The organism is Microcoleus sp. D3_18_C4 (assembly GCF_036702355.1).
Taxonomy (GTDB): domain Bacteria; phylum Cyanobacteriota; class Cyanobacteriia; order Cyanobacteriales; family Microcoleaceae; genus Microcoleus.
This window is the reverse complement of record NZ_JAUBTF010000021.1, coordinates 57,672-99,222: the sequence shown is the minus strand read 5'-3', so window position 1 is coordinate 99,222 and position 41,551 is coordinate 57,672. Positions and strand designations below refer to the sequence as shown.

At 45.9% G+C, this 41,551-nt stretch carries 39 protein-coding genes (1 of these 39 running past the window's edge); 20 read left to right on the top strand and 19 right to left on the bottom strand.

Features of this window, described 5'->3' with window-relative positions; all coding sequences use genetic code 11:
• Positions 1–252 precede the first annotated feature (252 nt).
• The 6 genes from QUA90_RS13210 to cysC form a co-directional block, all read right to left on the bottom strand.
• Complete coding sequence (locus QUA90_RS13210) at positions 253–639, bottom strand: IS630 transposase-related protein (protein WP_333445898.1); 387 nt, start codon at positions 637–639, stop codon at positions 253–255.
• Between the two features lie 177 nt (positions 640–816).
• On the bottom strand, positions 817–2,454 hold the full coding sequence (locus QUA90_RS13205) for an acetolactate synthase large subunit (protein ID WP_333210458.1): 1,638 nt from the start codon (positions 2,452–2,454) through the stop codon (positions 817–819).
• A 142-nt stretch (positions 2,455–2,596) separates the two neighbouring features.
• The gene (locus QUA90_RS13200; protein WP_333445896.1) at positions 2,597–3,964 is read right to left on the bottom strand and encodes an NAD-dependent succinate-semialdehyde dehydrogenase; all 1,368 of its coding nucleotides are present in this window, start codon (positions 3,962–3,964) and stop codon (positions 2,597–2,599) included.
• Between the two features lie 424 nt (positions 3,965–4,388).
• A complete protein-coding gene (locus QUA90_RS13195) occupies positions 4,389–6,713 on the bottom strand; it encodes a polysaccharide biosynthesis tyrosine autokinase (protein ID WP_333331862.1) in 2,325 nt (774 codons plus the stop codon).
• A 142-nt stretch (positions 6,714–6,855) separates the two neighbouring features.
• Positions 6,856–8,442: an SLBB domain-containing protein gene (locus QUA90_RS13190; RefSeq protein ID WP_333445894.1), complete on the bottom strand. Its 1,587-nt coding sequence runs from the start codon at positions 8,440–8,442 to the stop codon at positions 6,856–6,858.
• Between the two features lie 37 nt (positions 8,443–8,479).
• Positions 8,480–9,004, bottom strand: a complete 525-nt coding sequence (gene cysC, locus QUA90_RS13185) for an adenylyl-sulfate kinase (RefSeq protein WP_333085628.1) — start codon at positions 9,002–9,004, stop codon at positions 8,480–8,482.
• A gap of 334 nt (positions 9,005–9,338) precedes the next feature.
• Between cysC and QUA90_RS13180 the strand changes: the two genes are divergently transcribed.
• From QUA90_RS13180 to hetR, 4 genes are all read left to right on the top strand, one after another.
• Positions 9,339–11,141, top strand: coding sequence for an FAD-dependent oxidoreductase (locus QUA90_RS13180; protein ID WP_333445892.1), 1,803 nt, complete (start codon positions 9,339–9,341; stop codon positions 11,139–11,141).
• Positions 11,142–11,237: 96 nt separating this feature from the next.
• The gene (locus tag QUA90_RS13175; RefSeq protein WP_333153243.1) at positions 11,238–11,465 is read left to right on the top strand and encodes a hypothetical protein; all 228 of its coding nucleotides are present in this window, start codon (positions 11,238–11,240) and stop codon (positions 11,463–11,465) included.
• Positions 11,466–12,076: 611 nt separating this feature from the next.
• Complete coding sequence (locus QUA90_RS13170; protein WP_333290977.1) at positions 12,077–12,304, top strand: hypothetical protein; 228 nt, start codon at positions 12,077–12,079, stop codon at positions 12,302–12,304.
• A gap of 853 nt (positions 12,305–13,157) precedes the next feature.
• Positions 13,158–14,063 (top strand): heterocyst differentiation master regulator HetR, encoded by a 906-nt coding sequence (hetR, locus tag QUA90_RS13165; protein ID WP_333325578.1) that lies wholly within the window; start codon positions 13,158–13,160, stop codon positions 14,061–14,063.
• A gap of 175 nt (positions 14,064–14,238) precedes the next feature.
• Here hetR and QUA90_RS13160 read toward each other — a convergent pair whose 3' ends face one another.
• A complete protein-coding gene (locus QUA90_RS13160) occupies positions 14,239–15,051 on the bottom strand; it encodes a TIGR00297 family protein (protein WP_333445890.1) in 813 nt (270 codons plus the stop codon).
• A gap of 11 nt (positions 15,052–15,062) precedes the next feature.
• Between QUA90_RS13160 and QUA90_RS13155 the strand changes: the two genes are divergently transcribed.
• Entirely contained in the window at positions 15,063–15,494 is a 432-nt protein-coding gene (locus QUA90_RS13155; RefSeq protein WP_333331881.1) for a VOC family protein, read from the top strand.
• Positions 15,495–15,612: 118 nt separating this feature from the next.
• On the opposite strand, the gene QUA90_RS13150 is transcribed toward QUA90_RS13155, so the two are convergent.
• Both QUA90_RS13150 and QUA90_RS13145 read right to left on the bottom strand, forming a co-directional pair.
• The gene (locus QUA90_RS13150) at positions 15,613–16,224 is read right to left on the bottom strand and encodes an alpha/beta fold hydrolase (protein WP_333445888.1); all 612 of its coding nucleotides are present in this window, start codon (positions 16,222–16,224) and stop codon (positions 15,613–15,615) included.
• Positions 16,225–16,226: 2 nt separating this feature from the next.
• The gene (locus QUA90_RS13145) at positions 16,227–16,844 is read right to left on the bottom strand and encodes a triacylglycerol lipase (RefSeq protein ID WP_333445886.1); all 618 of its coding nucleotides are present in this window, start codon (positions 16,842–16,844) and stop codon (positions 16,227–16,229) included.
• A gap of 318 nt (positions 16,845–17,162) precedes the next feature.
• On the opposite strand from QUA90_RS13145, the gene QUA90_RS13140 reads away from it, so the two are divergent.
• Positions 17,163–17,615 (top strand): hypothetical protein, encoded by a 453-nt coding sequence (locus QUA90_RS13140; protein ID WP_333445884.1) that lies wholly within the window; start codon positions 17,163–17,165, stop codon positions 17,613–17,615.
• A gap of 104 nt (positions 17,616–17,719) precedes the next feature.
• Here the strand turns inward: QUA90_RS13140 and QUA90_RS13135 are convergent, their stop codons facing one another.
• A complete protein-coding gene (locus tag QUA90_RS13135; RefSeq protein ID WP_333445882.1) occupies positions 17,720–18,877 on the bottom strand; it encodes a tetratricopeptide repeat protein in 1,158 nt (385 codons plus the stop codon).
• 108 nt (positions 18,878–18,985) lie between these two features.
• On the opposite strand from QUA90_RS13135, the gene QUA90_RS13130 reads away from it, so the two are divergent.
• Both QUA90_RS13130 and QUA90_RS13125 read left to right on the top strand, forming a co-directional pair.
• Positions 18,986–19,285: a DUF4258 domain-containing protein gene (locus tag QUA90_RS13130; protein ID WP_333445880.1), complete on the top strand. Its 300-nt coding sequence runs from the start codon at positions 18,986–18,988 to the stop codon at positions 19,283–19,285.
• Positions 19,286–19,298: 13 nt separating this feature from the next.
• Positions 19,299–19,523, top strand: a complete 225-nt coding sequence (locus QUA90_RS13125) for a YgiT-type zinc finger protein (protein WP_333445878.1) — start codon at positions 19,299–19,301, stop codon at positions 19,521–19,523.
• Between the two features lie 18 nt (positions 19,524–19,541).
• Here QUA90_RS13125 and QUA90_RS13120 read toward each other — a convergent pair whose 3' ends face one another.
• The 4 genes from QUA90_RS13120 to sir all read right to left on the bottom strand — a co-directional run bounded on the left by QUA90_RS13120 (position 19,542) and on the right by sir (position 23,886).
• On the bottom strand, positions 19,542–20,294 hold the full coding sequence (locus QUA90_RS13120) for a PPC domain-containing protein (RefSeq protein ID WP_333445876.1): 753 nt from the start codon (positions 20,292–20,294) through the stop codon (positions 19,542–19,544).
• A gap of 53 nt (positions 20,295–20,347) precedes the next feature.
• Positions 20,348–20,764 carry a lysozyme inhibitor LprI family protein gene (locus QUA90_RS13115; RefSeq protein WP_333389986.1) on the bottom strand — a complete coding sequence of 139 codons (417 nt, stop codon included), beginning with the start codon at positions 20,762–20,764 and terminating at the stop codon, positions 20,348–20,350.
• A gap of 47 nt (positions 20,765–20,811) precedes the next feature.
• Positions 20,812–21,633: a 16S rRNA (uracil(1498)-N(3))-methyltransferase gene (locus QUA90_RS13110; protein ID WP_333328551.1), complete on the bottom strand. Its 822-nt coding sequence runs from the start codon at positions 21,631–21,633 to the stop codon at positions 20,812–20,814.
• 261 nt (positions 21,634–21,894) lie between these two features.
• Entirely contained in the window at positions 21,895–23,886 is a 1,992-nt protein-coding gene (gene sir / locus QUA90_RS13105) for a sulfite reductase, ferredoxin dependent (protein WP_333328548.1), read from the bottom strand.
• Between the two features lie 298 nt (positions 23,887–24,184).
• On the opposite strand from sir, the gene QUA90_RS13100 reads away from it, so the two are divergent.
• Positions 24,185–24,433 (top strand): chlororespiratory reduction protein 7, encoded by a 249-nt coding sequence (locus tag QUA90_RS13100; RefSeq protein ID WP_333082948.1) that lies wholly within the window; start codon positions 24,185–24,187, stop codon positions 24,431–24,433.
• Between the two features lie 96 nt (positions 24,434–24,529).
• On the opposite strand, the gene QUA90_RS13095 is transcribed toward QUA90_RS13100, so the two are convergent.
• Both QUA90_RS13095 and QUA90_RS13090 read right to left on the bottom strand, forming a co-directional pair.
• Positions 24,530–24,910: a hypothetical protein gene (locus QUA90_RS13095; protein WP_333328545.1), complete on the bottom strand. Its 381-nt coding sequence runs from the start codon at positions 24,908–24,910 to the stop codon at positions 24,530–24,532.
• Positions 24,911–25,046: 136 nt separating this feature from the next.
• The gene (locus QUA90_RS13090) at positions 25,047–26,207 is read right to left on the bottom strand and encodes a glycosyltransferase family 4 protein (RefSeq protein WP_333445873.1); all 1,161 of its coding nucleotides are present in this window, start codon (positions 26,205–26,207) and stop codon (positions 25,047–25,049) included.
• 831 nt (positions 26,208–27,038) lie between these two features.
• Between QUA90_RS13090 and QUA90_RS13085 the strand changes: the two genes are divergently transcribed.
• The 5 genes from QUA90_RS13085 to serS all read left to right on the top strand — a co-directional run bounded on the left by QUA90_RS13085 (position 27,039) and on the right by serS (position 34,075).
• Positions 27,039–28,019: an ABC transporter substrate-binding protein gene (locus tag QUA90_RS13085; protein ID WP_333445871.1), complete on the top strand. Its 981-nt coding sequence runs from the start codon at positions 27,039–27,041 to the stop codon at positions 28,017–28,019.
• A 181-nt stretch (positions 28,020–28,200) separates the two neighbouring features.
• Entirely contained in the window at positions 28,201–29,745 is a 1,545-nt protein-coding gene (locus QUA90_RS13080; RefSeq protein WP_333328535.1) for a sugar ABC transporter ATP-binding protein, read from the top strand.
• A complete protein-coding gene (locus QUA90_RS13075) occupies positions 29,742–30,746 on the top strand; it encodes an ABC transporter permease subunit (protein ID WP_333210503.1) in 1,005 nt (334 codons plus the stop codon). Before QUA90_RS13080 ends, QUA90_RS13075 begins: the two co-directional genes overlap by 4 nt.
• A 48-nt stretch (positions 30,747–30,794) precedes the next feature.
• The gene (locus QUA90_RS13070) at positions 30,795–32,426 is read left to right on the top strand and encodes an iron uptake porin (RefSeq protein ID WP_333445869.1); all 1,632 of its coding nucleotides are present in this window, start codon (positions 30,795–30,797) and stop codon (positions 32,424–32,426) included.
• Positions 32,427–32,794: 368 nt separating this feature from the next.
• Positions 32,795–34,075: a serine--tRNA ligase gene (serS, locus tag QUA90_RS13065; protein ID WP_333445868.1), complete on the top strand. Its 1,281-nt coding sequence runs from the start codon at positions 32,795–32,797 to the stop codon at positions 34,073–34,075.
• Between the two features lie 203 nt (positions 34,076–34,278).
• On the opposite strand, the gene QUA90_RS13060 is transcribed toward serS, so the two are convergent.
• Complete coding sequence (locus QUA90_RS13060) at positions 34,279–35,295, bottom strand: hypothetical protein (RefSeq protein ID WP_333445866.1); 1,017 nt, start codon at positions 35,293–35,295, stop codon at positions 34,279–34,281.
• A gap of 246 nt (positions 35,296–35,541) precedes the next feature.
• Here QUA90_RS13060 and QUA90_RS13055 point away from each other — a divergent pair, with 246 nt between their 5' ends.
• Together QUA90_RS13055 and QUA90_RS13050 are read left to right on the top strand one after the other, a co-directional pair.
• Complete coding sequence (locus QUA90_RS13055; RefSeq protein ID WP_333445864.1) at positions 35,542–37,410, top strand: 3-oxoacyl-[acyl-carrier-protein] synthase III C-terminal domain-containing protein; 1,869 nt, start codon at positions 35,542–35,544, stop codon at positions 37,408–37,410.
• Positions 37,410–38,339 carry a DUF6999 family protein gene (locus tag QUA90_RS13050; RefSeq protein ID WP_333445862.1) on the top strand — a complete coding sequence of 310 codons (930 nt, stop codon included), beginning with the start codon at positions 37,410–37,412 and terminating at the stop codon, positions 38,337–38,339. The genes QUA90_RS13055 and QUA90_RS13050 overlap by 1 nt, the downstream gene beginning before the upstream one ends.
• Positions 38,340–38,597: 258 nt before the next feature.
• On the opposite strand, the gene QUA90_RS13045 is transcribed toward QUA90_RS13050, so the two are convergent.
• Positions 38,598–38,735, bottom strand: coding sequence for a hypothetical protein (locus QUA90_RS13045; protein ID WP_333082964.1), 138 nt, complete (start codon positions 38,733–38,735; stop codon positions 38,598–38,600).
• A gap of 317 nt (positions 38,736–39,052) precedes the next feature.
• Here QUA90_RS13045 and msrA point away from each other — a divergent pair, with 317 nt between their 5' ends.
• The 4 genes from msrA to QUA90_RS13025 all read left to right on the top strand — a co-directional run bounded on the left by msrA (position 39,053) and on the right by QUA90_RS13025 (position 41,241).
• Positions 39,053–39,706 carry a peptide-methionine (S)-S-oxide reductase MsrA gene (msrA, locus tag QUA90_RS13040; protein WP_333328509.1) on the top strand — a complete coding sequence of 218 codons (654 nt, stop codon included), beginning with the start codon at positions 39,053–39,055 and terminating at the stop codon, positions 39,704–39,706.
• Positions 39,707–39,835: 129 nt separating this feature from the next.
• Positions 39,836–40,159 carry a hypothetical protein gene (locus QUA90_RS13035; protein ID WP_333210520.1) on the top strand — a complete coding sequence of 108 codons (324 nt, stop codon included), beginning with the start codon at positions 39,836–39,838 and terminating at the stop codon, positions 40,157–40,159.
• A 121-nt stretch (positions 40,160–40,280) separates the two neighbouring features.
• Positions 40,281–40,622 carry a YtxH domain-containing protein gene (locus tag QUA90_RS13030; RefSeq protein ID WP_333328502.1) on the top strand — a complete coding sequence of 114 codons (342 nt, stop codon included), beginning with the start codon at positions 40,281–40,283 and terminating at the stop codon, positions 40,620–40,622.
• Positions 40,623–40,659: 37 nt separating this feature from the next.
• The gene (locus tag QUA90_RS13025) at positions 40,660–41,241 is read left to right on the top strand and encodes a DUF948 domain-containing protein (RefSeq protein WP_333445859.1); all 582 of its coding nucleotides are present in this window, start codon (positions 40,660–40,662) and stop codon (positions 41,239–41,241) included.
• Between the two features lie 17 nt (positions 41,242–41,258).
• Here the strand turns inward: QUA90_RS13025 and QUA90_RS13020 are convergent, their stop codons facing one another.
• A protein-coding gene (locus tag QUA90_RS13020) for a cellulose-binding protein (RefSeq protein ID WP_333328499.1) crosses the window boundary here: on the bottom strand, positions 41,259–41,551 show its final stretch. The gene runs 1,495 nt beyond the window's last position; only the last 293 of its 1,788 coding nucleotides appear in the window; its start codon lies beyond the right edge, outside the window; its stop codon occupies positions 41,259–41,261.

Sequence of the window (41,551 nt, the reverse complement as noted above, 5' to 3'; positions counted from 1 at the left end):
GATGGAAATCCATGAGCTTAGCCTCTAGCATAAAGTTCCTTAATTATACAGTTTCCACCGCAAACCCAGAAGAGCCCCAATTACTGTGACTTTTTGGCCTCGATAAAAAGGTTTGACCGCATAGGCTCTAGTCCCTAGTTGGGAACGTGCATGACTTCTGCTTAAACAAGCGTAATACTCCAGTCTCATCTAAAAATACTAGATTTTCTGGGTTGATATGCTTGACTTTTTCCCAATACTCTAACCTTAACTTCATGACTCTTTCTGTGCCTGCTTGGCTACTCCTGACTGTTTTTTTTTACGATTTAATCCCAACTTCTGTAAGGCGTTACACATGGCTGTTCTACCCACCCAATTTCCCGTCTTTTCGGCAAATAACTCACACAATTCTAGTAAGGTTGCATCGGGATGTGCTGCCACTATTTCCCTCAAAGAAGCTGTGGAATTATTCAAATGACGGTATCTCGGTTTTCCCCTGGGTTTCGGCTGTAAATTCCCCTCTATTTTTTGTTGCTTGACCAGTTTTTGAAAAGAGCTTTTACTGACGGAAAATATCGCTGCTGTTTTTCTGATCGACAGCTTCTGATCTTGATGAGCTGCTACTATTTTTGTTCGCAAATCTACTGAATATGCTTTCATTGGTGTATTATTTTTAGTTGATTGTATTGTACCTCATAACATCCGGAAGTGCTGTAATTCAACTATTGATTTAGCATAGTAAGTAAGGAAGAACCAAACAAGCTACAAAACTCTATCTCCAAGAATATCCATTATTAGAACCCCGACTTCTTAAAGAAGCCGGGACTCTAGCTACTCTTACAAATTGCAACTCATATCCCCAGATAATTGACTGAAACGCGCATTTTCCCGATAGTCTACCGGACAATCAATCACGCAAGGGACATCTTGAGCCAGGGCTTCTTTCAGAATCGGAATAAAATCGGTTGCAGATTCCACTCGATAGCCTTTTAAACCCATACTTTCCGCAAATTTCACAAAGTCGGGATTGCCAAATTTGACGAAATCGGAATGACCAAAATAATCTTGCTGCTTCCATTCAATTAACCCGTAACCGCCGTCATTAAAGATCAGCGTCACAAAATTAGTACCGACTCGCAAAGCAGTTTCTAACTCTTGGCAATTCATCATAAAACCACCGTCGCCGGTGGCTGCTATTACTTTGCGATCGGGATAAACGAGTTTTGCAGCCACCGCACCGGGAATCGCAATTCCCATCGCCGCAAATCCGTTGGAAATCAAACAGGTATTCGGGCGATCGCAATGATAGTGCCGCGCGATCCACATTTTGTGAGCTCCCACATCAGAGATAAGAATATCTTCCGGGCCCAGGACTTGCCGCAAATCGTAAATGAGTTTTTGTGGCTTAATCGGGAAACCGTCGTCGGCTGCATATTGTTCGTAGCCAGCGCGAATATCAGCCCGCAATTGCTTAGCAAAAGGGTCTACTTTCTCCATGCGATCGGCACGCTGCAAAATTTCATTGAGGGAATCAGAAATATCTCCCACAACTTCTATAATAGGAATATAACTGCTGTCAATTTCTGCTGGCAGAGATCCAATGTGAATAATCGGAATTTTTCCTTCTGGATTCCACTTCTTCGGGGAATATTCAATCAAATCGTAGCCAACCGCAATCACTAAATCCGTTTCTTCAAAAGCACAGCTAATGTAATCGCGTTTTTGCAAGCCCGTCGTCCAAAGCGCCAAAGGGTGAGTGTAAGGAATTACACCTTTGCCCATGAAAGTATTAGCTACAGGAATATTCAATCGAGTAGCAAATTGTGTCAAAGCGTCGCTGGCGTTAGCGCGGATCGCGCCGTTTCCTACTAAAAGCAGAGGACTTTTTGCCTTGGAAATTGCCACAGCGGCTTTATTCAAGCTTTGGTAAGCGCCAAAAGTTTTTTCGCGGTTGTCTTTGGTGAGCGGCTGTCCTTCAGCAGGCATTGCTGCGATGTTTTCAGGTAAGTCAATGTGAACTGCTCCCGGCTTTTCACTTTGAGCTACTTTAAAGGCTTTGCGGACAATTTCTGCCGTCGTGCTGGGGCGAACAATTTGAGCATTCCACTTAGTAACTGGCGCAAACATGGCGACCAAATCTAAATATTGGTGCGATTCTATGTGCATTCTGTCTGTGCCGACTTGTCCGGTAATTGCTATTAAAGGAGCGCCGTCTAAGTTGGCGTCAGCAACTCCTGTCATTAAGTTAGTTGCGCCAGGGCCCAAGGTGGACAAGCAAACGCCGGCTTTGCCAGTGAGACGACCGTAAACGTCTGCCATGAAAGCGGCGCCTTGTTCGTGGCGAGTAGTAATAAATTTAATTGAAGAGTTTCTCAGGGCTTCTAAAACTTCTAAATTTTCTTCTCCAGGAAGTCCGAAGACGTATTCGACGCCTTCATTTTCTAAACATTTTACCAATAGTTGAGCTGTGTTCATTTCCGTTTCTCTCCTCGGTTAATGGTTTTTTTGTCTTTTTCAACCGATCGCCAAAATACTAAATGGGAATTTTTAACCGCAGGTAAACGCAGATAAACGCAGACTTATGTAGATTTGTGCGATCGGTTGATAGAGTGGGAGCTTATTTCACCCACACTGTTTTTATGTTAACAAATTCGTGCATTCCTTGGATGCTCAATTCGCGTCCGTAACCGGAGCGTTTGATGCCGCCAAAGGGCAATCTGGGGTCGGATTTTACTAAACCGTTGATGAATACCGCGCCGGCTTCTAGTTCGGAAATAAAGCGATCGCTCTCTGAGTTTACTGTAGTCCAAGCTGACGCACCCAAGCCAAAAGATGTGCTATTTGCCAGTTCGATCGCCTCATCGATGCCTGCAACCCTGAATACTAAAGCTACGGGCCCGAAAAATTCTTCTTGACGCGCCCCAGCATCCGGGGGAATATCTGCCACAATAGTTGGCAAGTAGAAATTGCCGGCATTCTCTGACAATGGGCGACCACCTGTCAGAAGTTTTGCTCCCGATTGGATGCAAGTTTGCACTTGATTGTCCAAGTCTTTGAGGATTGCCGGAGTAGCTAAAGGGCCGATATCGGTTTCGGGCAACATCGGATCGCCGACTTTTAATTGCTCGAATTTTTCGACAAATCCTGTGATAAATTCGTCGGCAATCTCTTCTGCTAAAATAAAGCGTTTGGCGGCGATGCAAGATTGACCGTTATTGAGCATCCGGGATGTCACAGCAGTTGATAAAGCTGCTGCTAAATCGGCGCTGGACATCACAATAAATGGGTCACTTCCTCCCAATTCCAGGACTACTTTTTTCAAATTTTTGCCCGCATTTGCTGCCAAACTTTCACCGGCTGGTTCGCTACCGGTGAGGGTTGCTGCTTTGATACGATCGTCCGCAACGATATCGGCTACTTTGTCGGCGCCGACTAACAAAGTTTGAAAAACTCCTTCGGGAAAGCCAGCAAGCGTAAAAATTTCTTCGATTTTCAAAGCGCACTGCGGCACGTTGGAAGCGTGTTTGAGCAAGCCAACATTGCCCGCCATCAGCGCCGGTGCCGCAAACCGAAAAACTTGCCAAAATGGGAAATTCCACGGCATAACGGCTAAAATAGCGCCCAGCGGTTGGTAGCGGACAAAGCTGCTGCTAGCGTCAGTGGTTGCCGGTACGTCTGCCATAAATTGAGCGGCATTTTTGGCGTAATAGCGGCAAACTAAGGCGCATTTTTCCACTTCGCCGATCGCAGATTTGAGCGTTTTGCCCATTTCCAAGGTCATCATTTCAGCGTAAATTTCGCGATCGCGCTCCAAGATGTCTGCAGCTTTCTGCATCCACAGGGCTCTCTGCTCAAACGGTAGTTGGCGGTATTTTTTAAAAGCTTGCTGTGCTAATTCCAGCTTAGCTTCTATTACCTCATCCGCGATCGGCTCGAAAGTTTTCAGCGTTTCTCCCGTTGCCGGGTTGATAGTAGCAATAGCCATTGTTTCATCTCCTGTGTGAAAAACACAAAACTCCCTGCTAGTTTTGAGCCGAGGCAGGGAGTTGTATCAAGGTATTACAAAATAGGAATTTACCAGCCACGTTTTCTTTCAGATGTTGCCAAGTTGCAACTGCCGCGATTTGTTTAAATTTCTCCTACTTTTAATTATAGTTCAGAGTCTCGAACGCAAATCTTAAGAAAATTTGTCTTTCTGAAATCACGCACAAATCTCAAGAACAGGCGACGCCGGCCTGTTCCATAAAAATTAAATGTTCTTCTGGGGCGGGACGCCCGCCCCAGACAGCTTGATTCACAATTAATGGTGCAAGATGGATTAAATATCTGATCGGGTGTCCCGCCCGCCTTGCATTCTCAAGAACAAGCCCGACGGCCTGTTCCACTAAACATTTCTCAATTCCTCTCCCTCAAACAGACTGTTCCTGGACGTAATCCTGCACGTAAGACTGATAGTAATACCTGCTGCCTTTATCGTTATTCGCTACCATTCCCAACAGCGGAATCCCCGCCATTTTTAAATCTTCAAAAGCCAACACCAGGGCCTCCCGCTGAGTTTGATGCAGCCCTACTACCAGCATCAATCCGTTAGTGTGAGCCGCCAACAAATTCGCATCCGCCAAACCTAAAAGCGGCGCAGTATCGTAAATAACTAAGTCAAAATGACTTGACAAAGCTGCCATTAAATGCTGCATTTTGCGGGAAGAAAGCACCTTTGTGGGATCGAGAGGAACCGGGCCGGAAGTTAACACAAACAAATTTTCATCGCGGGGCGATCGCAAAATCACCTTTTGCACATCTACATCATCAGCAATCACATTGTGCAAGCCTTGCCAATTCGGTAAACCCAGCATTTCGTGTACCTGCGGGCGCCGTAAATCCCCATCCACCAACAGCACTTGCTGGCCCATTGCAGCCGCCGCCCGCGCCAGATTTACTGCTACCGTAGACTTGCCGTCACCTACTTGACAAGAAGTAATTACGCAAGAATTGATCGGAGTTTCAACGTTTAGTAAGCGAATATTCGCATTGAGCGATCGAAAAGCTTCTTGAAAAGCATCCGTCGGCATCGGCGAAATTGCCACATCCACCGGGCTTGTCTCAGCAGGAGGAAGTCTCAAAATTTTATCGCTAGCAGGAATTACCCCCAACAAAGGCAGGCGAATCGACTGTTTGACATCCTCTGGAGTTTGGAACACCGTTTTATTTTTAAATCGTTCCGCCAACTGCGCCGCCAGCATACCGAACAGCAAACCAGCCAATCCCCCCAAAGCCAAATTCAAAGGCATAATCGGAGCAACAGCCCTCAAGTCGCCATTTTTGTAACGCGGAATTTCCGGCTTAGCAATAACTTCCCAAGCCACCTCTTTTTTGCCCACAGATTCAAGCTGCAAAGCTTGCTGTTTTGCCAGCAAACCATTCAGCGTATTGTTAGTTAAATCCAACTCGCGCTGCAAATCGGAATAGCGCCGCAAAATCACCGGGAATTTTTGAGAGTATTGATTCAACTGCTTAGCAGCTTGTTCCAAAACTTGATTCCGCACGCCCAGCACCTGAATTAAATTAGCAGTACCGATAAACTGCTCGATTAACTTAATCCGCACCGGATCTTGAAAAGCCAGCACTTGTGAATTTACCTTAGCCAAATCAGTTCCCAGAACTTGTTGGGCTTCTTTCTGCAACAAAGGAATCAGGTTCTTGCGCTGTTCTCGCAACAATTGCATTTGCGGGGTTTCGTCTGTAAACGTAGCCGAGTTAATCGCAATTTGCCCTTCTAATTGTTGCAATTGAGTCAGCATCCCTTGATAGCGGGGAGCTTGACTGAGAGCCGACGCCATCAGCGCTTGCTGCTGGTTCAGTCCAAGCTGATTTTGTAGATTAGAATAGAGCAATCTCTGCTGGTTTAACTGCGTTTGCGCGTCCAATCTTTGCGCTTGAAGTTGGCTGATTTGCTGCGAAAGCTGTTGGGTTTGAATTTGCGGATCGATGAAATTGTACTGCTGCCGCAATTTTTGAATTTCTGTTTGCAGAGCTTGTTGGCGCTTTCGCTGGTTGGGAATTTGCGATTTCACAAAATCCAGAGTCTGACTAATTTGAGTGGTGGTATCTTGCACGCTGTAGTTGCGGTAGCCTAGCGCAACTTTTTCCAAAACAAACTGAATTTTTTTCGGGTCATAATCCCGATATCTAACTTCGATAATCTTGGTATTTTTGAAGCGATTAATTGACAACCTAGTTTCCTGAGAAAACGGCAAATTATCTGCTTTTTGGTTCAAGAGGTAGTTGTAATTTATTTCCGGATACTTAGCCTGCAACTGTTTAATAATCGGCGACATTACTTGCGGACTTTGCAAAACTTGAATTTGGGATTCGTAGTCAAAACCGCCCTTTTCTTGCGTCGCCGGGGCCGCTGGTTGCAGTTTCAGCTCACCGGAGTAGATTTTGGCTAAAGTATTTTGCGTAACCGCTGGCTCTACTAATAATTGAAAGCGCCCTTCGTACTCGCTTTTTTGATTCAGTGTCCAGGCGAAAACTCCGGTAGTCACTGCAGCTGCTACACCGATGACTAAGATTGAGCGACTGCGGCAAACTTCCCAAAAACTTAACTCTTCTGCCTCGGTTTTGTTTCTGCCTAAAAATTGATCTTCTTCATAAAGCCCAGAAGACATTTTTTGCAGATCAGCGGTTTTTTTATGATTAAACAGTGCTACTTGAGATTGTTTCCCTGGTTTCATTGGATTTCTACAACTTATTAGTTTAAACGTCTGTATTGGTGGCGGATTTTCAGGAAATCGGTTGATTCCTCGATATTTCATTACCAAACCGCAATTTTTTTATAAAGCGGATTTCTGAGGTCTTAATGCTAGTCTCTTCAAATCACCGAAAAATATCGAATAACCGAAATATTCCTAACAGCGGGCTGAGAGGAGCGAGAGTTCCGCCTACATTATCAGAGAACGTAGCGCGGCCCGATCGCCTTACCATAATTACATCATTATTTTGCAGTTTGGGATTAGTTGCTTCATTGGCCGTTGCAGAAAAATCAACCTTAACAGTTAGCTGCGAAACGGTGCCGTTAGGATTGAGGCGAATTAAATTCACTGAATCCATTTCTGCCCGCGCTTTATTAAAACCTCCCGCTGCTACCAGCGCTTGATTTAAAGTAGTGTTGGGCAGCACCGCAATCGCTCCCGGTTTCACGACTTCTCCCACAATGTTCACCTTAATAGTATCCGGTGAAAAATTAGAATTAGCAACTTGTTCGTCTTGGGTTTCATCGAGGTTTTCGGCTTTGGGAACGATTACCGTATCTCCCTGTTGTAGCGCTAAATCTTGGGATACATCTCCCCCTTCCAAAAGTTGCCACAAATTCACATTAATAATTTGTTCTGTACCCGCCCGTGTCAGGCGGCGAACTTGTATTTGTCTGATATCAGCTACAGGCGTAATGCCGCCCGCCATTTTAATTGCCCTCGTTACAGTTTGCTGCAAAACATTTTCGCCGCCGTTGGTTTCGCTGGCAGCAAACAAACCAGAATTTTCACCCATTTCATTCTCTTGTACCCTACTTTGAGCCTCTTTTGCCAAAGTATAAGTACCGGGGCGAGTTACTTCGCCCACCACAGCAATATTAATTGGTTGAGTGCTTTGTCCGGTAATGTTAGCTACTGCTAAAGTCGGTGCTTCTTGGCGGTTGAGGCTAGTTACAGTGGGAATAAATATAGTATCGCCGTCGCGCAAAGTCATATCGGCCCGCAAATCGCCGTTTTGCAATAATTCCCACAAATCCACACTAATAATTTGTTCCGGTGCGTTGCGCTGGGGGCGGCGAATTTTGATTTGCCGCACGTCTGCTGACTGGGTAATTCCGCCGGCCATTCGCAGAGCCCGCGATATCGTTGGCATTTGAGTTCCCATTTGCTCTGCTGTGCCTCCGGGGCCTGCTGCTGAGGATATTGTATAGGCTCCGGGGCGGTTGATTTCGCCCGCGATCGCAATTTGCAAAGGACGCGGCGCCAGCAGTTTGAGGGTAATCCAAGGACGTTTAAGGTATTTGCCGTATTTGTCTTTAACAGCATTAGAAGCTTGTTCTAAGGTCATCCCGTACACCGAAACGCTGCCAATTAACGGCAAATTTAGGGAACCGTCGGCCTGTACTTGGTGTTGACCGTTGGGGCCGCTGTATTCCGGGACGTTGAAGATGTCCATTTGAATACGATCGCCCGCGCCTAAAGTGTAAACTTCCGATCGTACACTTGAAGGTTCACTTGCCGGCAATCCCGGCAATCCCGGCACTGCCGGTACCGGTACAGGAACAGGAGAACCCGCATCAGGAGGAGGAGGAGGAGGCATAAACTGGGCCGCCGCAGGAGATGAACCCACCGCCGCGAACACTGACACTGTTAAAAATTTGACCGTGAAACCTTTGACAGTATTGAATTTTGAATAGTTTTTGCTCGCCATCGCCTTTTGCCCCTATCCGCTTCCTACCCCGCCACCATCAAATGTAACCCAACTCTTCTAACTTGCTCAGAACTTTTTTAACACTCTCTTCCACACTTTCTCGCTCTGTGTAACAAATAATCTCAGGATTCAGCGGTTCTTCATAAGGATCGTCAATTCCCGTAAAACCCTTAATTTCTCCTGCTCTGGCCTTAGCGTATAGCCCCTTGACATCGCGACCTTCGCACACTTCTAACGGCGCTGTGACATATACTTCCACAAAATTGGGTTCCATTGCTCTAATTTCATCGCGAATTGCTCTGTATGGGCTAATAGCTGCTGTCATTGCCGCTACTCCATTGCGGCTCAGCAGGTGAGCTACAAATCCAATCCGCCGAATATTAGTATCTCGGTCTTCTTGGCTAAATCCCAAACCTTTTGACAAGTTGGTGCGAACGACATCTCCATCCAATATTTCAACTTTGCAACCTCTTGCCTTCAATTCGGGTTCGAGAGCTTTGGTGATAGTTGTCTTGCCGGAACCGCTCAGCCCGGTGAACCACAAAATAAAACCTTTTTCCATTTTCAGCCGTTAATTAGTAACTGGGAAATTATGAAGACGTAAAACTTTATAGATGCTGTTCCCTTTTTTCTATTATCGTTATTCGCGGTGTCATCTTGCCAATATTTGCGCGCCAAAAGTGAGAAATCAAAATTTGCGATCGCTCCTGCGGTCATTTAGTAACAAAATTGTGCACTCGCTGCATAATTCCCGATTTATTATTTGTCAAGTCTTTAGGCAGTAAAATTCAATTCGCGATCGCCAACGCCGAACATCTATCCGTAGCGCACTCATCACCTGACTGAGCCTTTGGCAATCTAAAATCTAAAATCTAAAATCTAAAATCCTATTCCCCATGTCCCCAACCTTAAAAGCAGATGTTTTAGTAGTCGGTGGTGGCACCGGCGGCACCGCTGCGGCCGTCCAAGCAGCCCGCCGAGGTGCCAAAACTATTTTAGTAAGCGAATTCCCCTGGCTGGGAGGAATGCTGACTTCCGCAGGCGTTTGTGCCCCCGATGGCAATGAATTAGCAGCTTTTCAAACCGGTTTGTGGGGCGCGTTTTTGCGGGAACTTAAGCAGCGACAGCCGGGAGGTTTGGATTGGGGCTGGGTAAGTTTTTTTACTTACGATCCCCGCACCGGTGCTGATATTTTCGCTGATTGGGTTAAATGTTTGCCGAACTTGCGCTGGGTTTCTGGACAAAAAGCTCAAGATGTGATGTATGAAGGAGATCGCATTTCTGGCGTTCAGTTTGCAGATTTTACGGTTTTGGCCAAAATCACTTTAGATGCAACGGAATTGGGAGATTTGCTGGTTTTAGCGGATGTTGGACACCGCTGGGGTTGGGAATTCCAAGCCGAGTGGGGAGAACCCAGCGCGCCGATCGCCTCTAATGATCTCACAGAGAGCTATTCGGTGCAAGCTCCGACTTGGGTGGCAATCATGCAAGATTTTGGTAAAGGTGCGCTTGCGCCAGAAATTCCCGCGCCACCTGTTGACAATCCCGATCGATTTATCGGTGCTTGGGACGGTTACACTCCTGAACAATTTCTTAATTACGGCCGGCTGCCAGGCGGATTGTTGATGATTAATTGGCCGATTCGAGGTAATGATTATGGTGAAGGGGTCGATCGACTAATTGCATCTGAAGCATCTCGACAAGAATTCCTGCAAGAAAGTCTGTGGCACACTCAAAGTTTCGCCCGCTTCATTCAAACGCAACTTGGCCGCCGCTACGGCTTAGCACAGAATATTTTCCCCATTTCAACGATCAAAAATCAACAAAATTCTTCCCTTCTTTCTTCCTTTGCCTTACATCCTTACTACCGAGAAAGTCGGCGCTTGCGAGGGATAAGTACAGTCACAGAACAAGATATTTTGCCTATTGTCGGTGGAAGAGTCGCGAAGTTGCCGATAAATTCTGAGGGTATTTGTGAAACAATTGCGATCGGCAACTATGCCAATGACCACCACTACCCCAGTGGCGACATTCCTCTGCAGCCAAAATCCATCCGCTGGGGCGGTCGCTGGACGGGAACTCCGTTTACCATTCCTTACAGCGCGCTAATTCCTGCGAGTACAGACGGTTTGCTAATCTGCGAAAAAAACATTTCCGTCTCCCACATCGCCAACGGTGCAACTCGCTTGCAACCGACGGTAATGAATATTGGACAGGCGGCGGGGATGGCGGCGGCTTTGTGCGCGGAATCTGGATGTCAGCCGCGGGAGTTGCCGGTGAGAGTTTTGCAGGAAGCTTTGCTGCAAGATTCCGAGGCGAGTGCGGCGGTTATTCCTTTATTTAATTTGACACGGGGGCGATCGGACTGGCTGGATTGGCAACGCTATTATCTCGATCGACCTGAAGCATATCCCGCCAGCGGCGAATGTCAGGAGTCAGTAGAGAAACAAAGCAGTCAAACAGCAAATACCCACAGCCAATTTTCGGGCATTTTCCGTCGCCTCGGCGAACAAGACTGGACACTAACGCTGACAAGCCCCGCATCTGCGGCCGGTCAAACTTGGCAACTCGTGACTTTGGACTCGGAAACCGACAGATTTTTACACAGTTGCGAAACCGAAAAGCCTCTGACAGTATGGGGCAAGCTGAATTCGGCAGGTGCTTGGCTGCTGGCGGGCTCAGTAGAATTGAAGAGGTAAGGTTTTTTGCAGAGATCCGAAAATTTCACAGAAATTTATCCTGATCGATCGGGGAGAGCCCGTATCAGTTAATAGACACTGACACGGATACTACCCATGCAAACTTACACACCAATTGCTTTACTGAGTCTTTTGGACGTGACTTTGAGCGCCACTGTCGTTCTAGTCTTGGAATCCCTCGTCGGACTGCTCCAAATTGCCACACATCCATACATTTTATCCGCCCAAACCGAACAAAGGGGCGATCGTTCTCCAGAAAGAGGCAGCGGACGCCGAGAGTTCATTGAGCCTAATCTTTACACTCATCAACTACAAGCATTTTAATGACATTGGACGAAAGCTATTTCCGTTATTGAGTTAGTTTCTGCCGCCCGTGTCGAGCGCTCAATCTGATTTCCTGGGATGCTAGTTTTTCAGGCTTCCAAGGCAACTGCATTTCTTGTTTACAGTCATTAGGCTCTTCTTTTATGTGAGTGATGATAGCATATAAACCTTAAACCGCCATCTATCGAGAGATTGAATCTCCTATTTGGCGGTTTTGTATATTATTGCAACCGTCTGGGTAGTGCAATTAGGAATTTTTTTATTAGTGAAGCTAGAGATTTTATTTATTCCCTTTTACATCGACTTATGACTGCTCTCATATATCAGATGGTACGCATCTAAAGTGTCTGTTGCTCCTGGAGGGCGAGAGGGTGAGAAAGGGAGAGGGAAAGATAATTTTCCGCTTTTTATACAAGGATTTTAGGAGACAATTTAAATGCACGATAGCTTAACTAAAGCCTGATTTATTCTTCCTTTTTCCTTCTTCTTCTTCCTTCTGATTCCTGATTGCTGATTCCTAATTCTATAGTTTGATAATTTCCGGGAAATTCATCCTGATAAACCTGGGTAAATGTCGTATCTCTAAATAGATACTGATACGAATACTACCCATGAAAACCTACACTGCAATTGCTTTACTGAGCCTGTTGGGCATTACCTTGAGTGCCAGCGCCGCTCAAGCTTTTGAATCTCCACTCCCCATCCTCGAAACTGGCACCGCCCAATATATGTTGTCAGCGCAAACTCAACAAAGGGGCGAGCGTGGTCCTGAGAGAAAGCGCATCCGCAGAAATTTTACTGAGCCTACTGTTTACACTCATCCGCTACAAGATTTCTAAGGGCATCGGACGCAAGTGATGACCACAAATGAGTTGCTTTGGGCCGTTCATTTGATCGCGCGATCGGATTTTCTGGGATTCTAGTTTTTAAGGTTAAGCGACAACTGCACTTTTTGTGGACAGTTCTGAGGAGATTATTTTTTGTGTGATAAATGTTAGCATATAAACGGGGAACCGCCATCTACCTAGAGATAGATTCTAGTATGTGGCGGTTTTGTATTGAAAACGCTTCAATTAAACAAGTACTAACCACAGGCCTCGGATCATCGGGGTTTTTCAACCAATATCCCTCGCCTTCCACGCCTTATTTTGGCGTTGCAGAATTTGAGGAGGATTATTGTGGGGTGTCCTGCCTGCTGTGAAAATACAGCGGACGGGCTACGAGATCCCATCCCACAAAACCATCAAAATCTTCCCGCAATTATGCAACAGCCTTATTTTAGTTGATCAAACCGGGTTTTGGCATCCATGACTATTCAAGAATTAGGGGATCGGAGTCGCCTCAAATTCCTGGGAGCGCAACAGTTATTTACGTTCTCCCCCCCACAGGTAGGGTTTAATTTTCAACCGCTGCACTATAATTAATTTGCGATAACTAACTTATATATAGGTAAACTGTCAGCGCAGAGGGTGCAGCAATCTACTTAAATTGGCCACCAATAAGAACCACTTATGCGGTGTGGATAGCCTTTAAGCCCATGCCCCTGTTACCTCAGGGAACTTAACTAACCTGAATATTAGGGTAGCTGGCAAGCTTTCCGGCGACAGTCGGCTATGCTTGATTCGGCGCTCTCGCAATAATTTAATGGAGGATGACAAAATGCCTCCAAATTTGGCTATTTCGGGGATAGTGATGAAAAATGACTCTTTGGATCTGGTCAAAAGCCTCAGCCCTAGTGCAATGGATCAGATCATGCTATATCTGGCGTTTAGCGCCATGAGAACCAGTGGGCACAGGCACGGGGCGTTTCTAGACGCGGCCGCAACGGCGGCTAAGTGTGCCATTTATATGACTTATATGGAGCAGGATAACAACCTGCGGATGACCGGACACTTGCATCACATTGAGCCTAAACGGGTGAAGGTGATTGTTGAGGAAGTCCGGGAAGCTCTGACTCAGGGAAAATTGCTGAAAATGTTGGGTTCCCAAGAACCTAGATATTTGATTCAGTTTCCTTATGTCTGGCTGGAACAGTATGGTTGGATGCCGGGACGCCCTCGCATTCCGGGAAACAATTTGACTGTAGATGAAAAAAAATATCTCGAAGGCAAGATTCCTCCGAATCCGCCAGACGCTCAACTGATCAATTCTTTTCAGTTTATGGAGTTGATCGAGTTTCTGCACAGGCGATCGCAAGAAGATATGTCTCCAGAAAGGCGAATGCCTTTGAGCGAGGCTCTAGCAGAACACATTAAGCGGCGCTTGATCTATTCTGGGACAGTAACTCGCATTGATTCTCCTTGGGGAATGCCGTTTTATGCCCTCAGCCGCGCTACTTACTCTCCGGCAGAGCAGGAAGAGCGGACATTTACTATGGTTGAGGATACGGCTAGATATTTCCGACTGATGAAGGATTGGGCGGAAAAACAACCGAAGGTGATGCGAATTATGGAGACTTTGGATATTCCGCCGGAACGGCTCGACCAAGCCCTTGAGGAATTAGATGAAATTATTCGCAATTGGGCCGATCGCTATCACAAACGGGGCGAACCGACGATGATTGTACAAATGGTTTTTGGGCCGCAAGACGACGCTTAGTTTTATTAACTATTAATCATTAGTCATGAGTTGATTGCTTGAGACTAATGACTAATGATTAATAGCTAATAGCCCTGGACGGCGCAACCGGCTTTTTTTCCAAAAATACTGCGTTAATCGTTTGAATTCTCGTAAAAAACCCGGTTTATTGGGTCGCGAATGCGTCCAAGATTAACTAAGCTAAAAAAGCTCTCCAGGTCGCCGCTAAAATAATCGCTGCGATCGCTCCTATGAGTGTATTGAAAAAATTTACCACCTCGTTCGTCAGCCACTCAAACTTTGATTGCACCGTCGCCCCCATCACGCTCTCGATGTTCGTGGCAATAAAAGCTGCCATAACACAAAAAACAATTCCTGTCAAGTCTATTAAACCGACGGCCCAACTTAAAAGCGCAATCAAAATTGAGCCGACAATACCCGCGATCGTTCCTTCCAAACTTACGGCCCCTTCCGTACCTCTAGGTACAGGCTGCAAGCTGGTAATCAAAAAAGTCCGCTTGCCGTAAGCTTTGCCGATTTCGCTAGCGCAGGTATCCGAAAGTTTGGTGCAAAAACTCGCCGCGTAACCCAGCAATAACAGGGAAATAGCATTTTGTGGCACAGACATTTTGCCTGTCTCTCCTAAAATAGATAATCCCAAAACTGCCACAGCGCAAAGAGTAGCGGTTAAAGCTGAACCCCAGACATTTTCTGGGCCTCTGGCGCCTGAACGCTTTTCGGCTATGCCTTCTGCTTCTTTTTGGGCTTTGCCGATGCGGGTAACTCCCGATCCGACAAGAAAGTAAAACATCACCACAGCATAGCCTTGCCATCCCAAACAGCCCCAGATGAGGACGCCCAATACCCAGCCGTGAAATTGGCCAGCGGGAGTGAGCAATTTTTTAGGAGCAATGGTGGCGATCGCGAGTAAAACTGTATTTAGGGCGATCGCCAGCAACCAAGGATTAGACCAAGATAAATAATTAAAGAACAATTCTGAATTCTGCATTGAGTACCTCCATGAACCAAGTCTTATTTCATCTTGCCTTCCCCGTGACCGATATTGCCCAAACCAAAGCGTTCTATGTAGACGGGCTGGGCTGCGAACTAGGTCGCGAATCGCCTAATTCTGCGATTATGGGTTTGTGTGGCCACCAAATTGTCGCCCACGTCAGCCACGAACCTTTGACGCCTCAGCGAGGCATCTATCCCCGGCATTTTGGGTTAATTTTTACTTCCGAAGCTGACTGGGAAGCGTTGCTAGAAAAAGCCCAGCAAAACAACTTAAATTTCTATCAAGAACCGAGACGGCGATTTGTCGGTTTGCCTACAGAACACCGTACTTTTTTCTTAGAAGACCCTTTCCACAATATACTTGAGTTCAAGTATTATTCTGAAGCGGAAGCAATTTTTGGTCGCAGCGAATACGCTGAAGTTGGGGATGCTGTTTGATATCTAGTCCGGTAGCGATTTGCCTCCTGTGGGGACAGGTTTACCAGATTGTTGGTTTTAGGCAATTATTGTAGGTGAACCTACAAAATTTGACATTATACAAGAATGAATCAAACGGTCAATCATGAACTTTCAAGGGTTCTGAAAGTGCTTCAGCGACCGCTTTTAAACTGCTGGAATGCCACGCCATCATGGCATGGGCGAATACGGACAATTTTACTTCTTTGGCAGCAGATATTTGGGAACTAGAAGCGGGTACGATGATAAAATCCCAATCTGTCCAAATCGAAGTAAAATTGAGATTTTCCAACAAAGCAGTATCTCGATTTAAATCTTCTAAAAAAGCACTGCCAGGACGCATTTGGATGCAGCCTTTTCCCCAGAGAGTGTAAGCCATCCAAGTACCGCTGTGAGGAGAAGATATGGCAATAAAGCGCTGCACTCGGTTAATGCCGCCTAACCTTTGCAGGTAGTAGCGAGTTACTAAACCGCCCATGCTCAATCCTACTATATCTAAATGCTGTTCTGGCGCAAAGGTTTTGTCTATATAATCTGCTATTTGTTGGGCTAATTCGTCTATGCTGGCGTTGCCCCAATGGGGTGAGAGATTGAGGGTGTAGACTGACCATCCCAGTTTGGTCAGGTAGGCAGACATTTTGTGAAAAATTCCCGATTTTCTGAAAATTCCGTGAATTAGCAAGACGGGGTTGCGGCTGAAATTGCTATTCATTTTTAAGTGGGAATTTTATTTTCTATAGGTGCTTTGAGTTCTTCAACTATTGCGTTAATACTTAGGGGTTCTGTCACCATTTGGCGGTGCAGCAAAACGTTGACTTTAACTTCTTTACCTACTGGCATTTGGGAGCTGTTCGCCGGTACAATCATTATGTCAAATGGCGTCCACATTGATGTAAAGTTTATGCGTTTGAGCATTGTCACATCTTGATTCAAATCGCGCAGCAAGCGACTATCGGGGCGCATATCCAGGTATCCTGGTAGGCGTAGGGAATAGGCGGTGAGGGTGCCGTGGTGGGGGGAAGATAGGGTGATGAAACGCTGTACGCGGTTGATTCCTCCGAGTCGCTGGACGTAGTAGCGACTGACTATGCCGCCCATGCTGTAGCCTACTATGTCTAAAGGCTGTTCTGGATCGAAGGTTTCAGAGATGTAGTCTGCGAGTTGCTTGGCCAGTAAGTCGAGGCTGAGGCTGCCGTCGTTGGGGGTGAGGTTGAGGCTGTGGACTGACCATCCGAGTTCGGTGAGGCGGGCGGACATTTTGCTGAAAATCATCTTTGTGTCCCAGATGCCGTGTAGGAGGATGACGGGATTGCGATCGAGCGAACTGTTCATTTGAAAAGAAAATTGCTTGGTGATTAAAGCATAAATCACTCCCCTAGGGAGTTTTACCCGTACTAGGACAGCTAGCGAATCGGATCGAGGTACGATCGACAATGAGTGGGAATCCCTAACAAATTCTGAGATACTTTGTAAATAAGTGCAAAGCACTGTGAGTATTCATACCTAAAATTTGCTTTGATGAGCGAGCTTAGATATAGCCAAATGTAAATTTTGATGAATAAATGTAGACAAAGGTTGCCATTGCTCGTAATCTAACTTTGTTGACAAGCTTGTACAAATTTCTCTAAAAGAACAAAAGGAGTAAGTCTAATGTTTGGTTTTATCAAAAATTTCTTCGGCGGTATTTTCGGCTTTTTTGCCAGACTGTTGGGCTTGAAAAAGTCTGAATATTTCCTAGATTTGGGCGAATCGGGAGCGAAGGAACCAGCAAAAGTTGCGCCTGCGAAGGCTGAGCCTGTTGCGATCGCACCGGCAAAAGCTGAGTCTGTTAAGTCTGAGAAGTCTGAACCAGCTAAAAAGGCTAAGGTAGAGAAAAAGTCGAAGAAAGAAAACGAACCAGTCGCTAGCGTTCCTGCTAATAATGCAGAACCCGCGAAGGTACCGGCAGCGGCAGCAACTAACGGAAAAGTGCCGAGTCAAGCTGAACCTATTCGGACTTTTGCTCCTAATAATTTAATGCCGACACCAAATGGAAGCCGTCGGACCCCTGGCCCCAGCATGAACAATTTCCGGGAAATGGCCCGTCAGGTGAAAACGAAGTAGGAAATTGGGAATTGATAATAGGGAATTGGGCATTGGATGATTCCCAATGCTGACGTTAACAAATTAAAAATGGGATTCCTCATTTTTAAGTTTAACTATTTGTTCTATTCCCTATTTTCTTGGTTTCTGAGGAAAGCTAATCCGCTGTATAGCTGAAAAGCTGAGTCCCAAGGAGTTTCGGATTTGCGCTCGACTTCTATATGAGATTCGATTTTGCTCAACATATTAGTGTAATCGAGCACTGTCTCGGCAAAGGGCGTAAATTCTGACCAAACTGTAACGTCAAGCTGGCGATCGAATATTTCCAGTAAGTTATTCCAGTTAATTCTGGTGGTACTTTGAGGAATTTGTGGAGAGTTTTTGACTCTCGATGTTTTGTTTTTCTGGTTCGGTGAAGTGGGGAGCTCGGCTGAAGCTTTGGTGAAGTCAACTCCTTGTTGAAATTCGTAACTTTGGTCGCAAATTCGCAGAATGCAGTTTCTGCTGGGAATGTGTAAGTCACAGATTTGAGCGTAATCTTGCCTGATTTCTCTGTGGCGAAATTGCTCCTTTCTTCGGTTGGGGGAGTAGTCCATGACTTCGATGAACATCGGCAACAAGCCTTCTACTCTTTGGGTAACTTCTGACCAGCTAAATTCGATCGCACCGAGTCGATCGAGTTTATCTTTACAAACAACGGCTGGGGAAGAGAGAGACTGGAAGTGTTGCACTCGGAAGATTTGGATTTTTTGAATATCGCTTAGGGTTGCCCAAAATACGGGAATGCCGGCTTTGAGGATTTCTTGGCCGTAAATTCGGAGTTCGGCGATGGGGCCAGTTTTGTAGAGTCTCCAGCCGCGGCTTTGGATTTGCATCCGGGTTGTGTAGGCGTCGATTTTAAAGATTCTGCTGATATTTTGAATGGCGGCGGGTTTGTTTTCGGGACTCACGGGTTCGAGGATAAGGAGTCCGGGTTCGAGGTTGCTGGGGTCGTTTTTGGCGGTTTCTATGGCTTGTTGGCGAAGGTTTTGTTGTGCGCTTTCAACCCGTTGAATAGCTTGGCGGGTCTGGGAGACGATTTTGGGGTTGGTGATGTCGCGGAGTATTTGTTTATAGGTTGTTTGGGCTTTTTCGAGGTTGTTGGTGAGTTCGTAGTAGCGGGCGATATAGTATTGTACCCACGGATTTTCGGGGGAGTCTTTTTGTAGTTTTTTGATGAGTTGGGCAGCTTGTTTGTAGTCTTTACCCTCTAGGGCGGCGGCTATTTGGTTGATGTCTGTCATGGCGATTGGGGGAATGGCGTTGTTTCTATCTTGGCTGATGTTTGGTTGGTTCCGCCACTGGTTAACAATTTTTGCTGTTGTGTTAACTTATAGATATGATATGAAACTATGACAATTATTGAAAAAATACGGGTCAAATTTGTAAAAAATGATTTTGAGCTTTCACAACACGCAGTAAACCAAAGCATAGTTCGCCGTATCAGGGTACAAGAACTCCGGGAAGCAATAATGGTTGGTGAAGTTATTGAAGAGTATCCCGATGACAAATATGGCCCAAGCTGTTTGATTTTCGGCTTCACCCTTGCCAATAAACCTGTGCACGTTCAGTGCAGTTATCCATCTCGTCCTTTGGTACAAATCATTACTTTATACGAACCAGATCCGAAAATTTGGATTGATTTTAAGTGAAGGATAAATCAAAATGAACAATGACATCTGGAAAGAAACAATGGTGGAACAAAAAGTAAATTATACCCTTGAAATCAATGGTAAGTTTATTATTATTGAAAATGTTCCTGCTAGAGTGTGTTTGGAAACGGGAGAGCGTTTTTTTTCGCCGGAAACTGTGGAACAGTTACAGAAAATGATTGGGGAAGATAGAAAGCCTATTAGGGTAGTTGAAACACCTGTGTTTGAGTTTGCCTAGCGGTTGGTTTAGATTTAGTTATAAGTGGTTGGAATTAATGCTTAAGGTGTAGGAACCTTTGCTTGTACGATCGCCTCCTTTAACAACTATTTTATAAGTGCCGTTACTAGGCAATTTTACGGTGAGTTGAGACTCTCGGCGATTCTGGGAGTTACCTGTTGTTTGGGCAATATTTTTGCCGCTGGTGTCCAACAGTGTTATGTTGTGGTCGAATGCTCTGCTTTTGAGGTCGATCGTAATAGATTGACCTGCCCGTCCTTGAAATGTGTGTTCGCGGGATTCGCCGTCTGTGAGGGTTCCCCGCTGCTGTAGGAGGGAAAGGGAGGTGAGTTTTGGGCGATCGACATTGCTCAATTCTAAGCCGTAATTTGTCATGGGTACATCGAGGCCATTTCCTTCTCTGACTACGATGATAAAACCTGTTTTGTTGTTGATATCTCGGACTATTTTGTCAATAAAATTGGCTTGTATTTTTTGTTCATTTATAGGTTTTGGTTGATTAAAATTTGGTTTCGATATACAGAGAAGTACGCCTCCATCTTGATAGCGGGCGGCGTAGAACCAATAGTTTTGACCGTTAGTTGTAAATTCGTTTCTGCTAAAGATAGTGAATCTTTCAAGTTGCGGTAATTGCTGATTGCGCTGGCAATTTTTATCGATGTAGATTTGGTTGGCTGATGGCTGTTGCTGGGCAAAAACTGCTGGTACGGTAGTGGTTACAATTGCTGAGATGACGCTGAGAGTGAGGGTGAAGGGCGATCGGCTTTTCATAAATACTTGTTTCTATTTATTGTTGTCAGGTGCTGTACGGTATACTTCCTATTTTATCTCTGTTTTAAATACTGTTCTAGTTCCCCAGTGCGCTGTTTAGTCATGCGATCCAAACATTCATTTAGGAAACCTCCATAACCAGTACCGCCACGACTTTTATAAACTTCAAATTCACAGGTTTTATCTCTTAACTGAATCCACCCTAATTGTGCTTCGGAAAGTAGCGATCGCTCTTCGCCACTCAATTGGGAAATCAGTTGTTTGTAAACCTCGTTCAGTCGTTGATCCGAGGCTTCATACCTCAACCGAATACAAGTTCTGACTTGTGCATCTCCTTGGGGGCGATCGCAATTAATTTGTTGAGCAATGGGAAAACTCGGAGATTGTGCAGAAACTGATGTGATACCGAAAATTGCCAAAAGCGCGCTCGACCAAAAGAGCGATCGACCTTTCCTCAACTCTATTTTCATTCCCCCTCAACCCACCTCTCTGATAAATTCTTTGTTATTTGTTGATATTAGCACTTCTCAAATGCCGCGCCAACTAAAGATAAAGCCACAATCGGTGCTGTCACCGCTCTTAAAATTCTACTACCCAAAGAAACAGCTTCAAAGCCCAATTCGATCGCTCTTTTAACCTCACCCTCAGTCCATCCACCCTCCGGGCCAATAGCTATGACAATCGATAATTCTCCCCCATCTTGCTCCCCCCTTATTAAGGGCGATTGGGGGGGAGCGAAACCCGTCGCTCCATCTTGCTCCCCCCTTAACAAGGGGGGCTGGGGGGGTTCTAAACCCTTCAAACAATCCCACAAATGCCGATTGTCTCCGCGAGCAACACAAATATATCGATATTTTTGACCGCAATCTTTCATAGCAACATCAAACGAAACAGGCTCTAAAATCGTCGGCACAATTTGACGTTCCGACTGTTCCGCCGCCTCCGCAGCAATCCTTCTCCACCGATCGACTTTTTGATCACTGGGTTTGAGCAAAGTTCGATCGCTAGTCATCGGCACAATACTTGCCACACCCAACTCCGTCGCTTGTCTCACAACCTCGTCAAAGCCGTTTCCTTTGGGCAATGCCGCCATCAAAGTAACTTCCACGGGTAGCTCCCTGTTCACAGCAATCTCCTCTGCTATGGAGGCAAATAACCCGGTTTCCCGTACTTCTAGGACTGCTAACCACCAATGTCCCCGTCCGTCCATCGCAATAAATCGATCGCCTGCTTGCAAACGTAGCACTCGATTTAAATAATGCTGCTGTTCTCTGGTTAAGTCGATTTGGCGATCGCAAATTTGAGCGGCAGTAATGGCTAATCTTTGTAATTGAGGCATTGAATTTGGGATTGTTCGTTTTCTATTAGAGATTTTTTTTATTTAACCGCAGAGAACGCAGAGAGCGCAGAGGAAGAGAGGAAGAAAAGAGATAGACAGCCGGGGTTTCAACCGATCAAAAACAATAAAGGCAGAGCATCTACAACCGGAATTATCTTACAAATTCGAGTTTTTTTCTGCAAATGCTCTGCCTTTATATTACTTTTGCCAGAAGTCTATTGAATACAATCGAAAATCACAAAGCGAAAATCGAAAATCGGCTTATGCTTCCTCCTTAATCTTCTTTAAATAAGTGGAAATCGCTTCTGTAGCTAGCTGCGTGATTGGCTTGCCCTGACGGGCTGCTTCTTCCTTGAGCTCGTTGTAGATTTCATCGCGGACGCTAATTCGACGGCGGACTTTGCCGCCGCCAGCAGTGGCAGTCTCGTTTTCATCGCCGTTACTAGACGTAACTTCTAATTCATTAATCTCAGTTGTCATCGAGTCAGCAGATTGGTAGTTGGTTACAAATTGACGGATAGATTCTAACCCGACGCGATCGCAAAAATTGCCAAAACTCTCGCTCAGTTGCCGTTTTTGCTTGAAATAAACAAAAATCGGCTCCAGAAAAGCTTCAAAATCCTTGACGTGCAGCTTTTCCTCAATTGGTTTTGCCAGCCGCGTTTGGTCGGGAGAACCGCCCAGCCAAATCTGGTAGGATTCCGGCGAACTCCCGACAAACCCCAATTCTGCCATATAAGGGCGGGCGCATCCATTTGGGCAACCAGTCATCCGCACCACCAAATGCTCGTCTTGCAAGCCAACTTTGGTCAAAAGTGCCCGAATCCGCTCTAAAATGCTCGGCATCACGCGCTCAGACTCGGTAATCGCCAGCCCGCAAGTCGGCATTGCCGGACACGCCATCCCATAGCGCACCAATGGGTCGATCGCAGTTTCTCGCTGAATGCCACATCGATCGAGTATTCCCTGAATTTCTGCTTTAATATCCGGCGAAATATCGTAAATCAGCACGTTTTGGTGTGGCGTCGCCAGTATCGGCAAGTTGTACTTCTGCACAATTTCCCGCAAAGCTGTTTTTAGCTGAAATGAACCTTCATCCTTGATCCGGCCATTATCCACGGAAATGCCGACAAACAGTTTACCGTCTCCTTGTTCGTGCCAGCCCAAGAAATCAAAATACTTCCATTCAGGCAGCGGTTTAAAGGCTTCTAGCGGCTTGCCAAAATATTCGGCTACTTTTTCGCGGAACCACTGTACGCCTTTGTCGTTAATCAGGTACTTTAGTCGCGCGTGCCGTCTGTCTGTGCGATCGCCAAAATCTCTTTGCGTTGCTACAATTGCCTTGACCAAATCGTAAACATCATCCTTGGCAACATAGCAAATCTCATCAGCAACCCGCGCAAAAGTCTCTTCTTTGTTGTGAGTACGGCCCAAACCGCCGCCAGCAAACACATCAAAACCTTGCAAGTCGCCAGCTTTATTGGTAATTACCACCAAGCTCAAATCCTGAGAGTACAAGTCAATTGAATTGTCTCCCGGCACGGTAACGGAGCACTTGAACTTGCGCGGCATATAATGGCTGCCGTAAATCGGTTCTTCTTTGTCGTCGCTAAAGATTGTGCCGTTGGCGTTTTTCTGTCTCGCGGCCTTGACTGCGGGGTCTTCCTCAGCCGAAACAGCTTTTTCGCCATCCAACCAAAGTTCATAATAAGCACCGGTTTGCGGTGTCAGCAAATCGGCGACATTGTTAGCGTATTGCAGCGCATACTGGTATTCTGGGCGATTTTTGTACGGTGCTGGAGGTGCCATGATGTTGCGGTTCAAGTCGCCGCAAGCTCCCAAGGTTGACCCCATATTTTTAATAATTGAGGAAAACACTGCTTTAAGATTTTTTTTCAACACGCCGTGAAGTTGGAAACCTTGGCGCGTTGTGACGCGGAGCGTGTGGTTGCCGTATTCTTCAGATAGCTTGTCTAAAGCTAGGTATAATTGCGGCGGAGTGAACCCGCCGGGATTGCGGGTGCGGAGCATGAACTGATAGTCTTTTTCTTGTCCTTTAACTCGATTGTCGCGGTTGTCTTGCTGGTACGAGCCGTGAAATTTGAGAATCTGAAGCCCCTCTTCGGTGAAGTGGGTAGTTTCTTGTAACAGTTCAGTCGCAACGGGTTCTCGTAAATAGTTGCTGCGTTCTTTGAGACCTTCTGATTTAGAGGGCTTGCGCGCAACTGGGGTTGAAGTGGAAGATGTGATCATGGGAATGTATAGTGCCAGTTATAATTAGATACAGCCGATCGAATATTTCTTGAAATTTTGACACTTGACAAATTTGCACTTGACAAATCTCCTCAGAAATGCTGTGTCGGATATGTTGACAACTCGGTTAACAAGTCAGTTAACAAGTAAGTTAATAACGGTAATCCGGTAGGAATTCTGATGTTGTTCAATTGTAACACGATCGAGCCCGGCCTGAAAAATTGTAATTAAGAGTTTATACTTTCGATCGCTTAACTGCACGAAATTTTACAAATAATTAACCTCAACCTTTGAAACTATGTCACTGTATGACGAAGACACCTTTGTGGTGTTAGAAACAAACCAGCCAGAGCAGTTTTTGACTGCGGCGGAACTGTTAGAAAAGCTGAAAGCCGTGTTAACCGAGGAACACGAAGATTTGCCGCAGGACTTGCATAAAATATCTGGCGTGGAAGCTCAAGCCAAGTATTTAATTGATACTTATTGTGAATTAGATGTCGGGCAGGGAAAATATTTGCAGTGGTATGCAGTGCGCTTGGAAAAGTAATTTTAGGGATGGGGAATTGGTAATACAGTTAGCCGTTAGCAGTTAACATTCAACAATTCTCCAATCTAAAATCCAAAATCTAAAATCTAAAATCGGTTAATCTTCTAACTGTTGAACCGAGGATACTTCTACTGCGGTAACATCGATCGTACCGGGCGGTGTCAAGCGACTAAAATGACCTTCCTCTATTTTCAGAGGTTCGCCGCAGTTGGCACACTGAAACTGAGTTTGATTTAAAGCTGTAAATTCGTATTGACAAACTGGACAATTGTCCTCAATTAAATTGCGTTTCAGCCACCACTGAAGCACGAAAAATGCGACCACAGGCGTCAGCAACAAAAAAGCTACTACAATCAACAGTGATTTAACTATCCAACCCAAACCAATAGACACCAACAAACACGCGATGCCCAGCAGTATCAGCCAATTACTAATACGGGGTAGCTTGAAAGATATTTTGGGGCTGCCTTGGTTCACGGTGGTCTCCTTGGGTGTCTTTGCAGGTAGGCATAACTCTATCCTACTCAGAAATTCAGGCGGTCGATCGAGTTAATTTTCCCATTGTACACCCAGAAACCGCTCTCTACGGCATAAGCTTATCTGAGTCAGAGGATTAAAAACCTCCTTGTAAGGATTGACAAAGGGATTCAAAACTAAATCTTGCCAGGGTTTGTTCCCTCAACCAGTCGCGATCGCACCTTTTATCCTCCCCTCGCAGCATTTCCACACAAGCAACCGCAACTGCTGCCGAATCTCGGTGAGGAACTCGCCATCCCAGTTTACCATCTTGCAGCGGATCGGCAGACCCGTCCGCGTCTCCCGCCAGCACGGGTACTCCGCAAGCCAGCGCTTCCAAATAAACTATACCGAAGCCTTCCTGGGAGGGCATTACATAAGCATCGGCTAACTGGTAATGTGCTGCTAAATTTTCTGTCGGTACAAAACCCGCAAATATTACTCTTTCGGTAACTCCCAAATCTTCAGCAAGTTTGGCTAATCTAGATCGATCGTCTCCGCGTCCAATAACTAAGTATTTCACATTCGGAAAAGTTTCGGCTATTTGCGGCAAAGCTTGAATGGTGACATCGACGCCTTTGTAAATATCTGTCGATCGCAATCTGGCTACAGTCATCAATATTTTAGCACCAACCAAATTGTACTGCTCTAATAAATCCTGTGGCTTCGGCCCAGTGGTAAATATATTTTCATCTACAGTACAAGGCACTATTTGGAATTTTTCGGGATTTAAGTTGTTAATTTCGCAAGTACGCGCGGCGAAGCTATCCCGTAGGGAATCGCGCGTGTACCTGCTAATAGTCCAAATACTCTCAGCTTGTCTCATTGCTGTTTGATATTTGGGATCAAGCGGTTCCCAAACTTCCTTGCCATAAGTTAAAATTGTGTAGGGAATTCGCAGGGGCTGGCATAAAGTTTGAATTAGCGGTGCGAGTTTGATGTGACCGCAAAAAACCCGCTGTGGTCGTTTTTGCAGCAAGCGAGTTAGTAATACTGTAGCAAATTTAAGACGGCCCAACCAGGGATTCTCGGTTTTGAGGTAATAAAATTTCAGATTTTTTGATTCGTAAGGATTGTTGCAGTCTGGGGAATCTCGCAACAGCAACACTTCAGCTTGTGGCGGCGAATTTGTCCCTGCGGTTATGGACAGGTAAGCTTTGAGAATGTCTTGAACGTAGGATTGAATGCCGCCTTCGCTGGCAAATATTTCTAGGAAACAGAATAGGTGATTGGCCGATCGCATCTCAGATTTACCCATTGACAGCGCAGACAATTATTGCATTATAGTGATTGTGTCCAAAAGGGCGATCGGCATTATCTAGAGCTTCTAAACCCTGTCCTGATGACTGTAATTGCAGGTTTTACAGGCACATATATGACTCGCCTACTCTCACCGTTAGTTTTGAGCGGCGCTCTGCTTTCTAACTAGGGCTTTTTAACGGGCTGCATGGGTGAGCGCGAAGCTTTGCTTTCAGTTTACTATGAGCTACCCTTGTTAACTGTAAACTTAATGATTTTTTACAATATCCTACCCCAAGCAAAATTTAAGATTTATTGAGTTGGCGCGGCGCGTCCGACCAGACCGAGGATTAGCATATCGGTGCCGATTGAGGCGATCGCATCTTTAGTTTTTGGTAAAAGTATGGTCTATCCAAAGATAGATAGCGAGGCTGTTTTTAACTGTTATCATCAGCAAACATAGAGAGTTAAATTCAATATGACTCGACCAGGTTTTAAAAGCAATTTCTGAAATATTTTGTTGAAAATATTCTCCTAAAATTTTCTCACGAGGGAAAAATTTTAATGCTCATAAAGCATTTAAAAAATTCAAGCATCGTTGATTTCTGGAGCAGGGAGGAGCGATACTGGATATTCGTATCTTTTCTGTTTCCCAAAGCAGTCTAACGAGCCGAGCCAGAAAGTTTTACGAGCCGAAAAAAAACAAGGTATCGTACAATAATGTACGAAGAAAAGCAGAACCCCTAAAACATTAAGTATTCGAGCTTAAACCTGACCAAAGCTAATGTTAGGTTGGCAATGTCATATTTACGAGTGACTCTCTCAAAACGAGAATTCATTGGAGTTTGAGGTGAAACGAGTAACGATCGCACTCAGTCTTTTTAGTCTACTCAGCAGCGCTCTGGCAAGTTGCACCGCCACTTCCCAGAACGCTCAAAACAGCATACAACCCAGCAACTCCGAACTTTCATCAGTTGCTGTAGCAGTCCGTGACCTCGGCAATCCATTCTTCGTACAAGTTGGCAAGGGCGCTGAGGCCGCAGCCAAGAAAATCGGCGGTGCAAACGTGAGGACAACTCTCGTTTCCAGCGGCGACGATTTAAATCAGCAATTTAATCAAATCGAAAACTTTATTGCCTCTAATGTCAGCATGATTGTACTCAATGCTGCTGACACCAAAGGCATTGCACCCGCTGTCGAAAAAGCCAAGCAAGCCGGAATTCCGATAATTGCAGTTGATACCGCCGCCGAGGGAGGCGTGGATGCCACAGTTACTTCAAATAACGTGCAAGCTGGCGAAGTAAGCTGTCAATATATAGCCGATCGCTTGAAAGGAAAAGGCAGCGTTGTGATTATCAACGGGCCTCCCGTCGCTTCAGTCGTCGAGCGAGTTCAGGGGTGCCAAAGGGTCTTCTCCAAATATCCCAATCTCAAGGTTCTTTCCAAAGATCAGAACGCTGAAGGCAGCCGCGATGGCGGGTTAAGAGTGATGAGCGATTTGCTTACTTCTTTCCCCAAAATAGATGCTGTTTTTGCAATTAATGACCCCTGTGCCATTGGTGCAGAATTAGCAGCAAAACAAGCACAAAGAAGCGAGTTCTTTATTGTGGGAGTCGATGGTGCACCTGAAGCTTTAGATGCGCTCAAACAGAACAACAGTCTCTTTGTGGCTACAGCAGCTCAAGATCCATTTCGCATGGCAGCCAAGGCCGTTGAAGTCGGTAACGACATTCTCAAAGGAAAAAAGCCAGCCAATCCAAACATTCTGATTCCAGTCGCGCTGATTACTCGCGAAAACGTCAATCAACATAAAGGCTGGACCAGCGAGTGACCTTCTTCGTGTCAAGTTAAGACTAAAACCCTTGAGGAATCCCGTTTTTCCCCGAGTCTAGATCCCCCTAAATCCCCCTTAAGAAGGGGGACTTTGAGAAGAATCTTCTCCCCCACTTCTTAAGGGGGCCTAGGGGGGATCTAAGTTTAATAGTCAAGCAGATTTCCTTACGGTATTTACAATGGTAAATAGCACTCAAGATTCAATTAACACTAAGCCCGTACTCGAAATGCAAGGTATTAAAAAAACCTTTAACGGTTTTATAGCCTTGCACGATGTAAATATCACCGTTTACCCAGGTGAAGTCCACGCCCTCATGGGGGAAAATGGTGCGGGCAAAAGTACGCTGATGAAAATTCTGGCGGGAGCCTACATAGCCGATGCAGGCGAAATCAGAATTGACGGCAAAGCTGTTAAGATGACAGACCCCGCTCAAGCCAGAGATTTAGGGATAGCGATTATTTATCAAGAACTCAATCTTGCCCCCAATCTGACAGTTGCTGAAAACATTTTTATGGGCAGCGAGCTGAAGAAAGGAGGTACATTTCTAGACCAAGATGAAATGCGGCGCAAGGCATCTGAGGTCTTGAAAAACCTCGATGCAAATTTTGAGGCGGGAGACCTGGTTTCTACACTTTCAATTGCGGAACAGCAGCAAGTCGAAATAGCTAGGGCGCTCAAACACAACAGCCGAATTTTAGTGATGGACGAGCCGACGGCCGCGCTTTCAGACCGCGAAACAGATAAGCTTTTTGAAGTGGTTCGCCGCTTGCGGAATGAGGGCATTGCTATTATTTATATCAGCCACAGAATGGCAGAAATTTATGCCCTTGCCGATCGCGTGAGCGTCATCCGAGATGGCGGATATATTGGCTCTCTTGAAAAGCACGAAATTTCTGCTAATCGTCTGGTGGAAATGATGGTGGGTCGTTCTTTACAGGATTTGTACGAACACAAGCATCAAATAACACCGGGTGCAGTTGTTCTTGAGGTAACAAATTTAAGCGACGGCCACAAAGTAAAGCCTGCCACTTTTCAACTTCATGCGGGCGAAATTCTGGGTTTAGCTGGTTTAGTTGGCGCCGGCAGAACAGAACTTGCCCGCCTGATTTTTGGTGCGGATCGAAAGACAAGCGGTGAAATAAAACTGGAAGGTCGTCATCTCAATGTCTCGACACCCGATGAAGCAATGGCCGCCGGAATTGCTTACGTGCCAGAAGATCGCAAGGCTCTCGGACTATTTTTGGAGGCAAGTTCGGGTGAGAATATCACCATGAATGTCCTCGATAGAGAAGCAAAAGCTGGCATTATTAACTCAAATTTTTTGTTGAAAGTTGTCAATGATGCTATTAATAATTTGCAGATTCGCCTTGCAAGCCCCAGCATCAGGGCAATGGATCTTTCTGGGGGAAATCAGCAGAAGTTGCTGCTAGCGCGTTGGTTGGCTATCAACCCAAAGGTACTTTTGCTAGATGAACCGACGCGGGGTGTGGATATTGGCGCCAAAAGCGAAATTTATCGAATTATTAGCGATTTGGCAGCCAAAGGTGTAGCTATTTTGATGATTTCCAGCGAACTGCCGGAAATTGTGGGAATGAGCGATCGCGTCTTAGTGATGCGCGCAGGAAGCCTTGTCGGTGAAGTAGGCGGATCGACTGGGGAAAAGATTACGCAAGAAAACATTATGGCTTATGCCACTGGTGCAAAAGAGGTAGTAAAATCATGAGTCAAACGCAAACAAAAACCAGCAGAAGTTCAGGGAGCGATCGCCAAAAAGCCAGTAAATCTCAAGCTTGGAGAAATTTTATCCAAGTGGCCGGTATCCTACCGATTTTGGTTGGCATCTGTATAATTTTTTCCCTGGTAACGCCCAACTTTCTTTCAGTTGGAAATTTGATCAATGTCATCCGGCAAGCATCGATCAATATTGTCCTAGCTACCGGCATGACTTTTGTGATTTTGACGGGCGGAATAGACCTTTCAGTCGGGTCAATTTTGGGCGTGACGGCAGTTGTCGGGGTGCTGGTTTCCTTAGTTCCAGGTCTGGGTTGGTTTGCCGTACCGGCTGCGTTAATAGCCGGAGTCTTTTTGGGATTGCTTAACGGCTCCCTAGTTGCCTATTTAGGTTTGCCTCCGTTCATCGTAACCCTCGGTTCTTACACAGCTTTGCGGGGAGTTGCTTATTTAGTAGCTAACGGCACTACAGTTATCAATAGAAATCTGAATTTTGCTTGGGTAGGTAACAATTATGTCGGCCCAATTCCCTGGTTGGTTATTATCGCTTTCCTCGCAGTTTTAGCGAGTTGGTTTGTCTTGCGACGGACTGTTCTAGGCAGGCATATTTATGCCGTGGGAGGCAACATTCGGGCAGCACGATTGACAGGTATTAAGGTGAGTCGCGTGCTGTTATTTGTCTATGGCGTGAGTGGGTTGCTTTCTGGTTTAGGTGGAATTATGAGCGCGTCGCGCCTCTACAGTGCGACGGGGATGTTGGGGCAAGGCTACGAATTAGATGCGATCGCTGCTGTAATTTTGGGAGGAACGAGTTTCACAGGTGGAATTGGTACTATTTGGGGTACTTTGCTGGGGGCTTTAATTATTGCCCTGCTCAACAATGGACTAACTCTCATGAATGTGTCTTTCTTCTGGCAGTTAGTTGTGAAAGGTCTGGTGATAATTATCGCAGTGACAATTGACAAAGTTCGCACCGGTTCAAGCGCAGCGTAAAGGTATTGCTAATTCGGTGTATCGGTTCCTTATTCGGAGCTTTTTCCTATGCACATCCAGCATTTTTATCACCTGATTACTACTTTTATCCTGGGTTCACCTGCTGTATTTCTACTAACATCATCCCCAAGTTTTGCTGCACCAATTGATAGATTAGTTGCTCCTGAACCGTTAAATACCTTGGCAGAAGACCCCTTCGCGCAGGTTAATTCTGTCTCTCAACTCTCGGATGTAAAACCAACTGACTGGGCGTTTCAGGCGCTGCAATCTCTAGTTGAACGCTACGGCTGCATTGTCGGTTATCCCGACGGTACCTACAAAGGAAACCGGGCGATGACGCGGTACGAATTTGCCGCAGGATTGAATAGCTGTCTCGATCGAGTCAGCGAACTAATTGCCACAGGAACAACCAACCAGATTACTAGAGAAGATTTAGCGATCGTCCAAAAGCTGCAAGCAGAATTTGCCACTGAATTATCGGTGTTGCGCGGTCGAGTCGATAGTCTCGATGCACGCACAGCCGAACTAGAAGCGAATCAGTTCTCGACTACTACGAAGCTGAATGCGGAAATTATCGTGGTGGTAACAGATACCTCTGGTAACAGTGTTGGGGATTCGCGCGATCGCACTAACACTATTATTGCCAACCGGGGGCGATTAAATTTTGAAACCAGCTTCACCGGTCGCGATATGCTGAGAACCCGTTTGGAATTCGGCAACTTGGGCAGGATTGCCGATGAGACGGGTACAAATATGACGGCTTTGAACTTTGATGGCAATGTCGATAACACAATCACCGTCCCTCACGTATTGTATGTGACCCCGCTGACCTCTAATCTGGCGCTGACCGTCGGCCCCACAGGTGTTGGGTATCCCGATATTACGGATTTGCTGACTCCTCCCACGATCGCCAGCGATAGTGAGGGAATTCCCTCGAAATTCGGACAATACAATCCCCTCTACCGCCGGGGAGGTGGCGGTGCTGCTGTCAACTGGACGATCGTCAAAAACCTCACCCTGACTGTGGGCTATGTCGCCGGCAATCCCAATCTCTCGCAGCAAAGTAACGGTTTATTCAACGGTTCGTACAACGCTCTGGTTCAGCTTGCCTACCGGGGCGATCGCGGAGCCATTGGCGTAGCCTATTCTCGTACCTTTGCCCCAAGCGGTAAAGCAGATCTCACCGGCGGTACGGGCAGTTTTCTGGCTGCGCGACCGTTTGGGGACAATATTGCTACATCCAGCGATTCTGTAGGCGTACAAGGATTTTACCGCCTTGCTCCCCGCTTGCAAGTTCACGGTTGGGGCGTTTATACTCGCGCCAATGCAGAAAATTCTGGTGTTAGCAGCGTTTCTGATGGTAGAGGTGGCGTGGTTTTGCTAAATGTTGACGGTGACGATCGCGCTGATATTGTGTATGCAGCGATCGGGATAAGTTTCCCAGATGTGGGAGGTGAAGGCAACCTACCGGGGATTTTGGTGGGTTTGCCAGGTCGCGTGACGAGCAGTAATGTGCGCCGCGAGCGAGATACTTCCTATCACATTGAAGCTTTCTATCGCTTTCAGGTCAACGACAACATTTCCATCACCCCTGGTGTTTGGGCCGTTGTTAATCCTGAGAATGACAGCCGCAACGACACTCAATGGGTTTGGTTGCTTCGCACTGGCTTTAACTTTTAACACGAAACATATTTTAGTAACCTAGTCCAGGACGCAAAAACCCAGTTTCTTGACGTAATTGCCTCATTTGAGACGATAATCGCGAGAAACCGGGTTTTTTAGACTGATAGTGCATCCAAGGCTTCAATTCCATGCCACACAACAAAAAACCCCTACCATCGCTGGCTGGGGTAGAAAATTATCAGGGTGCATCTACTAATATTTGCAACTATAACATACATTTGTGGGGTGTCACCCTCCAGGGGTGACGCCCAACGAAGATTTTGAGTCAGAATAAATTATGATTCAATATGCCAATGATTAACAAAGCTGCTATATCATCTCGTTCTGTCCCACCCGCTCTAAAATTTAAGATTTAGAATAAATCTGTGCTAGACCTCAAATTAATCCGAGAAAACCCGCAAGCCGTGCAAGAAAGCCTCAACCTGCGCGGAGGTAACTATGAAATAGAGCCGATTTTGCAATTAGACAAACAGCAGCGGGAGTTGGAAGGCAAGCGATCGCAACTACAAGCCCGCAGCAACGAAATTGCCAAACTCATCGGTCAAAAAAGAAAATCGGGTTTACCCCTCGAATCTCCCGAAATTCAGGAACTGCAAGCAGAAGGCAACGCAGTCGGCACCGAGTCGAACGAACTGCAAGCACAGGAAAAAGACCTAAAAGCTCAAATAGAAGCTTTATTGCTACCGCTGCCAAACTTGCCAGGTTCCTCAACCCCGATCGGCAAAAATGAAGAAGAAAACGTCGAAATCCGGCGCTGGGGAGACGAATACATTCCCCAAAATCCCGGTATTTTACCGCACTGGGAAATCGGCGAAAAATTAGGAATTCTCAACTTTGAACGAGCCGTAAAAATCGCTCAGCCCCGCTTTGTGAGCTTAATTGGAGCTGGTGCAGCCCTGGAAAGAGCGATTATTCAATTCATGCTTGATCGCCACACAAAAGCCGGTTATGTAGAAGTAATTCCCCCATTTTTAGTTAACACTGAATCCCTCACTGCTACGGGTCAACTGCCCAAATTTGCTGAAGAAAGTTTCAAGTGCGACCAAGATGATTTGTGGCTAATTCCTACTTCCGAAGTTCCGGTTGTCAATTTGTACAGAGGTGAAATTTTGACAGCCGAACAGTTGCCAATTTATCACTGTTCTTATACTCCTTGTTTTCGGCGCGAAGCTGGCAGTTACGGCAAAGATACGAGGGGATTAATTCGATTGCACCAATTTAATAAAGTTGAATTGGTAAAACTCGTGCATCCGAGTACATCCGAAGCAGAGCACGAAAAGTTAGTGCAGGATGCTGAGGGAGTTTTACAGGCGCTGAAATTGCCTTATCGGGCGATCGCACTATGTACCGGTGACTTAGGTTTCGCGGCCGCAAAAACCTACGATTTAGAGGTGTGGCTGCCATCTGCTGGCAAATACCGCGAGATTTCCAGTTGTTCCAACGTCGCAGATTTTCAGGCGCGGCGGGCAAATATTCGCTTTAAAGAAGCGGGGAAAAAAGGCACTCAATTCGTTCACGCCCTCAACGGTTCCGGTTTAGCTGTGGGCCGCACAATGGCGGCAATTTTGGAGAATTACCAGCAGCCAGACGGAACTGTAAAAGTGCCGGAAGCCTTACAACCCTATTTGGGACGGGAAGTTTTATAAACAAGATGATTCGGCGATTAACTGGTAGCCCAGGCTCTGCCTGGGAACCGATGTACAGAGGCTCTGCCTCCCTTGCTTGCGAAAATTGCAGGCAGAGCCTGTGGATCTCCGTTACCAGGCTCTGCCTGGTAACGAGTAACGAGTAAAACTCTTGTGGTGTAGGCATCCTGCCTGCCCTTGGCTGGCTATTTACCAGATGTCTATTACAGTTGGAGCAACGCTTCTTTGATATTTAATGCTAAAAATCTATCCAATGCTAGATACATCCAATAAACAGATAACTGACTATCGCTGCTAGTCTTCTGAAAGCCCAAAGCCAGGGACTGTTTTTCGTACATGGGGTGAATCATCAGGGTGTACAAGTCGCAAAGATTGGGAAAATCTGTTTGCATTTCGCCTAAAACTTTTTGTGCGTCTTCGAGAAAAGCAATGCGGTATTCTGACAAATACTGCGGATCGATCATCCAACTGCGGACAAATACTGACTGGCAGTTTATATCTCCTGGTAGCGCCATCTTGAAAGGATCGATATCGGAAATAGAACTTAAATGAAGCCCTTTACTAGCAGCATTAAAAAAATTTACTTCAGATTCGCTAGCTGTGGGATAAAGTAAGTAAAATCCGACTGGATTGAGATTATCTGAGCGGCGCAAAACTCGCATTCCCTTTGAGTATTGATCGGCAAAAAGCCGGAGGATTTTAGCAATTTTGTGGGGAACGGCGTTAGTATTGCGGTTCATCCAGTTGTAATTGGTGGCTAATAAATTGGCAACGGGAATCGCGTCGCACCGAGGGTTGAAGTCATCTAATTGGAGTTGTACTGGCTTTTGAGGTTCGGCGGTATCTAAAATTTCTGAAACTGGTTGAATTTGAATTGCCGTAGCGTTACCATCAAAGTGTTTTGCGATTAATCCGAGTGCTGCTAATTTATCTAACATCATTCCGGCGGCGCGATCGCTCCCGCGATCGGAATCGGAGTAAAATAGTTCGGCGGCTTCCCGGTGAGTGCACTGCACTTCTGTTGCTGGCACTTCCAGTTTTGCCAGCGGTGGTTTGAGACGGGGCTGGCTTTCCTGAAGCTGTTTCACCGATAAGTAAACCCAAAGCCTGATAAAGCATTCAGCCCTAGTGCGAGTTACGCCTACTCGTTTCATCAACAGCGAAACAGCCGTGCGGCGTTGAGAAGGAGAATACCAAGTATCTAGTTTTGCAATATCCATTTCAGTCGGGAAGCTGCGAAGGAACTCTAGTTACATATTGGCTCAATTACATAAAACTTCACCCCGCTTCAGGTAACTTGTTGTCGCTGTTGCTCAACTTGCCTGATTTCCGGCGACTCTACAAGATAGCTGGTTTCTCCTTGCAAGTTCACTGCTTCACAAAGCACCATCAATTTTAGATATTTTCTGGCTTGATTTAACAAAGCAACGAACCTGAGTAAATTAGCAACTTTAGAGGTTTACCCCATGTACAGTGCTTATATCAATCGGATGGGAAAATTTTTGCCGGGAGAACCGATTAATAATGATGAGATGGAAGAATATCTCGGCAAAGTTGCCTCGCGCCCTTCGAGAGTCAGGCAGCGAATTCTCAACAGCAACGGCATTCAACAGCGCTACTACGCGATCGACAAACAGCAGCAAACACTATATTCTAACAGCCAAATGGCAGCGTTTGCCGTCCGTGACGCGATCGCCCAGGCAAATTTGGAACCGGGGGCGATCGACTTATTAGCCTGCGCTACCACTTTACCAGATTTATTAGTACCGGGATTTGCCAGTACAGTACACGGGGAACTTTCCGAATTCTCTCCCCTAGAAATAGTCTCAACTCAAGGAGTTTGCTGTGCCGGAGTTAGCGCTTTAAATTACGCCGCCTCTCAAATCGAACTCGGCAAAAAACAAACCGCCATTGCCGTCGCTTCCGAATTTCCCTCGCGCCTGTTCAAAAATACTAAATTTGAAGCACAGACTTCGGTGCAAGCGGGAAAACCCCTGCCTTTCGATACAGAATTTCTGCGCTGGATGCTCTCCGACGGTGCCGGATCGTTGTTGCTCCAAAACCATCCTAACGCGACAGGAATCAGCTTAAAAATAGAATTGATTGAACTCGTTTCTCACGCCAATGCTTATCCTGTTTGTATGTATTCAGGATTAGCAAACGAAACCTCCACTAAAAGCTGGTTGGATTATTCCTCCTACCTCGATGCAGCCACAGCGGGAGCTTTTGACTTGCGGCAAAATATTCGCTTGCTGGAAAATGTAATGAAATTAGGCGTTGAAGGTTGGCTGCGGTTGATTAAAGCCGGGAGAGTTTGTCCGCAGGAAATCGACTGGCTGCTGTGCCACTATTCGTCTCACTTTTTCCGGGGGCAAATTGTAGAACTTCTGGAACAAGCAGACTGCATGATTCCTGAAGAAAAATGGTTTACCAACTTATACACACGGGGAAATACAGGCTGTGCCTCGATTTATTTAATGTTAGAGGAATTGTTCAATTCGGGTAAGTTGCAGCCGGGACAGAAAATCTTTTGTTTTGTCCCGGAAAGCGGGCGCTTTACCACGGCATATATGATGTTAACTGCTGTGGAAAATACCCATAAGCTTATGAGTTCTGCAATTTCTAACTTTCATGAAGTTCCCGAAGCTTCGCCTCTCGAAAGCGTTAAACCCGAACACCCCAACTCTCCGCAAGCTTATTTGTTGCGCGAGTTAGCATGGATTTGGCTGAAGTTCGATCGCGAAATTCGTTCTGTTCCGATTGTCCGCAAATTGTACCGAGGAGAGTTTACAATAGAAGATTATCAAGCTTTGCTGTGCAATCTCCGGCCGCAAGTTGTAGAGGGAGCTCGCTGGATTGCTCGCGCTGCTTCTAACATGAGTGACTTTCGCCTGCGATCGACTTTTATCGGTCATGCTCAAGACGAACACCGCGACTATCAAATGCTAGAACAAAATTATGTTTCTGTGGGCGGTGAATTGGCAAAAATTGTGGAATATGATAAGAATATTGGCAGCGAAGCACTATCAGCTTTTATTTTCCACCAAGCATCGCGGGACAATCCGGTTGATTTAATTGGCAGTATGTTTATTATCGAAGGATTGGGCAATCGGTTGGCGGGAAAGTGGGCAAAGCAAATTCAAGAAACTCTTGGCTTGCAATCCGAACAAGTATCGTTTTTAGCTTATCACGGATCTAATGACGAGTCGCATTTAGCCAAACTGGAAAATTTGATTAATGCCGAATGGATGACAGATGATATTGCCCGTCGCATTGTCAAAACCGCTCGCGTTACTGCTCGTTTATATTTGCTGCAATTGGAGGAAATAGGCTAATGCAAAAGCTGCAAAAACAAGATACCGAAAATCTCCCAGATCAGCGAAAAATCCCTTACGCTACTAAACCCTACAACCGCCAAGATCCGAATGTTTGGGATGTGCTGTTTTGCGATCGATCTATTCCCGTCGATTTAGTGGCAAAAGCCTACATGATCCGGGATTTGCAAAACTGGACTCGCAGTTATTTGCTGATTCCGATCAAAGTAATTGCTAACTTGTTGCTGGCGGTAATTATGACAACAAAGCGCCTGTTGCCATTTCAATTCCGCGCTTACACTTTAATGCACAAATCGGCTGCATTTTTCCTAAATAATTTTGTATCGCCAGAAGCTTGTTATTTAATTGTCCGACACATCTGCATCGGCTCCAACATTATCAACTTCTTGATTGACAACGGCCCCGACACCCAGATAGAAAAGTCAAAGCTTTATCCGCGCACTGTTAGGGATTTAGCTGAGAATGCGTTTCTCGAACACGACTTAATTCTCTATAACTTTGTCTGGGATTACAACCAGGCAATGCTGACAAATCCTAACTGGTTGCAAGTCGTCAAAAAACGGGGAATAAATTATGATAGCATTCAACCTGTAGAAGTTGCCATAGATTTTGAAAAACGCAGATGGCTAAACATTCTGGATTTAGAGTCGGCGATCGAATTGTTTAAAGTATTTTATTCTCTGTGTTTGACTAGCGACGAATTTGCGCGAGCAGTGATGTCGCTTCAGTTAGATGAAAACTTCGGACTTTATGTCAGCGAGATTATCGGAAATTGCGACTGGAATCATGTAATTGTCAATCGCCATCCGCTAGCGCCCAACAGTCCGTTTAATGCGGCCCGCGACTTGTTTTTGCACGGGATAGTTTCGGAATATCTATATCGGTATTTGGAACTGCAAAAAGAGATGAAATTAACTCCGATTAAATAACCATAAATACCCGTAGGGGCGGGTTTTACCAATAATATTTAAGAACTGCAAACAATCTAGATAAACCCGCCCCCACACAACGAATAATCTACATCAACCCTGTCTGTGTTCGCATCTAAAAAATGTACATTGGGATTGTTCGCCTTGTGGGGGCGGGTTTGTCAGATTATTCGTTTCTGACATAGATGGTTTGTAAAACCCGCCCCTACGCAATCTGAAATTATAGTTAATTTTTATGTCAAAAATCAATAGAAAAACTCAAGCTGCTACTAGCTGTGCTTGTTCTGCTGCTTGGGGCAAAGTCTGATTTACCACTATCCACTTGCCTGTAATTGGGTCGCGGTAAGTAATAAACGGATTAGATTTTAAAGGTTGACTGCAAGGTTTAGCGCCCATTTCTACACACTCCCCATAAATGGTATTGAATAACTTCTACAACACCATACCTTTAATAATCGGCTGTTTTGCCTAAAATCAGCGTGATTTATACCTCAACAGTAGGTGATATTTTAGGTATGTTTTGGTGACATAGAACACTGCCTAATGTGATTTAAAACTGCGTTAGCAGTGAGCAGTATCACCAAAAACCTTCCGTAACAAACATTTGCCTTCTGGCTTTTACCTTCTACCTTTAAGAGGGCCACTATTTTCAGTATACATCTGATATTATTAAGTAAGGTAAAGACGTTGATCAGAGATCCCCTTACAAACTTATGGTGCTATTTGGATTTGGCAAAAAGTCGAGCCTGCCCTCTCCCCAAGAGGCATTACCGGGACGGGCAGAGTCGATGTCGGTACCGGCAACTCACTTTGTTAACGGCAATCCGCTCAAACCTCCCTTTCCAAACGGCATGGAGACTGCGTTGTTTGGCCTGGGCTGTTTTTGGGGAGCGGAACGCAAATTTTGGCAACAAAATGGAGTTTTTTCGACTGCTGTTGGCTACGCAGCCGGGATTACTCCGAATCCTACTTACAACGAAGTTTGTAGCGGGATGACGGGACACAATGAAGTAGTTCTGGTTGTGTTCGATCCGAAAGTAATTAGTTACGAAACGCTGCTCAAAGTTTTTTGGGAAAGTCACAATCCTACTCAAGGAATGCGTCAGGGCAATGATTCTGGTACTCAGTATCGATCGGGCATTTACACGTATTCAGCCAGCCAAATGCAGTTAGCTGAAGCTTCGCGAGATGCTTACCAGCAGGCTTTGACGGCGGCCGGTTACGGCAAGATTACTACTGAAATTATTGATGCTCCTGAGTTTTATTACGCAGAAAGCTATCATCAGCAGTATCTTGCTAAAAACCCGAACGGTTATTGCGGTTTGGGCGGTACTAAGGTTTGTTTGCCTGCTATGTCTCAGGCTTAAAACTTTGACAAGGGGTATTTTGAGGCGGTTGCAATACTCCGGCAGTCCGGCAGGGGTTTAAACCCCTGCCTCAAAGCTTAAGTCGTCTGAAGACGACTGAAAGGTTATTGAGATGGTAAAAGGGATTAGTTGAAAGCAGGTAAAATAATGCTGGCTGGTGTGGTAATTATCAATTTAATGATATCTCTGGTCTGTTTTTATATCGCTGCGAAAGTGTGGAAAATCAGGCGGACGATCGCACGTTTGGAACTTCGGATCGCAGCAATCGAACGCTGTAGCAGCAATGTCCTCACTATGTCGCCGGATTTCCTTGGTAAAAGGCAGCAAGGTACCCACCAACTGCGACTACGTTATCAACAACTAGAGTTGCAACTGCAACAGGTTCAGCAACTTTTGGGATTGCTGGGTTTGGGACGGATGCTTTGGTCCAGGCGCGATCGACCTTTCAGGTAAGCTATCCTAAAATTGCCGCCCGTGCTGACTCCCTAGGATTTTCAACAATATTTCTACCTTTGTAAAGGGCTGCGATCGGGCAAACGCCCCTAAAATTGTTGTATGGAGAGAAGTTATACAAATGTCAACTAAACGTTCAGGATTCTTTATTGGCGGTTTGCTTGTGGGTTCTGCGATCGGGGCCGTGACTGGCTTGCTGATAGCACCGCGACCCGGCAAGGAGACGCGGCAGATATTGAAAAAATCGGCCGATGCTTTGCCCGAGTTGGCGGAAGATTTATCGACTAGCGTGCAGTTGCAGGCCGATCGACTTTCTGAAACTGCAATCCGAAATTGGGACGAAACTTTGATTAGACTCAAAGAGGCGATAGCGGCGGGTTTGGAAGCGACTCAGCGGGAACGGCAAACACTGTCGGAAGCTGAAACTGAAGTGAGTCCCCCGTCGCGCCCTCCCATCCGCTAAATGACATGAAATTCTCAACCCCCAATCCCAGATTCAAGTGAGTGATCCCATATTTTGGCTAGGACTTTCAATTTTGCTAGTAGCAGTTAGCCTGACTGCTGTTTTAGTGACTTTAATGCCTGCGGTGCAAGCGCTGGCACGCGCAGCCCGCAGCGTGGAAAAGCTCGCTGACACGCTTTCTCGCGAATTTCCGCCCACTTTGGAGGCGATTCGGTTGACGGGGCTGGAAATTAGCGAGTTGACGGATGATGTCAGCGAGGGAGTGCAAAGTGCGGGCGAGGTTGTCAAACAGGTCGATCGAAGTATTGGTAGCGCCAAAAAGCAGGCGCAAAATGTGCAGGTAACTACTCGCAGCGTGGTGACTGGGATTAAGGCTGCTTGGAAAACTTTAACTCGCAAGCCACCGATGTCTGGGACAAATCGCCGTTCGACAGAGAGATTGTCGCCGAGTCAAAGAAGTGCGCTGGCGCTGAGGGAGTCGGGTTTGGAGGACAGATATTCTGGGGGTTACGGTGCCGGTGCGAGTAATGGGGAATCGCCCAGGTTGAGGAGTAGCGAGGGTTCGGGTTTGCCGGGGAATGCTGAAGAGTTTGAGGAAGTGCGATCGAACGATTCTTGATTGCACCCAATTCCCGATCATCCCTCGACAGCACAGCCATCCCACCAGCAAGGATTCTTATCAATAAAATCCATCAAAGCATCATACTTAGGCGAACCCTTTTGTTCCACATACTCCAAAGCGCCCCAACTTCCCCACTTACTAAATGAACTCACATCCACAAAGTGCATGAAAAGACTCCCTCCAGCTTGTTTCCAACTATTCAGTAATTGGGTGTAGATATCATACATTTCTGGACGCCTATTTAATTCCATAAAAAACTGAGTCAGTTTTTCGTTATTCTCAACTCCTTCAATACCTACAATATGTT

Bases quoted from the DNA above. Each gene is read 5' to 3' on its own strand.
- QUA90_RS13210 (WP_333445898.1), bottom strand. From the start codon at position 639: ATGAAAGCATATTCAGTAGATTTGCGAACAAAAATAGTAGCAGCTCAT.
- QUA90_RS13205 (WP_333210458.1), bottom strand. From the start codon at position 2,454: ATGAACACAGCTCAACTATTGGTAAAATGTTTAGAAAATGAAGGCGTC.
- QUA90_RS13200 (WP_333445896.1), bottom strand. From the start codon at position 3,964: ATGGCTATTGCTACTATCAACCCGGCAACGGGAGAAACGCTGAAAACT.
- QUA90_RS13195 (WP_333331862.1), bottom strand. From the start codon at position 6,713: ATGAAACCAGGGAAACAATCTCAAGTAGCACTGTTTAATCATAAAAAA.
- QUA90_RS13190 (WP_333445894.1), bottom strand. From the start codon at position 8,442: ATGGCGAGCAAAAACTATTCAAAATTCAATACTGTCAAAGGTTTCACG.
- cysC (WP_333085628.1), bottom strand. From the start codon at position 9,004: ATGGAAAAAGGTTTTATTTTGTGGTTCACCGGGCTGAGCGGTTCCGGC.
- QUA90_RS13180 (WP_333445892.1), top strand. From the start codon at position 9,339: ATGTCCCCAACCTTAAAAGCAGATGTTTTAGTAGTCGGTGGTGGCACC.
- QUA90_RS13175 (WP_333153243.1), top strand. From the start codon at position 11,238: ATGCAAACTTACACACCAATTGCTTTACTGAGTCTTTTGGACGTGACT.
- QUA90_RS13170 (WP_333290977.1), top strand. From the start codon at position 12,077: ATGAAAACCTACACTGCAATTGCTTTACTGAGCCTGTTGGGCATTACC.
- hetR (WP_333325578.1), top strand. From the start codon at position 13,158: ATGAAAAATGACTCTTTGGATCTGGTCAAAAGCCTCAGCCCTAGTGCA.
- QUA90_RS13160 (WP_333445890.1), bottom strand. From the start codon at position 15,051: ATGCAGAATTCAGAATTGTTCTTTAATTATTTATCTTGGTCTAATCCT.
- QUA90_RS13155 (WP_333331881.1), top strand. From the start codon at position 15,063: ATGAACCAAGTCTTATTTCATCTTGCCTTCCCCGTGACCGATATTGCC.
- QUA90_RS13150 (WP_333445888.1), bottom strand. From the start codon at position 16,224: ATGAATAGCAATTTCAGCCGCAACCCCGTCTTGCTAATTCACGGAATT.
- QUA90_RS13145 (WP_333445886.1), bottom strand. From the start codon at position 16,844: ATGAACAGTTCGCTCGATCGCAATCCCGTCATCCTCCTACACGGCATC.
- QUA90_RS13140 (WP_333445884.1), top strand. From the start codon at position 17,163: ATGTTTGGTTTTATCAAAAATTTCTTCGGCGGTATTTTCGGCTTTTTT.
- QUA90_RS13135 (WP_333445882.1), bottom strand. From the start codon at position 18,877: ATGACAGACATCAACCAAATAGCCGCCGCCCTAGAGGGTAAAGACTAC.
- QUA90_RS13130 (WP_333445880.1), top strand. From the start codon at position 18,986: ATGACAATTATTGAAAAAATACGGGTCAAATTTGTAAAAAATGATTTT.
- QUA90_RS13125 (WP_333445878.1), top strand. From the start codon at position 19,299: ATGAACAATGACATCTGGAAAGAAACAATGGTGGAACAAAAAGTAAAT.
- QUA90_RS13120 (WP_333445876.1), bottom strand. From the start codon at position 20,294: ATGAAAAGCCGATCGCCCTTCACCCTCACTCTCAGCGTCATCTCAGCA.
- QUA90_RS13115 (WP_333389986.1), bottom strand. From the start codon at position 20,764: ATGAAAATAGAGTTGAGGAAAGGTCGATCGCTCTTTTGGTCGAGCGCG.
- QUA90_RS13110 (WP_333328551.1), bottom strand. From the start codon at position 21,633: ATGCCTCAATTACAAAGATTAGCCATTACTGCCGCTCAAATTTGCGAT.
- sir (WP_333328548.1), bottom strand. From the start codon at position 23,886: ATGATCACATCTTCCACTTCAACCCCAGTTGCGCGCAAGCCCTCTAAA.
- QUA90_RS13100 (WP_333082948.1), top strand. From the start codon at position 24,185: ATGTCACTGTATGACGAAGACACCTTTGTGGTGTTAGAAACAAACCAG.
- QUA90_RS13090 (WP_333445873.1), bottom strand. From the start codon at position 26,207: ATGGGTAAATCTGAGATGCGATCGGCCAATCACCTATTCTGTTTCCTA.
- QUA90_RS13080 (WP_333328535.1), top strand. From the start codon at position 28,201: ATGGTAAATAGCACTCAAGATTCAATTAACACTAAGCCCGTACTCGAA.
- QUA90_RS13075 (WP_333210503.1), top strand. From the start codon at position 29,742: ATGAGTCAAACGCAAACAAAAACCAGCAGAAGTTCAGGGAGCGATCGC.
- QUA90_RS13070 (WP_333445869.1), top strand. From the start codon at position 30,795: ATGCACATCCAGCATTTTTATCACCTGATTACTACTTTTATCCTGGGT.
- QUA90_RS13060 (WP_333445866.1), bottom strand. From the start codon at position 35,295: ATGGATATTGCAAAACTAGATACTTGGTATTCTCCTTCTCAACGCCGC.
- QUA90_RS13055 (WP_333445864.1), top strand. From the start codon at position 35,542: ATGTACAGTGCTTATATCAATCGGATGGGAAAATTTTTGCCGGGAGAA.
- QUA90_RS13050 (WP_333445862.1), top strand. From the start codon at position 37,410: ATGCAAAAGCTGCAAAAACAAGATACCGAAAATCTCCCAGATCAGCGA.
- QUA90_RS13045 (WP_333082964.1), bottom strand. From the start codon at position 38,735: ATGGGCGCTAAACCTTGCAGTCAACCTTTAAAATCTAATCCGTTTATT.
- msrA (WP_333328509.1), top strand. From the start codon at position 39,053: ATGGTGCTATTTGGATTTGGCAAAAAGTCGAGCCTGCCCTCTCCCCAA.
- QUA90_RS13030 (WP_333328502.1), top strand. From the start codon at position 40,281: ATGTCAACTAAACGTTCAGGATTCTTTATTGGCGGTTTGCTTGTGGGT.